At 38.0% G+C, this 51,250-nt stretch carries 41 protein-coding genes and 3 pseudogenes; 15 read left to right on the top strand and 29 right to left on the bottom strand.

Going from position 1 to position 51,250, the window contains the following annotated elements; translation table 11 throughout:
* Nucleotides 1-224: 224 nt before the first annotated feature.
* The 6 genes and pseudogenes from FJR06_RS11810 to FJR06_RS11785 form a co-directional block, all read right to left on the bottom strand.
* Nucleotides 225-1,046, bottom strand: coding sequence for an A24 family peptidase (locus FJR06_RS11810; protein WP_015079527.1), 822 nt, complete (start codon nucleotides 1,044-1,046; stop codon nucleotides 225-227).
* A gap of 26 nt (nucleotides 1,047-1,072) precedes the next feature.
* Nucleotides 1,073-1,333, bottom strand: a complete 261-nt coding sequence (locus FJR06_RS11805; protein WP_015079528.1) for a hypothetical protein — start codon at nucleotides 1,331-1,333, stop codon at nucleotides 1,073-1,075.
* A gap of 88 nt (nucleotides 1,334-1,421) precedes the next feature.
* Nucleotides 1,422-2,516: a 3-isopropylmalate dehydrogenase gene (leuB, locus tag FJR06_RS11800; RefSeq protein ID WP_168634636.1), complete on the bottom strand. Its 1,095-nt coding sequence runs from the start codon at nucleotides 2,514-2,516 to the stop codon at nucleotides 1,422-1,424.
* A gap of 94 nt (nucleotides 2,517-2,610) precedes the next feature.
* Complete coding sequence (locus FJR06_RS11795; RefSeq protein ID WP_168651491.1) at nucleotides 2,611-2,835, bottom strand: DUF167 domain-containing protein; 225 nt, start codon at nucleotides 2,833-2,835, stop codon at nucleotides 2,611-2,613.
* Nucleotides 2,813-2,977 (bottom strand): annotated as a pseudogene (locus FJR06_RS24360) (DUF2809 domain-containing protein); the annotation flags it as partial. The gene FJR06_RS11795 and the pseudogene FJR06_RS24360, both read right to left, overlap by 23 nt.
* 64 nt (nucleotides 2,978-3,041) lie before the next feature.
* Nucleotides 3,042-3,701: a hypothetical protein gene (locus FJR06_RS11785; protein ID WP_254434417.1), complete on the bottom strand. Its 660-nt coding sequence runs from the start codon at nucleotides 3,699-3,701 to the stop codon at nucleotides 3,042-3,044.
* Between the two features lie 11 nt (nucleotides 3,702-3,712).
* On the opposite strand from FJR06_RS11785, the gene FJR06_RS11780 reads away from it, so the two are divergent.
* A complete protein-coding gene (locus FJR06_RS11780; protein ID WP_254434416.1) occupies nucleotides 3,713-3,895 on the top strand; it encodes a DUF1308 domain-containing protein in 183 nt (60 codons plus the stop codon).
* 2 nt (nucleotides 3,896-3,897) lie between these two features.
* The gene (locus tag FJR06_RS11775) at nucleotides 3,898-4,191 is read left to right on the top strand and encodes a DUF3349 domain-containing protein (RefSeq protein ID WP_015079535.1); all 294 of its coding nucleotides are present in this window, start codon (nucleotides 3,898-3,900) and stop codon (nucleotides 4,189-4,191) included.
* A gap of 306 nt (nucleotides 4,192-4,497) precedes the next feature.
* Here FJR06_RS11775 and FJR06_RS11770 read toward each other — a convergent pair whose 3' ends face one another.
* From FJR06_RS11770 to FJR06_RS11760, 3 genes are all read right to left on the bottom strand, one after another.
* Complete coding sequence (locus tag FJR06_RS11770) at nucleotides 4,498-4,812, bottom strand: hypothetical protein (protein WP_015079536.1); 315 nt, start codon at nucleotides 4,810-4,812, stop codon at nucleotides 4,498-4,500.
* A 134-nt stretch (nucleotides 4,813-4,946) separates the two neighbouring features.
* Nucleotides 4,947-6,137 carry a M20 family metallopeptidase gene (locus FJR06_RS11765; protein WP_168651490.1) on the bottom strand — a complete coding sequence of 397 codons (1,191 nt, stop codon included), beginning with the start codon at nucleotides 6,135-6,137 and terminating at the stop codon, nucleotides 4,947-4,949.
* 257 nt (nucleotides 6,138-6,394) lie between these two features.
* Nucleotides 6,395-6,634, bottom strand: a complete 240-nt coding sequence (locus FJR06_RS11760) for a hypothetical protein (RefSeq protein WP_148761694.1) — start codon at nucleotides 6,632-6,634, stop codon at nucleotides 6,395-6,397.
* Nucleotides 6,635-7,225: 591 nt separating this feature from the next.
* On the opposite strand from FJR06_RS11760, the gene FJR06_RS11755 reads away from it, so the two are divergent.
* The 3 genes from FJR06_RS11755 (at nucleotide 7,226) to glp (ending at nucleotide 13,132) form a co-directional block, all read left to right on the top strand.
* Nucleotides 7,226-7,951, top strand: coding sequence for a DevA family ABC transporter ATP-binding protein (locus tag FJR06_RS11755; protein ID WP_168651489.1), 726 nt, complete (start codon nucleotides 7,226-7,228; stop codon nucleotides 7,949-7,951).
* A 57-nt stretch (nucleotides 7,952-8,008) separates the two neighbouring features.
* The gene (locus tag FJR06_RS11750; RefSeq protein ID WP_168651488.1) at nucleotides 8,009-11,596 is read left to right on the top strand and encodes a hydantoinase B/oxoprolinase family protein; all 3,588 of its coding nucleotides are present in this window, start codon (nucleotides 8,009-8,011) and stop codon (nucleotides 11,594-11,596) included.
* Nucleotides 11,597-11,905: 309 nt separating this feature from the next.
* On the top strand, nucleotides 11,906-13,132 hold the full coding sequence (gene glp, locus FJR06_RS11745) for a gephyrin-like molybdotransferase Glp (RefSeq protein ID WP_168651487.1): 1,227 nt from the start codon (nucleotides 11,906-11,908) through the stop codon (nucleotides 13,130-13,132).
* Nucleotides 13,133-13,210: 78 nt separating this feature from the next.
* On the opposite strand, the gene FJR06_RS11740 is transcribed toward glp, so the two are convergent.
* The 8 genes from FJR06_RS11740 to FJR06_RS11705 form a co-directional block, all read right to left on the bottom strand.
* Nucleotides 13,211-13,663: a hypothetical protein gene (locus tag FJR06_RS11740; RefSeq protein WP_168651486.1), complete on the bottom strand. Its 453-nt coding sequence runs from the start codon at nucleotides 13,661-13,663 to the stop codon at nucleotides 13,211-13,213.
* Nucleotides 13,664-13,676: 13 nt separating this feature from the next.
* On the bottom strand, nucleotides 13,677-13,991 hold the full coding sequence (locus FJR06_RS11735; protein WP_168651485.1) for a hypothetical protein: 315 nt from the start codon (nucleotides 13,989-13,991) through the stop codon (nucleotides 13,677-13,679).
* Between the two features lie 291 nt (nucleotides 13,992-14,282).
* Nucleotides 14,283-16,127 carry an ATP-dependent zinc metalloprotease FtsH3 gene (gene ftsH3, locus FJR06_RS11730; RefSeq protein WP_168651484.1) on the bottom strand — a complete coding sequence of 615 codons (1,845 nt, stop codon included), beginning with the start codon at nucleotides 16,125-16,127 and terminating at the stop codon, nucleotides 14,283-14,285.
* Between the two features lie 196 nt (nucleotides 16,128-16,323).
* Complete coding sequence (locus FJR06_RS11725; RefSeq protein ID WP_168651483.1) at nucleotides 16,324-16,494, bottom strand: hypothetical protein; 171 nt, start codon at nucleotides 16,492-16,494, stop codon at nucleotides 16,324-16,326.
* A complete protein-coding gene (locus FJR06_RS11720; protein ID WP_168651482.1) occupies nucleotides 16,495-17,280 on the bottom strand; it encodes a hypothetical protein in 786 nt (261 codons plus the stop codon).
* Between the two features lie 61 nt (nucleotides 17,281-17,341).
* On the bottom strand, nucleotides 17,342-18,556 hold the full coding sequence (locus tag FJR06_RS11715; RefSeq protein WP_168651481.1) for an acetate kinase: 1,215 nt from the start codon (nucleotides 18,554-18,556) through the stop codon (nucleotides 17,342-17,344).
* Nucleotides 18,557-18,600: 44 nt separating this feature from the next.
* On the bottom strand, nucleotides 18,601-19,275 hold the full coding sequence (locus FJR06_RS11710) for a DUF4231 domain-containing protein (protein WP_015079547.1): 675 nt from the start codon (nucleotides 19,273-19,275) through the stop codon (nucleotides 18,601-18,603).
* Nucleotides 19,276-19,285: 10 nt separating this feature from the next.
* Nucleotides 19,286-20,026 (bottom strand): hypothetical protein, encoded by a 741-nt coding sequence (locus tag FJR06_RS11705; RefSeq protein WP_015079548.1) that lies wholly within the window; start codon nucleotides 20,024-20,026, stop codon nucleotides 19,286-19,288.
* A 77-nt stretch (nucleotides 20,027-20,103) separates the two neighbouring features.
* On the opposite strand from FJR06_RS11705, the gene FJR06_RS11700 reads away from it, so the two are divergent.
* The 4 genes from FJR06_RS11700 to FJR06_RS11685 all read left to right on the top strand — a co-directional run bounded on the left by FJR06_RS11700 (nucleotide 20,104) and on the right by FJR06_RS11685 (nucleotide 32,392).
* Nucleotides 20,104-24,501 (top strand): filamentous hemagglutinin N-terminal domain-containing protein, encoded by a 4,398-nt coding sequence (locus tag FJR06_RS11700; protein ID WP_168651480.1) that lies wholly within the window; start codon nucleotides 20,104-20,106, stop codon nucleotides 24,499-24,501.
* The gene (locus tag FJR06_RS11695; RefSeq protein WP_168651479.1) at nucleotides 24,498-26,264 is read left to right on the top strand and encodes a ShlB/FhaC/HecB family hemolysin secretion/activation protein; all 1,767 of its coding nucleotides are present in this window, start codon (nucleotides 24,498-24,500) and stop codon (nucleotides 26,262-26,264) included. Before FJR06_RS11700 ends, FJR06_RS11695 begins: the two co-directional genes overlap by 4 nt.
* 198 nt (nucleotides 26,265-26,462) lie before the next feature.
* A complete protein-coding gene (locus FJR06_RS11690) occupies nucleotides 26,463-29,129 on the top strand; it encodes a CHAT domain-containing protein (protein ID WP_168651478.1) in 2,667 nt (888 codons plus the stop codon).
* Nucleotides 29,130-29,239: 110 nt separating this feature from the next.
* Entirely contained in the window at nucleotides 29,240-32,392 is a 3,153-nt protein-coding gene (locus FJR06_RS11685) for a TIR domain-containing protein (RefSeq protein WP_015079552.1), read from the top strand.
* Between the two features lie 124 nt (nucleotides 32,393-32,516).
* Here the strand turns inward: FJR06_RS11685 and FJR06_RS24350 are convergent, their stop codons facing one another.
* Together FJR06_RS24350 and FJR06_RS11680 are read right to left on the bottom strand one after the other, a co-directional pair.
* Nucleotides 32,517-32,813, bottom strand: coding sequence for a hypothetical protein (locus tag FJR06_RS24350; protein WP_254434089.1), 297 nt, complete (start codon nucleotides 32,811-32,813; stop codon nucleotides 32,517-32,519).
* 147 nt (nucleotides 32,814-32,960) lie between these two features.
* Nucleotides 32,961-34,847 carry an exonuclease domain-containing protein gene (locus FJR06_RS11680; protein WP_235081990.1) on the bottom strand — a complete coding sequence of 629 codons (1,887 nt, stop codon included), beginning with the start codon at nucleotides 34,845-34,847 and terminating at the stop codon, nucleotides 32,961-32,963.
* Nucleotides 34,848-34,998: 151 nt separating this feature from the next.
* Here FJR06_RS11680 and FJR06_RS11675 point away from each other — a divergent pair, with 151 nt between their 5' ends.
* The gene (locus FJR06_RS11675; protein ID WP_015079553.1) at nucleotides 34,999-35,742 is read left to right on the top strand and encodes a DUF928 domain-containing protein; all 744 of its coding nucleotides are present in this window, start codon (nucleotides 34,999-35,001) and stop codon (nucleotides 35,740-35,742) included.
* 265 nt (nucleotides 35,743-36,007) lie between these two features.
* On the opposite strand, the gene FJR06_RS11670 is transcribed toward FJR06_RS11675, so the two are convergent.
* On the bottom strand, nucleotides 36,008-37,348 hold the full coding sequence (locus FJR06_RS11670; RefSeq protein WP_168651477.1) for a DEAD/DEAH box helicase: 1,341 nt from the start codon (nucleotides 37,346-37,348) through the stop codon (nucleotides 36,008-36,010).
* Nucleotides 37,349-37,627: 279 nt separating this feature from the next.
* Nucleotides 37,628-38,542: a DUF4351 domain-containing protein gene (locus FJR06_RS11665; protein WP_168651476.1), complete on the bottom strand. Its 915-nt coding sequence runs from the start codon at nucleotides 38,540-38,542 to the stop codon at nucleotides 37,628-37,630.
* Between the two features lie 152 nt (nucleotides 38,543-38,694).
* Between FJR06_RS11665 and FJR06_RS11660 the strand changes: the two genes are divergently transcribed.
* Entirely contained in the window at nucleotides 38,695-39,429 is a 735-nt protein-coding gene (locus FJR06_RS11660) for a DUF1995 family protein (RefSeq protein WP_168651475.1), read from the top strand.
* Between the two features lie 95 nt (nucleotides 39,430-39,524).
* Nucleotides 39,525-40,676 carry a DNA polymerase III subunit beta gene (dnaN, locus tag FJR06_RS11655; protein WP_015079557.1) on the top strand — a complete coding sequence of 384 codons (1,152 nt, stop codon included), beginning with the start codon at nucleotides 39,525-39,527 and terminating at the stop codon, nucleotides 40,674-40,676.
* Between the two features lie 231 nt (nucleotides 40,677-40,907).
* Here the strand turns inward: dnaN and psbV are convergent, their stop codons facing one another.
* Both psbV and FJR06_RS11645 read right to left on the bottom strand, forming a co-directional pair.
* Entirely contained in the window at nucleotides 40,908-41,399 is a 492-nt protein-coding gene (gene psbV / locus FJR06_RS11650) for a photosystem II cytochrome c-550 (protein ID WP_168651474.1), read from the bottom strand.
* Nucleotides 41,400-41,537: 138 nt separating this feature from the next.
* Nucleotides 41,538-41,978: a hypothetical protein gene (locus FJR06_RS11645; RefSeq protein WP_015079559.1), complete on the bottom strand. Its 441-nt coding sequence runs from the start codon at nucleotides 41,976-41,978 to the stop codon at nucleotides 41,538-41,540.
* 864 nt (nucleotides 41,979-42,842) lie between these two features.
* Here FJR06_RS11645 and FJR06_RS11640 point away from each other — a divergent pair.
* Nucleotides 42,843-43,685, top strand: coding sequence for a lysophospholipid acyltransferase family protein (locus tag FJR06_RS11640; RefSeq protein WP_015079560.1), 843 nt, complete (start codon nucleotides 42,843-42,845; stop codon nucleotides 43,683-43,685).
* 241 nt (nucleotides 43,686-43,926) lie between these two features.
* Nucleotides 43,927-44,819 (top strand): annotated as a pseudogene (locus FJR06_RS11635) (bestrophin family protein).
* A 154-nt stretch (nucleotides 44,820-44,973) separates the two neighbouring features.
* Here the strand turns inward: FJR06_RS11635 and FJR06_RS11630 are convergent.
* The 5 genes and pseudogenes from FJR06_RS11630 to FJR06_RS11610 form a co-directional block, all read right to left on the bottom strand.
* Nucleotides 44,974-45,894 carry an alpha/beta fold hydrolase gene (locus FJR06_RS11630; protein WP_015079562.1) on the bottom strand — a complete coding sequence of 307 codons (921 nt, stop codon included), beginning with the start codon at nucleotides 45,892-45,894 and terminating at the stop codon, nucleotides 44,974-44,976.
* Nucleotides 45,895-45,915: 21 nt separating this feature from the next.
* Nucleotides 45,916-46,740, bottom strand: coding sequence for an NAD-dependent epimerase/dehydratase family protein (locus FJR06_RS11625; protein ID WP_015079563.1), 825 nt, complete (start codon nucleotides 46,738-46,740; stop codon nucleotides 45,916-45,918).
* Between the two features lie 357 nt (nucleotides 46,741-47,097).
* Entirely contained in the window at nucleotides 47,098-47,772 is a 675-nt protein-coding gene (locus FJR06_RS11620) for a pentapeptide repeat-containing protein (RefSeq protein WP_015079564.1), read from the bottom strand.
* Between the two features lie 910 nt (nucleotides 47,773-48,682).
* Nucleotides 48,683-49,465 carry a DUF5331 domain-containing protein gene (locus FJR06_RS11615; protein WP_015079565.1) on the bottom strand — a complete coding sequence of 261 codons (783 nt, stop codon included), beginning with the start codon at nucleotides 49,463-49,465 and terminating at the stop codon, nucleotides 48,683-48,685.
* Between the two features lie 29 nt (nucleotides 49,466-49,494).
* Nucleotides 49,495-49,617 (bottom strand): annotated as a pseudogene (locus FJR06_RS11610) (ferredoxin:protochlorophyllide reductase (ATP-dependent) iron-sulfur ATP-binding protein); the annotation flags it as partial.
* 149 nt (nucleotides 49,618-49,766) lie between these two features.
* Here FJR06_RS11610 and FJR06_RS11605 point away from each other — a divergent pair.
* The gene (locus FJR06_RS11605) at nucleotides 49,767-50,045 is read left to right on the top strand and encodes a TIGR02450 family Trp-rich protein (protein ID WP_015079566.1); all 279 of its coding nucleotides are present in this window, start codon (nucleotides 49,767-49,769) and stop codon (nucleotides 50,043-50,045) included.
* A gap of 76 nt (nucleotides 50,046-50,121) precedes the next feature.
* Here the strand turns inward: FJR06_RS11605 and FJR06_RS11600 are convergent, their stop codons facing one another.
* Nucleotides 50,122-51,009, bottom strand: coding sequence for a hypothetical protein (locus tag FJR06_RS11600; RefSeq protein ID WP_168651473.1), 888 nt, complete (start codon nucleotides 51,007-51,009; stop codon nucleotides 50,122-50,124).
* Between the last annotated feature and the right edge of the window lie 241 nt (nucleotides 51,010-51,250).

Genomic DNA, 51,250 nt, shown 5'->3' with positions numbered 1-51,250 from the left:
ACAGGTTTAAGTGGATAAAACCATAAGCAATGTCATAACTATGATTTGTGTGATTATTTTGATTTGGATGATTAGTTAATCATAAGAATCACAAAAATCATAAAAATCATAGTTTAGACATATTTAAATCTCAATGGGGTAATCACAGCTACAGTCAGGTGCGATACAGGTTTAAGTGGATAAAACCATAAGCATGAAACAAAAAAAAGATTTAAAAAATGATATTAAGATCCAGGCAAAAATAATCTCATATATGGGGACAAAATAGCTTCACCGCAAAAAACAGTGATTACCGCACCTAACGCTAGGAAGGGTCCAAAAGGCATTTTTTGTCCCATTTGGTGACGAGAGAGGATAATTGCACCACCACCGACGAATACTCCCAAAATGCAGGAGATAAAAACCGCTAGTAGTAAATAACGCCATCCTAACCATGCTCCCATCATAGCAGCTAATTTAGCGTCACCTGCACCCATGACCGTTTTGCCAAAAGCCATAGAACCTAAAAGGGCGATCGCATCAAACAGCCATAAACCCAGAACTGCACCGGCTATTCCGGTTATTAAGCGTTTTGATAATCCCACCGCAGTCGGTTCTGATAACCAACCCACAGCCATTTGAAAGACTATTCCTAAAATTAAACCCGATTTAGTTAAGGGGTTAGGTAAGGTCATTGTATCTAAATCTATAAGAGATAAAGCCAATAACCAACTACAAAAAGCCCAATATCCCAGGGTGAAAATTGAAAATTGAAAAACCCAAAATACTATTAAAAATATTATCCCTGTTAATGCCTCCACTAATGGATAACGGCGAGAAATCTGAGTTTGGCAATAACGACACCGCCCTTTTAACCACAACCAACCGAAAACCGGGACATTATCATAAGCCTTCAACCTATTTAAGCACTTGGGACAGCGAGAAGGTGGCCACAGCACTGATAAGCCAGCGGGTAGCCGATAAACCACAACATTAATAAAACTACCCAGAGATGCACCCAAAACAAAGACAATGATACTGGCTGAAATATTCATTAAAATGTCCATATTATTATTTGTCAGTTGTCAGTTGACTAATACATATAGGACTCAATTTGATTCAACGGCACAAAACATTCCTGTGGTAATAACACTGGGTACTTAGTAAAAATCACTTTACCCCGATGAGTTACCCGACTAATTGCTACTCCTGTAGCTTTTCCTACTATTTCTGGATGGACTTCACAGTAGGTATAGTAGATGTGACTAGCTGCTCTAATTACAGTAGGATCAATCAAAGAAGGATGCTTTTTGGAGTGGGTAAAGTTTGCCTGTTCTTGTTGTAAAGCGTACACAATTGGCTTTTATATTGAGATTTACAGATTTGCTTTTAGTGTATCTGAAAGTTTTCACAATAAATAGTAAAACTTCCAGATTTACACTTTAACGTGATTTTAATTGCAGAATTTCCATTAGTGCTGCGCCCATAGCTCGACAACCGACAAGTTTCATTCCTGGGGACATAATATCTCCTGTGCGATAACCTTGTTCTAAAACTTGTAACACGCTATTTTCAATTAAGTCTGCTGCTGCTGCTTGGTCTAAAGCATAACGCAACATCATGGCGGCGCTTAAAACCTGTGCTAAGGGGTTGGCTTGATCAAGTCCGGCAATATCCGGGGCCGAACCATGAACTGGTTCATAGACACCGGGCCCATCAGCCCCCAAACTAGCAGAAGGTAACATTCCTATACTACCTGTGAGCATTGCCGCAGCATCAGAGAGAATATCACCAAATAAGTTTCCTGTAACAATTGTATCAAATTGTTTGGGAGCGCGGACTAATTGCATGGCGGCATTATCTACATACAAGTGAGATAACTCAACATCAGTATATTCTGAGGAAAGTTGTGTAATTTTTTCCCGCCATAATTGAGATACTTCTAACACATTGGCTTTATCCACTGAACAGAGTTTACCACCTCGTTTCCGCGCTGTTTCAAAAGCTACGCGGCCAATGCGTTCAATTTCTGATTCTGTGTAAACCATCGTATTTACACCGCGTTTTTCTCCGGTTTCTGTTGTAAAAATGCCTTTGGGTTTACCAAAATAAATCCCGCCGGTGAGTTCCCGCACCACCATAATATCTACTCCTTCTACAACCTCTCGTTTCAAGGTGGAAGCGTCAATTAACTGGGGGAGAATTTTCGCAGGACGTAAATTAGCAAATAGTTGTAAACCAGCCCGCAACCCCAATAAACCTGCTTCTGGGCGTAAATTTGAGGGGAGAGAATCCCATTTGTAACCACCAATAGCAGCGAGTAAGACGGCATCGCTATTGCGGCACATATCTAAGGTAACAGCGGGTAGTGGTTCGCCGGTTTCGTCAATAGCAGCACCACCAATTAAAGCTGTGGAAAATTCAAAGGAAAAATCAAAGCTTTTACCGACAAATTTCAGCACGTCCACTGCTACGGACATAATTTCCGGACCAATGCCATCTCCAGGTAGTAGGGTAATGCGGTAGTTTTGAGTCATAGTCAGGTTTTACTGGGTAAATGTTTGCAGATAAGATATCATACCTAGCAATTGTCCCAAATGGGTGATTGGTGATTGGTAATTGGTAATTATCCTAAATTCCATCAATTTCAATTACCTTTTGTCGAGATGTTGTCCCAGATTTAATTCTGATAGAGGATTTAGCAACATCAAATTTTTTGGCTAATATTTTAATTAACTCTTCATTAGCTTTACCATCTACTGGTGGTGATTTTAAATGTACAGTTAAACTACCATCTTCTAATTCTTCAATCTTTTGCTGTTGAGAATTTGGTTTAACTTTTACTCTTTTTTGCATTATCTATTCCTCGCAGTTTTTCTATCCACAACCAACCCAAAATAGAACCTAAAAGATAATGGGGAAAATCCCACCAAGCAAAGGTAGTCCCTAATAACTTATCTATTAAGGTAGCACGGATGGCTTCTAATAATGGTGGATGCTAAAGAAGAAAAAGAGGTTCTTGTATAGGATAAAATATGAGTTGAAGAATATTCCCAATATTTTTATTTTAGGTGTTTACCTATTTCTTGAATAAACCAGTTCATTGTATGTTTTATTTCTGCATAATCTTGTTGTTCAAAAAATATTTTAAGTTCATTTGGATGCTGATGTTTATCTGGAAGTATTTTGAACTCATTGCCTAGCTTATGTCTCAATGTAGTTCTATTGCTTTCAATATAATGGATAATTGAATTACAATCAAAATATTTATCTTTTAAATTAGATAAGGTGATAACTGTATATCCCTCTTCAGTTCTATCAGTAATTTTTGGATTATTAGTTTTTGGATTATATTTATCGTAATAAGATACAAATTCAGAGAATATATTTTGTATTTCTTTCGGAGAAACCGTATTCTTTGTTTTTTGTAGTTTGATTTTTATAGATTTACCTTTCAACTCTATTCTTTGTAAGATTGATCTACCATTATGATCTCCATGACTGCCAACATTTCTAATTTCCATAATATAACTAATTAACTTATATTCCCTATCTTGATACTGGTTAAAATTTTCTTTTGCAGTTTTAAAAAAATCTCGTAATTTTTTATATTGACTATCTTGAAGTTTTTCATCACCATATCGCTTCTCTGTAAATTTATTCACCAAAATTTCTATTTGTAAACATACTTTGCGGCAATACTCCGCAAAATTATTTTTCATACTAGCATCAGTTGATTGTTCATTATATTCTTCAAGTCTTTTTTTTAAATCTTGATATTATTATATTAGGTACAGGTGATCAACTAAATATTGTCACCACCACAGCAGATGCAAAAGCAGTCAGAGCCGCTTCTGCTCAAGGTGTGGATTTTCATGTATATATTCATCCACCTTTTCCTTTAACTGGTAATTAATCATGCAAATCACTATTTCACCACATCTACAAAGTACATATAAATTAATTCAAAATGCTTTCCCCAAGGGAATAGAATCACAATTTTACTTACCGCTTTTATCATTACTTAGTGAGGAAATGTCAGATAGAAATTTAGCTGAAGTTGTAGCTTACTATAGCGGTAAAGATTATAGTCTTGTTCTCAATGATGTATATCGGGTACAGTCAATTGATGTACCCACATCCGAAGCTATTGCTAATTTAAAGGAAAGATTACTTATGTGTGGTTATATACAGTGGCTTGATGAAGGATAATAGATATCGCTTTTGAAAGTAGGCTTTTAGCTGCGGAATTAGTGTGAATTAGTATATGAGGTAGGGGAAATTATGACTAGGACAAAACCTGTGCGTTGTCGTCAACAAGGTAGAATTTTTCCAGAGTTTACAATATCAGTAGGGGTTTAGCATTGCTAAACCCTTACCATATTTGTCTGTTTACGATCAATACAATCATTAATCACAGCCTAAAACTGGCTATTTTTGTGAAAACATAAAATGATTAATTTGTACAGTGCGTAAGTCATAAAGACGTTGGGGATATTATCATCAATGACGTAAACTTTACCCAATACCCAACATTCTATTTACTTGTGGTAATGCTAAAGGTTTTCGTTCGATATTTTGGAAACATTCGATTTTTTTAAGTTGTATATAGGCATTTTTGAAATTACTGATATTTAATAAAACAATATCTTGATAAACTGCGTCTTGGGGACTTTTTATCTCTATTACCAAGTCTTGTAATTGATTTTGGCTAATAGCTAAATTCAGATATTTCAAAAATACTTCTCGTTTTTTAGAACGGACAGTGACTAAATACCAATTATTAGTGCTTTGTTCTGATGAGTTTGAATCTATAGTTTCAATTGGTGGCATGATTGACGGTGTAATTTTCTGGAATTTATTTAAAGAGCAATTTCTGGACTGTGATTTTTGTGATTTCTGTGATTTCTGTGATTTTTGTGATTTGTTTGACTAATTAATCATCTAAATCAAACCAATCACACAAATCATACTTCTGACTTATTTAGCCAATATTTATAAGCTGCATAAGCTAATGTGACTACTCCAGTAATAATAGCAGATTCATCAACTTCAAATTGGGGATGATGCAAGGGATGATTAATTATTCTCTCTTCATAGCCTACACCTAAGCGAAACATTGAACCAGGGGCGTGTTCTAAATAAACAGAAAAATCTTCTGCACCTAATGATGGTTCTGGTAAAATTTGGACACGATCATTAGTCCAAGCTTCTTCTGCGGAGGATTGTAATAATTGTGTTAGAGCATTATCATTTTGGACACTGGGGACACCTTGATGATAATTAACTTGATATTTGGCGTTGAAAGAATTACAAACATTAGCTACTATGTTTTCAATCCACTGTGGTAGTTTATCACGGGTTTCTGGGTGAAGCGATCGCACTGTTCCTAATAACTGTACTTTATCAGCAATTACATTTGGCGCTCTTCCGCCATTAATTTGGCCAATACTCAATACGACGGGACGCAAAGGGTTTTGAGTGCGGCTAATAGCTTGTTGTAATGATGTAATCACTTGCGCTGCAATCCAAATTGCATCTATGGCTTCATGGGGACGCGCCCCATGTCCAGATTCACCAATAATAATAATTTCTAAATTGTCTGCGGCGGCTGTTAATGCACCATAGCGAATACCAACTGAACCAGCAGGAATGGAAGGAAAAACGTGTAACCCTAAAATAGCCGCAACATTATTCATCACTCCATCTTGTACCATCCAATTTGCACCTTGGGCAATTTCTTCGGCTGGTTGAAATAAAAACCGCACCTTTCCACCCAATTCAGGGGCAATTTGGGAAAGTACCATCGCCGTCCCCAAACCTACTGTAGTATGAATATCATGGCCACAAGCGTGCATGACTCCTTCAATCCGAGAAGCATATTCTAAACTTGTGCGTTCTTGAATGGGTAAAGCATCCATATCAGTGCGAATTGCCAATATCCTATCACTAGGTTGAGTTCCTTGTAATTCACCAATGACACCTGTTTTACCTATTCCCTCTTCTACGTGCAAGCCATTGGCAGATAACACACCTGCTACAAAAGCAGCGGTTTGATATTCTTGCCCACTAAGTTCTGGATGTGCATGAAGATGGCGACGGATTTCGACTAAGCGGTGTGATATATTTGTTGTCAAGTCTTTGATTCGGTTCAGCATAACAATAATTTTAATTCATTCACCTTGTATTTCATTCTAGAAATTTCACAGCTTTAACTGCTACCCGCATTCTGACCAATTTTATCGGCTGACCTGCTAATTTTTCAGCATCCAGGAATACATACAAACTAATCATAATCGAATTGATGCGGTACTTGACAAGTCCAATCGTAATATCGTATTTACAACTCAGATTCAAATAGCGAGAATTTAATTATCAATCTTCAAAAATACCATCAAAACTATTTTCATCATGCTTACCAGATTTTCTCTATAACAACATCTTCAACTGTAAGATATGAAAAATCTATCCCCATTAATTCTAAAACTTTCAAAAACATTTCTGTATCCATTTCCATTATTTCGGAAGCTTTATATAAACTAATTAACCGCGATGTTAAAGCACCAATTACAAATATAAATCTTTCTTTCTGTTCTATACTTTGGAATAATTGCAATTGAGAAGCAATTTCTTGAAAGGTAGTTTGGTGATTCATTTATTTGATACTTATAAATGGATTAAGCCTGCTTTTATAAGAATACCAATTGCTGGAGTAATAAGCAATAATAACTTTATATCTCTCCCAATAAATTATATTTACTCATCTATTTCCATCTCATATTTATTTTAACAATTTTTCAATTTCCTCATCTTTAAAACCGACAAATTAATCAAATTTGCGGCTTTGCTTCTTTGCACCTCTGCGCGAAATAGAATGTATTTTATTTACCATATTCGCAGCCCAACAGGCAAAAGCCGACTTAGATCCAACTTATGTTAAAGCACCCCAGAATGGTGTAATTTTTGACATTTATACTCCTGCAGGTGAAGTAGTATCCAATGACGGCATTGTCGAACTTGGGCAAATAAATCAGATGTACATATGCTAATTTTTATGCAGCTTGACCTTAACCAGAGCATTAGTAGTTTTCCTAATGACAATAATAATGTGTACAATTTCCGGTGCAATAGCCACAAATAAACTACAATCAGCCGACCCAGCCGATATGTTTTAAATTTCTCAAAATTACTCTTCTGTGCCTCTGGGTCTCTGCGGGCAAAAAAATCCTGAAAACCTCAATCAAATATGCAAACTCTTAACTCTCCCAAACCTGTAATCTCCATCCAAAACCTCGATCATTATTTTGGAAATGGACAACTGCGAAAACAAGTTTTATTTAATATCAACCTCACCATTAATACAGGTGAAATTGTGATTATGACAGGTCCATCTGGCTCAGGTAAGACCACATTATTAACCTTAGCTGGTGGATTGCGTTCGGCTCAATTTGGCAGTTTGCGGATATTAGGCAACGAACTCTGTAAAGCCAATGCAAAAGAATTAACCCAAGCCCGCAGAAATAACGGTTATATCTTTCAATCCCATAATTTACATGGTAGCTTAACAGCAATTCAAAATGTGAGAATGGGTTTAGAATTACATCCGAAAATGTCTGGAAAAGAAATGTTAATCCAATCACAAAAAATGCTAGAAGAGGTAGGATTAGGAAATCGGCTTAATTATTATCCAGATAACTTATCAGGGGGACAAAAACAACGAGTTGCGATTGCGCGTGCATTGGTAAGTCAACCAAAAATAGTTCTAGCAGATGAACCTACCGCCGCACTTGATAAACAATCGGGACGAGATGTAGTAGAATTAATGCAGAAACTAGCAAAAGAGCATAGTTGTACAATTTTGCTTGTTACCCACGATAACCGCATTTTAGATATTGCTGACCGAATTGTTTACATGGAAGATGGCCATCTTGTCCGAGAAAAAAGTGATTCTTTGCAGGATGTAGTTGGTTAAAATATTGTTAATACCGTTTTCTCTAATTTATAAATTCTGTAAGAGGGTTAATCTACAATGACTTGGGAATTTTGGATTGATAGGGGTGGTACATTTACTGATATTGTCGCCAAATGCCCCGACGGTAAATTACAAATTCACAAACTATTATCCGAAAATCCCGAACGTTACACCGATGCAGCAATACAGGGAATTCGGGAACTTTTAGGCATTTCAGATCATGAAACTATTCCTTCAGAGGAAATCACAATTGTCAAAATGGGAACAACAGTAGCTACAAATGCCCTACTGGAAAAAAAAGGGGATAGAACTGTTTTACTCATCACCAAAGGCTTTCGAGATGCTTTAAAAATCGCCTATCAAAACCGTCCCGATATTTTTGCCCGGCAGATTATTTTACCAGAAATGTTATATGAACAAGTAATTGAAGTAGAAGAACGTTACAACGCCCAAGGTGATGTATTAGTTAATTTAAATTTAGATGCCATTCCTCCTCAACTGCAAACAGCCTATAATGACGGTATTCGTTCCTGTGCAATTGTTTTTATGCACGGTTATCGCTACACCAACCATGAAAAACAGGTTGCTAACCTCGCTAAAAACATTGGCTTTACTCAAGTTTCCGTATCTCACGAAATTACCCCCTTAATGAAATTGGTCAGTCGTGGTGATACAACGGTAGTTGATGCTTATTTATCGCCGATTTTACGAAGATATGTGAATCAGGTAGCGAGTCAGTTAGGAAAAAACGTTACTCTCCAGTTTATGCAATCTCATGGAGGCTTAACTGACGCAGCAACTTTTCTTGGTAAAGATAGTATCTTGTCCGGTCCGGCGGGGGGAATCGTTGGTGCAGTCCAAACTAGTCTGATGGCAGGATTTCATAAAATTATCAGTTTTGATATGGGTGGTACATCTACGGATGTTGCTCATTACAATGGTGAATATGAACGTACCTTAGAAACAGAAGTGGCTGGAGTTAGGTTACGAACTCCAATGATGGCTATTCATACCGTTGCAGCGGGTGGCGGTTCAATTTTACATTTTGATGGTTCTCGTTATCGCGTTGGACCAGAATCAGCCGGTGCAAATCCCGGTCCTGCTTCCTACTCCAAAGGCGGACCCCTAACGGTGACAGACTGTAATGTCATGGTAGGTAAGTTGCAACCTGCTTTTTTCCCTCAAGTATTTGGAGCAAATGCTGACAAATTATTGAATGTGGAAATTGTCAAGAGTAAATTTGCGGAATTGGTAGAAGAAATTGGTGATAATCGCACAGCGGAACAAGTAGCAACGGGTTTTATTACCATTGCCGTTGATAAAATGGCCAATGCGATTAAAAAAATCTCCCTCCAACGTGGTTATGATGTATCTGAGTATACTTTATGCTGTTTTGGTGGTGCAGGTGGACAACACGCTTGTTTAATTGCTGACGCTTTGGGAATGAAACAGGTATTTATTCATCCCTATTCTGGAGTTTTATCTGCTTATGGTATGGGTTTGGCAGATGTGAGGGTGTTAAAAGAAAAAGCTATTGAAGCGGTTTTAGAATTAGGGATATTGTCAAATTTAAAAGTAGTATTTACAGAATTAGCAGCAGAGGGAAAAAAAGAATTAAACCGTCAAGATCCTGGTAATACAGGGATTCAAATGTATAAAAAGCTGTATTTAAGATATGAAGGAACAGATGCGGCTTTGGTGGTGAATTTTGCCGATTTAGCAGCAATGCAGAATCAGTTTGCAGAGTTACATCGTCAGCGTTACGGCTTTATTGCCGAGGAAAAACCCTTGATTGTGGAAGCGGTGACGGTGGAGTTAGTATTACATCATGATGCCCCATTTGCATCTGTAATTTCTCGGATAAATGATAATTTACCGATTGCAGATACAACCGTACAGATGTTTACTGCTGGGAAATGGTGGGATACCCCAGTTTATCGTCGGGAGAATTTACAACCGGGAGACTGTATTTCTGGACCGGCAATTATTGTAGAAGCGACGGGTACAAATATTATTGAACCCCATTGGCAAGCAGAATTAACTAATATTCAGAATTTGGTTTTGTCAGTTGTTAGTAGTCAGTTGTCAGTGGAAAATACAAATGAGAAAATTGAAAATCCTGATGCTGTCATGTTGGAAATTTTCAATAATTTGTTTCGGGCAATTGCTGAACAAATGGGAATAACATTACAAAATACCAGTTCTTCTGTGAATATCAAAGAAAGGCTCGATTTTTCCTGTGCGATTTTCGATAACCATGGACAATTGGTCGCAAATGCCCCCCATATTCCTGTACATTTAGGTTCCATGAGTGAAAGTATTCAGGCTTTAATTTCCACTCATAAAAATAATATTCAACCTGGTGATGTTTTCGCTGCTAATAATCCCTACAATGGGGGAACTCATCTTCCAGATATTACAGTTATTACTCCGATATTTCTTAATTCTCATCTTCCTATTTTTTATGTAGCTTCACGGGGACATCATGCAGATATTGGGGGAATAACTCCCGGTTCTATGCCACCTTATAGTACAAGTGTCACAGAAGAAGGGATTTTATTAGATAATTTTCAATTAGTTAATTCTGGGGTTTTCTGCGAACAGGAATTAATTAATTTACTCAGCAGTGAACCTTACCCAGCGAGGAATATTCCTCAAAATATCGCCGATTTAAAAGCGCAAATTGCAGCGAATGAACTGGGAGTTAAAGAATTATTGAAAATGGTAGAACACTACAGCTTAGAAACTGTGCAAGCTTATATGGGTTTTGTCCAAGATAATGCCGAAGCATCAGTTCGTCGAGTAATTGAAGTTTTAAAAGATGGGAGTTTTAGTTATGCTTTGGATGATGGAAGTATGATCAAAGTTAAAATTACTATTGATAAAAAACTCAGAAATGCTAAAATAGACTTTACTGGGACTTCACCGCAATTAAATAATAACTTTAACGCACCATCAGCAGTTTGTAAAGCAGCAGTTTTATATGTTTTCCGCACTTTGGTAAATGATGATATTCCTTTAAATGCAGGATGTATGAAACCGTTGGAAGTGATTATTCCTCAAGGTTGTCTGTTAAATCCCCATTATCCGGCTGCGGTAGTTGCGGGAAATGTGGAAACTTCCCAAGCAATTACAGATGCTTTATATGGGGCTTTGGGTGTGTTAGCTGCTTCCCAAGGAACGATGAATAATTTTACTTTTGGTAATACGAAATATCAATATTATGAAACTATCTGTGGTGGTTCTGGTGCGGGTGAAGATTTCAATGGAACAGACGCAGTTCATACCCACATGACTAATTCTAGATTAACAGATCCTGAAGTTTTAGAATGGCGGTTTCCGGTAATTTTAGAAAGTTTTGCAATTCGGGAAAATAGCGGAGGAAAAGGTAAATATCACGGTGGAAATGGTGTAATTCGACGGTTGCGGTTTTTGGAAAATATGACAGCGGGAATTTTAGCAAATCATCGGGTTATTCCCCCTTTTGGTTTATGTGGTGGGAAAGCAGGTATGATAGGTAAAAATTATGTAGAAAGAAATAATGGAACTGTGAAAAAATTAGGAAGTAAAGCTGTGGTAGAAATGAATCCTGGAGATATATTTGTCATTGAAACTCCAGGAGGTGGTGGTTATGGGGAGATATAAAATATCCCCAACTTCTTAAAAGAATGCAGAATTTAGAATTTAGAATTTAGAATTACGTTTTGCAACGGGGATTTTACCCCGACGCAAAACCCGCTGCTTGTAGAAGCAGGGGACTTTAACCCCCAAAGGTAAGTTAAATAAATATATGATACATAATCTAATTCTAAAGTAGAAGTTGGGTATCTGCTCACTAATTAACTATTAAATTTCTATTCAGTGTAAAGAAATGTAAAATCGCTGAAAACTTCTTCCCCCTTGCCTTTTGCCTTGCTATAACGACAATTTTTAACGCTAACCTACTTATTCATTATGTTATCAGTCCAAGATGCCGAAACTATTATTTTCAATGCTGTCCAACCTTTAAATCAACAACATGATATTGAAATTGTGGATTTATTAACAGCATCTCACCGCATTTTAGCAACTTCTGTCATTAGTTCTTTAGATTTTCCCCATTGGGATAATTCCGCAATGGATGGTTTTGCTGTACGTTATGAAGATGTGCAAAATTCAAATCCTGAAAATCCTACCATATTGGAAGTTGTCGAAGAGATTCCCGCAGGATATCAACCCCAAATTACTATTAAACCAGGACAAGCAGCCAGGATTTTCACTGGTGCAATCATCCCAAAAGGTGCAGATACTATAATTATGCAGGAAAAAACTAATTTACAGGACAATCAAGTTTTTATCTTAGCTACACCGCAACCCCAAGAATTTGTCAGACACCAAGGAGACTTTTACCAAGCCGGAAAAGAACTTTTACCAGCAGGAATTCCCCTGAATGCAGCAGAAATTGCTATTTTAGCCGCAGCGCAATTATCTAAAATCAGTGTTTTCCGTCGTCCACGAGTGGCAATTTTTTCCAGCGGTGACGAATTGGTAACACCAGAACAAACCCTAAAACCTGGACAAATAGTAGATTCTAACCAATATGCTTTAGCCGCTTTAGTCAAAGAATTGGGTGCAGAAGTGTTAATGTTAGGAATTGTTAAAGATAATCAAATTGCTTTAACAGAAACTATAAATTATGCCATTAATCATGCTGATATAGTTCTTTCTTCTGGTGGAGTTTCCGTCGGTGATTATGATTATATTGATAGAATTTTAGCATCTTTGGGGGCAGAAATCCATTTTTGCGCCGTGCAAATGCGTCCAGGAAAACCCCTCACATTTGCCACATTTCCTAATTCCCTTTATTTTGGTTTACCAGGAAATCCCGTTTCTGCATTAGTCACATTTTGGAGATTTGTAGAACCGACAATTAAAAAACTTTCAGGAATTAATCAAGGTTGGGAAGCAAAACTTTTAAAAGTAAAATCCCATTCCGAATTAAAATCTAACGGAAAAATGGAAACTTATATTTGGGGTACTTTAAATTTAAATAATGGTATTTATGAATTTCATCAAGCTGGTGGTAATTTAAATTCTGGGAACTTAATTAACTTATCCCAAACAAATGCTTTAGCCATTTTACCAGTAGGAAAAACCTTAATTTCACCAGGAGAAGAAACTTTAGTTTTACAAATAGGATAAAATAAACCTTCTTCTTTTCTTCTTTCGTGTTCTATCCCTACGGGACGCTGCGCGAACGTTCCTTCGTGGTTCATTTACTCAGGTGTTAGTAACTTGTCTTTTATCAAGCACAAGTAGAGGAGAATCTATATCTAAAAGCCAATTTTCATCAATTAATTCTAGATTTTCATTATAGATAAGAACTAACTCACCTATATTTTGAATAATTGGACTTCCGAATGGGTAAGATTTATCATGGGGATCATGAGGTATCATTTTAGCATAAATAGTAGTAGTACCAATAAGAGAAAATTTGAGTTTTAGAAAACGTTTATCTTGGGTAACACCTACAAAACTACTAACTAATTCTGCTTCTATGGTGTGAGGTAAGCTAATTGAGTCATAATATTCATCCTGTTCATCCCAATAACCATTGATTGTATAACAGCAGCGTTGAAGGTGTTTTTGAACAAGAGAATTAGGATCTAAATTTTCTAATACCTCAGTTAAATCTTGCCAGATTTTGTGATTTTTCAATTTAAGTGTAGTCATAATCTATTCTAGATTAATGTTGTGTTACAAAACCAGGAAAATGTAATATACCATTAACATATTTGGCGTGAAACCGTCTATCACCACCGCTACCTAACACTTTAGACTTTAAATTATATCCTTTTTCTTGAGAATCAACAAGCCCACTACTACCCTGTGGGTGTACTAACCCTTTCGCAATTGCCTTTAAATGCTTTCCTTTACTATCATATCTTATACCTAATTTTATTTGTTCGTCGCTAAATGAAACTTGCAAATCATAAGTCGAAGAATATACAACGTCAGGTTGAATATCTTGCCAATTATTGGGTAATGGTAAAACTTCCATGATATATAACGGGTTACTGCTCTACAGATGTTTTTATGGAATCGAATAATAAATTAAACAATAGTATCATGCAAGTTTAGGGACTTCTAAATAAAAAATATCTCAAAACTGATGCAAAAAACTCTCTATTTTCTCTCTCTGTGTCCTCTGTGCCTCTGTGGTTAGATAAATTATTTTTGAATCGAACCACAGAGACGCAGAGAGCGCAGAGAGAAAAATTCAACTATAACTTCAAAAAAAAGGGTAATTCCAGAAAAACCAGAATTACCCTTTTTCAAAGTTCAAGAAAAATTACGCAAAAGCTGCCATTTTCACATCGTTGTTACCAAGGATTTGTTGTAATTCCTCAGCGTCAACGGTTTCTTTTTCAATCAGCATTTGAGCAATTTCATCTAAAACCTTGCGGTTATTGACTAAAACTTCTTTAGCTCGAATGTAAGCCGTATCAACTAACTTCCGCACTTCTTCATCAATAGCAGCAGCGGTTTCTTCTGAAAAGTCGCGTTCTGACATAATATCTCGACCCAGGAACATATTTCCTTGTTGACGACCAAGGGCTACTGGACCCAAGCGATCGCTCATGCCAAACCGAGTTATCATTTGTTTAGCGACTCTGGCAACTTGCTGTAAATCGTTAGAAGCACCAGTAGTAACTTCCTCTTCACCAAAGATAATTTCTTCAGCGAGACGACCACCTAAAGCCACAGCCATTTGATTTTCCAAATAAGCACGGCTATATAAACCAGTGTCCATACGGTCTTCACTAGGGGTAAACCAAGTTAAACCACCAGCTTGACCACGGGGAATAATGCTAATCTTTTGCACAGGGTCATAGTCAGGCATTAAAGCCCCAACTAAAGCGTGACCTGCTTCATGGTATGCAACCAAAGTTTTGCGCTTTTCGCTCATTACCCGGTCTTTCTTTTCCGGACCCGCTAATACACGATCAATTGCATCATTAATTTCATCCATCGAAATTTCCGTTAAATTCCGACGGGCGGCTAAAATTGCCGCTTCGTTGAGTAAGTTAGATAAATCTGCACCGGTAAAACCAGGAGTCCGACGGGCAATTTTATCCAAGTCTACATCTTTAGATAAAGTTTTACCACGAGCATGAACTCGGAGAATTTCGCTTCTTCCAGCGTAGTCAGGACGGTCTACCACAACTTGACGGTCAAAACGACCAGGACGTAATAAAGCCGCGTCTAATACGTCAGGACGGTTGGTAGCAGCAATAATAATAATGCCAGTGTTACCTTCAAAACCATCCATTTCCGTTAGTAACTGGTTGAGGGTTTGTTCCCGTTCGTCATTACCACCACCCAAACCAGCACCCCGTTGACGACCTACCGCGTCAATTTCATCAATAAAGACGATACAAGGAGCATTAGTTTTTGCTTGTTCAAATAAATCGCGGACGCGAGAAGCACCCACACCCACAAACATTTCCACAAATTCAGAACCGGAAATTGAGAAGAAAGGAACACCTGCTTCTCCAGCAACAGCCCGCGCAAGCAGGGTTTTACCAGTACCAGGAGGACCAACTAAAAGTACACCTTTAGGAATTTTTGCACCAATAGCGGTAAAGCGATCGGCATTTTTCAAAAAGTCTACAACTTCATTTAGTTCTAATTTGGCTTGGTCAATACCCGCAACGTCCCCAAATGTCACTTGAGTTTGGGGTTCCATTTGCACTCTGGCTTTAGATTTACCAAAGTTCATGGCTTGGCTACCTGGTCCACCTTGAGCGCGACGGAGAAGGAAAAATAGACCAACTAGCAGCAATACAGGGAAGAATAAGCTGCTGAGAGCTTTAAACCAAAATCCTTCGTCTGCTTGAGGTAATACGGCAATATCAACACCTTTATTTGTCAGAGTATTGATTAAATCTGGGTCGTTAACTAAGGTAACGATCTTTTTATTAGGATCATATTTGGGTGTTACCAAAGCTGTAGAACGGTCAGAACTCAAACTAACTCTCTCAACTCTGCCTTGTTTAACTTCTTGGATAAACTGGCTGTAGCGCCATGTTTCCCGGCTTTGGGGTTGTTTGTCAAAAAATGCTGTTCCTAGGGCAATAACAACTATAAAAAGGAGCGCGTACAGCCCCGTATTTCTCCATCTTTTATTATTCACTGATGTTGATTCTCCTGTACTGGTTTGCTGCTTATACTTAGCTTCTCTAAGAAAGAGGACATTATGATAATTATGTTAACTTATTTTAAGATATCTCAAAATAATCCTCCTGTCATGCTAAAAATTATCTCCCACCTCCTGCAATTCTAAAACATGAGAATGATAGGAGTTCTATTGTAGCGATTCTCAGCAGGAGTCAGGAGAAAAGAGGCAGGGGCAGGGAGCAGGGAAAATATTTATTGTCTATTGTCTCTTTCTTGACAACTGACCACTGTACGGGCGAAGCATTTGGAGAACTATTTTTGGCAATGACCGATAATTTATCTTGCAAATGCTTCGCCCCTACTGACCACTGACCACTGACCAATTAATCTTTTTCTGGTAATTTAATACTACTTGTACCGTTGGGATTAGTGACTATCCCCCCTCCTAAAGCTTCAATTTCCCGAATGGCTCGTTTGCGAGTCTTTTGATCAACTTTATTATTTAAAACCATCATCCATGTAGAAATACGGGCTGATTTACTATCTGGGTTTTTACTGAGAAACTCAGCGGTTTTTTGAGAACTAAATGCTGCTTGCTTGCTTTCCGCGTCAGTATAAGTGTTAGCCCACTCTGCGGCTTTGAGAAAAGATGTTTGGGCTGCTTGAGCATTACCTAAAAACAATAACTCATCTGTGCCTTTATAACGCCAGATATAATAGGATTTGTTGGGTAATTGTGGAGATAAAGATTTTAATCCTTTGTCCATTAAAGCTATAGATTTTTCTGGCATCCCACCGTATAAAGAGCTACTTACAGAAAGTCCTAGGTAAGCGTCTAGAAAACGGGGGTCACGTCCTAAAATAACTTCAAAATATTCTGGACTGAGACGATACCCTGTTCTATCTCTGGCTTCATCATCGCCAAAGAATTGCAAAAAATCAATATATACCCAATCTGCAATCAGGTTTTTATAACTAAAACTAGGTACATTTTTCAGTAAGTTCAAGCGAAGACTTTCTTTTTTGAGGTCTTTTTCCAGAGTTTCAACAGAAATAGATTGTTGACTGGTTAATAGTTTTTGCAGCTTTGGTATTTGTATTAAGCTAATACTGGTAATACACAAGCAAACGACTAAAGGTGTGGTAATAGCTTCACGAGATAAGAACATACTTCCAGTAATTAAAAATTCATAATTAAAAATTAAAAATGACCATAGTCCCTCAATTTTATTATTGTTGCACCAATTGGCAACATTTTTGAGCTATTGCCCAATCTTCTTGAGTTTCTATGACTAATACTCGCACGGTTGAATCAGATGTGGCAATATCAACATCAATAGGTTGGCGCTGGTTTTTATCAGCATCAATTTTTAGTCCCAAAAATCCCAAGGCTTCACAAGCTGCTTGACGGATTCCTGGGGAGTTTTCACCGACTCCAGCCGTAAAAACTAAAACATCTAAACCGGCTAAACTAGCCAACATTGCCCCGATACCAGCCCGGAGACGATGTACGTATATATCCCAAGCTAGTTGAGCGCGTTGATTACCTTGGTCTTTTGCGGCTATCACCTCCCTTAAATCACTAGATATTCCAGAAATACCTTTTAATCCAGAAGCCTTATTTAACACATTATCTAATTCTTGACTGGAGTAATTATACTGTCGCAGTAAATAAATTAAAATCCCTGGATCAATTGAACCACTGCGGCTACCCATCATTAAACCATCCAGGGGAGTAAATCCCATTGTTGTGTCAATACTGCAACCATTTTTGATGGCGGCTAAAGAACAACCATTACCTAAATGACAGGTAATTATCCGTAGAGATTGTAAATCTTGACCAAGAATTTCCGCGGCTCGATTTGCACAATACTGATGACTGATACCATGAAAGCCGTAACGACGGATACCTTGTTCTACTAATTGATAGGGGATAGGATAGATGGCTGCGGCATCGGGTAACGTGTGGTGAAATCCGGTATCAAAAACTGCAATTTGGGTGATATTCCCCAGACTATTTTCAATGGCTTCAATGCCAGCTAAAGCGGCTGGATTATGGGCTGGGGCTAGATTACATAGGTGAGCGATCGCCTGTTTCACATCTTCCGTAATTATTACAGCATTCTGGTAATCTTCACCACCATGTACCACTCGATGTCCTACCACATCTATGGCTGCTAAATCATCAATTACCTTGGTTTCACCATTAATAAGAGTAGATAACAAATGAGTAAATTGCACCTGTCGAGAATCACCAGAAATGGTTTCTTGCAGTGTTGCACCCGTAGCTGTTTTGACTGTAATTTCTGCCTGATTTTGGTCTTGAGTCCAATTTATTTTTCCTTCCCACAGAGGTTGGGGGGCTAAATTAGGAATCGGGGTTGTAATGTTATACAGACAACTCTTTTGGCTGCTAGAACCGGCATTGAGGATGAGTATTTTCATAAATTCCAATTCCCTGTTCCTAATATTTAGCTGTCCAGCTACCGTTAATTAACCGCAGATTTGCCACCTTTAGAAACGGAATTATCACCCCAAGTTAGGGCGACAGAATCATCTTTATAAGTGGTTGTACTAGAACTGCTTTTAGAAGTTCCTGATTGATCATTATTACTACCATTTTCATTATTCTTGTTTTCTTCCTGTTTCTTCTCTTGTACAACTTGGGTAGCGTAAATTTCTACATCCCGTTGAATAATTTCTTCTATCTGGCTGGCAAAAATGGTAAATGCCTCTTCATGAGTTTTATAAGTTACATAAGAACCACTCAATTGAAAAAATTGCCAACCTTGGGTTTTCAAAGATTCTACTGTGCGGCGATAGTGTCGCCAGCGTTCTCCATAGTGAAAAAATTCTTCCACCGCAGCGCTAATTGCTACAACTTGACTAAGACCAAAAGTTGACCAAACAAGAGTATCTCGGACTTTACCATTATTCAGATTTAGACTCACCAAAGCAGGAAGAACTATACCACCAACAATCGTCATCAGCCTAGCGGTGTAATACCGATTTCGCGCCTGGCCTGCTTGTGCTTCCATCCAGAGAACTTGATCTAACCACCGAGAATTTAAAAACTTTCTTTGTAAAGCTGGCAGTTTCAATGTATCAAAAATCTCGCCAAAATCTTTCTTTAAAAACTCCCGATAAGGGTCTTTTTTAGCCATGATGCACTCCTTAACTAGAAAGTAAATTAGTAATTGTTTTGGTTAACTCTTCTTTTTCCGCGTCTAAGTTAATTGTTTGCAATTTACCTGATGCAGCTAATTTTGTAGCTCGTTCATCGGTAGTATTTCCACCTACAGCCAAAGCAAGTTTATCTGCGGTTCTGCCACTACCAGCGATCGCCATTACCAACCTACCAGCAGTAACACTATTCAAAGCATCCACAAATGTAATTTCCCCCCCGTTAATCAGCACCGTTAGTGATGGAGAAGCCTCTGCTAAAACAGTGGCAACCTCTACTATCCAAGGAGATTCATCGCCCCAATTGTTGCCAGGAACTAACACAAAATGAGTATGATCAGCCTGTAGGGGTGAAGCATCATCAGATGGTGTCGTAGTTTGCTCAGGTAGAATCACTTTGCCGATTGGTGCTACACCAATCAAAGCAAATTGGGCATTTATTTGATTACGGGCATAACCCATTAATCGCATTACCCCCGCATCTGTACCTCCATCAACAACATAAGCGCCCAAGGTTTCGGCAATTGGGGCTAACACTTCCACAAACAAGCTTTGGATACGGAGAAAATCAGCATCGCTAATCTGACTTGCACCCCCGACTATGACTAAAATAGGACGGGAATCACCAAGGCTCATTTGTCCCAGTGCAGTAGGCAATTCAGCAACTTCGGATACCCTAATTGCGATCGCTGTTTGCTCTTGATTAAAAGCAAGCTTAAAAAAATTTTCCATTTATCCAACTTGACTTATTTTAAGTTAAAACTTAGTATATTTAATTGTCAATAACAGTACAATATCATTAATTTACTGTGAGTAACACTAAAAATTTTAGTCAATGCAAAGTTAGTTTTTCTGCTATAGGGAAAAATCAGGGATCTTCTTCGGCACTGAGGACACTTGCCTTATTGGCTGTCTTGCTTCTATCTCCTGCAAAAATAGCTATAGCACAAATTACACCTGATGCCACTTTGGGCAATGAAAGCTCCCGTGTTACTCCTGCTAACTTAATAGAAGGTGGCGCACAAAGGGGAAGCAGTCTATTTCATAGCTTCTCAGAATTTAATGTCAATAACCTACAGTCAGTATATTTTGCCAACCCTTCAGGGATAAATAATATTTTTAGTCGAGTGACAGGAAATAACGTTTCTCATATTTTGGGAACGTTAGGAGTAAATGGAACTGCAAATTTATATTTACTCAATCCCAATGGGATTATTTTTGGGAAAGATGCCCAGTTAGATATTAAAGGGGCATTTTTTGCCAGTACAGCTAATAGTTTTATATTTCCAGGTGGTAATGAGTTTAGTGCAACTAATCCTCAAATGCCATTATTGACAATGAGTGTACCTGTTGGGGTGCAGTTTGGTTCGCAACCTGGAGATATTAGTAGTCAGGGGAATTTAGAAGTAGGAAAAGATTTGACATTCAGTGCGGGAAATGTGAAGTTAGAGGGGCAATTACAAGCTCAAACAGCTACATTAGAGGCAAACCAAGATTTAAACATTGGAGACTATACAGGAATTTCTCTCCAAGGAAAAGCCGGAGGAAATATTAATTACGGAAAAATAGAAATTAATAATACAGATCCGAATATTACCTCTAATGATCCCAGTTTATTATTAAATGCAGTTGGGACAATTACAGGAAGCGGAAATATATCAACTACAATACCTGGATTATTAGTAGATTTGCAAGCAAAAGACAATATTAATATCAAAGATATTAGTACCAAAGGAGGGGAAATAAATATCACCTCGTCCAGTGGCGTTAATCCTGGATTGATCACTGTAAATGCCATCCATGATATTACTACGGGTAATATTAACTCCTCTTCTATTTCAGAAAATGGGGGTGCAATCTCCCTTAAAACCACTCAAGGCAATATCTCTACTCAATCCCTAAACTCCTCAACATATTCAGATTCAGGCACAGCAGGAAATGGCGGGGAGATTACTCTGACTGCTGGTGGCAATATCGAGACTCAATCGCTAAACTCCTACTCATATTCAGATTCAGGCACAGCAGGAAATGGCGGGGAGATGACTCTGACTGCTGGTGGCAATATCGAGACTCAATCGCTAAACTCCTCCACATATTCAGATTCAGGCACAGCAGGAAATGGCGGGGAGATGACTCTGACTGCTGGTGGCAATATCGAGACTCAATCGCTAAACTCCTCAACATATTCAGATTCAGGCACAGCAGGAAATGGCGGGGAGATTACTCTGACTGCTGGTGGCAATATCGAGACTCAATCGCTAAACTCCTACTCATATTCAGATTCAGGCACAGCAGGAAATGGCGGGGAGATGACTCTGACTGCTGGTGGCAATATCGAGACTCAATCGCTAAACTCCTACTCAGATTCAAATTCAGGCACAGCAGGAAATGGTGGGGGGATGACTCTGACTGCTGGTGGCAATATCAACACTCAATCCCTATACTCCTCCTCATATTCATCTTCAGGCACAGCAGGAAATGGTGGGGGGATGACTCTGACTGCTGGTGGCAATATCAACACTCAATCCCTATACTCCTCCTCATATTCATCTTCAGGCACAGCAGGAAATGGTGGGGGGATGACTCTGACTGCTGGTGGCAATATCAACACTCAATCCCTATACTCCTCCTCATATTCATCTTCAGGCACAGCAGGAAATGGTGGGGGGATGACTCTGACTGCTGGTGGCAATATCAACACTCAATCCCTATACTCCTCCTCATATTCAGGTTCAGGCACAGCAGGAAATGGTGGGGGGACGGGAAAAGGAGCAAATGGCGGAACAATTGAACTTACTGGAGATAAATTAAATATCAATGGTATTGTGATTAATAGCGATGGAAATGATGGTAGCAATGGCGGTCTAATTAAATTAGATTCACCCTGGATACAATTAATAAATAGTGATCTTAGTAGTTCCAGTTATGGTAGTGGTAAGTCTGGACAAATAGAATTAAATTCAACAGGGGATATTAACTTAAATAATAGTCGGTTATTTACCACATTAGAACCAGGTAGCACAGGACAAGGTGGTAATATTGAGATTAAAGCACAAAATCTTAATCTCACTAACTATGCTGTGATTAATACCGGAACTTATAGCAGTGGTAATGCAGGTAATATTAAAATTATTGCTGAAAATGTCTCTTTAAAAGATGGTAGTAGTTTGCAAAGTTTAACCACCGATAAAGGCAATGCGGGGAATATCTCTTTAGATGTCACCAATGGCAACATATCTCTGACTCATAGTATTATTAGTACATCAGCCACAAAAACAGCATCAGGAAATAGTGGCAATATAAAATTAAATTCTCGGATATTATCCTTATCAAAGGGCAGTCAAATTCAAGCCTTAACAGAAGGGAAAGGAACATCAAAAGCAGGGGAAATTACTGTTAGTGCTAGTGATAGTATCATCATCAATGGAGTTGATCCTGATTCTAGTAATCCCGATCCTAATGCTTTACCACCGCAAAATATAGTTAAAAGTGATTATAGTAGTCAAATAATCACAGATATTGGGACAAATAATTCTATCACCACAGCACAGCAACTTCAAGCCAGTGATTTTCACTTGGATAATCCGAATCAAATAAATCTCAATGTAGAATATTCTACTAGAGTTCCCTATACCTCTATCCGTGGCACAGGGGATGATCAAATTCATGTTTATGCTATCAAAGTAAATGCTGGGACAAAAGCAGTTCTTGATATTGATAATACTGGTAATAATTCCTCTGGAACTGAAGATACTCCTAACTACAAAACCTTTCCAGCAGTGAATACAAAATTAACCCTATTAGATAGCCAGGGGAAAGAATTAGCATCTAATGATGATAGTCCCCATGCTCTTGGTTCGACAGGAAGTGATCCTAGAATGACTGTGCAAGAAGACCCCTATTTGAGATATGCTTTCACTCAAGGGGGAACTTATTATATTCAAGTTAGTAATTCTGATGGCAAAGGTGTTCCTAGTAGTTATTATGATAATGACTCAAAAACCAATAAACCAACATCCTACAATCTGCAAATCTCTCTAGAACCTAATCCCATTCAAGCAAATATTACTAATCAAGGTCAACCTTCAGGCATTTTTGCCTATACAACAGGTGCAGGAAAAGCCGGAGATATTATCTTAAAAACTGGTGATTTAAAATTAGAGAATAGTGGACAAATATCAGCTTTTACTAAAGGTAGTGGTAATGGTGGTAGTGTCAATATTACAGCGTCGCAAAATATTAACATTACCGGACAAGGAAAATTAGCAGTTGAAAGTTCAGGAACGGGTAATGGCGGTGATATTTCCATCATTTCCCCAGCCATTAATTTAACAGATAATGCCAAAATAGAAGTTGATAGTAGCAGTTCTGCAAATACAAGTTCTGCGGGAACTATTACTATGAAAACTAATTTTCTCAAACTAGATAATGCTGCTATTACTGCTAAAAATGCCAGTGGTAATGGTGGTAATATTGACGTGACAACAGAAAATTTACTCCTGCGTCATAACAGCGAAATTTCCACTACAGCAGGTTCAGCAAATAATCCTGGCAATGGGGGGAAAATTACTATTAATGCTAAAAATGGTTATGTAGTTGCTGTTTCCACAGAAGACAGTGATATCATTGCTAATGCTTTTGGTGGAAATGGTGGCAAGATTGATATTAGTGCGATTCGAGTGCTGGGATTAGAAACAAGAGGAAGATTAAATACAGCCCAATTACAAACCATTCGGACTAATAAGACAAGTGATATTACTGCTAGTTCTGATGTGGGAACAGATGGAACTGTAGCAATTCAAAGTTTAGGGATTGATCCTAGTCAGGGACTTGTGGCCATACCTGTAAATTTAATAGATCCATCAGGATTAATTGCTCAAGATTGTAATTCTAATAATAGTAACTCGGCTCAGAGTCAAAGTGAATTTGTCATTACTGGACGGGGAGGACTGCCACCTAGTCCTGATGATGTGCTGACTGTTGGGGCATTGCCAGCTAAATGGGTGACAAGAGAAAAAGGTGATCGAGCAATTTTACCGATAGGAGTAGTACCTACTACTACTGCTCCTTTAATAGAAGCTCAGGGTATGGTACGGAATGCAAATGGTGATATAGTTTTAATTGCTCAACCTGTAATTTCTACTAATTTCTACTCTGGGTTATCTAGTCAATTATGTAGGATTACTCAGAACCATCATAAACTATGAATTTTCTTGGTGTCGCATCTACTCGCATAACTTTAGAAACCGCTACAAAACCTCATCTATTTGGGTTTTGGCGGGTGATATTCCCATTGGTATCAATTATTGTTCCCAGTCTCCATGCACAACCTTTATTAGCCCAAGTACCTCCAGAGGTTAAACCACCTTCGAGAGAATCGCTACCAGAAGCCCAACCGCTGCCAGTATTACCACCACCTGACCAACTCCTCCCAATTCCATCACCAATACCGAACCAACCCCAAGTGACTCCAGAGACCCTATCTACAACATTGGTAGTGGAACGGTTTGAGTTTGTTGGGAATACGGTTTTTAGTGCTGAGGAATTGGCGAAAGTAACTGCACCCTATACGAAGAAGCAAATTAGCTTTACTGAACTGCTGCAAGTCCGTTCCCAGATTACGAAATTATATGTTGATAAAGGCTATGTGACATCTGGGGCAATTATTCCCATCCAAACTATTAAGAATGGTGTGGTGGTGGTGCAGTTGGTAGAAGGAAGTTTAGAGAAGATTAATGTTACTGGTACAAGCCGTTTAAATCGTAGCTATATTAGCGATCGCCTTTCCCTAGCTGCTGGTAAACCATTTTCACGCGATCGCCTCCTCATAGGATTGCAACTCTTACAACTTGACCCTCTAATTAAAAATATATCTGCGGATTTACAAACCGGTATCCGTCCAGGGACAAATATTTTAGAAGTTAAAGTTACTGAAGCTGATTCTTTCCAAACTCAACTATCTATAGATAATGAACGCAGTCCCAGTGTCGGCAGTTTGCGAAGACGAATTAATATTAATGAAGCCAATTTATTAGGACTGGGAGACGGTTTCAATTTTGGTTATACGAATACAGATGGAAGTAATGGCATAGATATTAGTTATAGTTTGCCCGTAAATGCCCGCAATGGTAAATTAATTTTCAACTATGGTGCGACAGGAAATAATGTAATTGAACGTCCTTTTAATACCTTAGATATTACCTCTCAGTCCCGCTTCTACGAGTTACAATTTCGGCAGCCACTCGTACAAACGCCTACTCAAGAATTTACTTTGGGACTCACGGCCAGCCAACAAATGAGTCAAACATTTTTGGGAACTGACAATATTGGCCCTTTTCCTCTAGGAGTTGGTGCAGATAATAATGGGAAAACGAAAATTTCTGCATTGCGATTTTTTCAAGAATGGAGTCAACGCAGTAGTAAACAAGTTTTAACAGCCCGTTCTCAATTTAGTTTAGGGTTAAATATTTTAGATGCCACTATTAATAATGATGAACCTGATAGTCGCTTTTTTAGTTGGCGAGGACAAGGACAATGGCTGCGTCAATTAGCACCAGATACCATATTGTTAATGCAAACAAATTTACAATTAGCAAATAAGCAGTTGTTGGGACTAGAACAATTTGGTTTAGGTGGACAAAAAACCCTGCGCGGATATCGTCAGGATAGTTTATTAACAGATAATGGTTTTTTAGCGTCTACAGAAGTAAGATTACCAGTTTTGCGAGTTCCAAAACTCCAAGGACTTTTACAAATAGCACCTTTTTTCGATTTAGGAACTGGCTGGAATAATGGTGGCTCAAATCCTGATAATAATACTTTACTAGGAGCAGGTTTAGGACTAATATGGCGACAAAGTAGTAAATTTAATGCTCGTTTGGATTGGGGGATTCCCTTAACAGAAAATAATTCCAAAAAGGAAACATGGCAAGAAAATGGTTTGTATTTTTCTCTCACATACAGTCCTTGATAGATTTAATTGTTCAATATTCTCTATACACACCCACCAGGGAATAAATTCCCTGTCTCATAGCTCAAGTCCGTTTTAACGGACTAATAAAATTTCTGGGTTATTTAGTCATCTTTAGATGACTTTTGCTATAAGAATGGGAATTCATTCCCAGGCTGACTTCTCCCCTTACATATAATCAACATTCACTAACTAAAAATGAATTTATCAATCACCCGTTTTCTTGTATCATTGCCTCGCTGGCTTCGCTATATATTTTTAGCTTTGATCATAGCTATAATTTGTATATTGAATTCACCAGTAATTGCGAAAAATAATCCTGAATCAGTTATTAATTCCCAAGAAACCCAAGCACAACTTTTATATACAGAGGGACGATTTGCTGAATCAATAACTTTATTAAAAGAATCTTTACAAGATTATCAAAGTAATGGAGATCAGCTAGGAAAGGCTGTTATATTGATTAATATGGCTCTGAATTATCAGCAAACTGGAGAAATCCAAGAAGCTAACAAAACCATTGTAGAAGCTATGAATATTCTGCAAAAAACTCCTAATTATTCACAAAGTTCTGCTATTTGGGCGCAAGCTTGGGATGTTAAAGCTAGTCTACAACTGGCACAGGGAAAACCAGAAGATGCTGTATTATCTTGGCAACAAGCTGAAGCTACTTACCAAAAGTTAGGAGATAGTAACAAAGCTATCCTGATGGGAATTAACCAGGGTCAAGCATTACAGAATTTAGGATTATATAAACGGGCAAATGCTGTTTTTCAAAATTTAGCAGCAACCTTGCAAAATCAACCAGATTCACTCACTAAAGCTATTAATATTCGTAATGTAGGCGGCGCTCTTCGGGTGTTAGGTGATTTGGAAAAAGCAAAATCAAACTTTGAAGAAAGTCTCAGAATTGGCCAAAAACTACAATCACAAGAAATTATTGCATCGGCTTATCTTGCTTTAGGTAATGTTGTCCGTGCTGACGCAAATGTAAAAACTGCCCAGGGAAATATTGCAGCAGCAAGAGAAAAAAAAGTTGCAGCAATTAATTTTTATCAAAAAGCAGAAGTTGATAAAACTCCTATACAAATTCAAATTAAAGCCAAAATTAATCGGTTGCGATTATTGATAGAAATAGAAAAATGGCAAGAAGCTGAATTACTTTATCCGCAAATCCAAAATCTAATTCCTAAATTATCTCTGGGTCGTGCGGGGATATATGCTCAGGTAAACTTTGCTCAAAGTTTGATGAAATTAAATGAAGAAAAACCCGTAAATTTACAAACAATTGCCCAAATCTTAGCTGTCGCTCGTCAACAAGCCGAACAAATTCAAGATGTGCGATCGCAATCTTTTGTTTTGGGGAATTTAGGACATATATATGAATTAACAAAACAGTGGAATATTGCTCAAGACTTAACTCAAAAAGCCCTAAATTTATCACAGTCAATTCAAGCCCAAGATATCACCTATCGTTGGCAATGGCAAATCGGACGGATTCTTTGTCAAGGTGAAAATGAATGCTATCAACAAGGAGATATTAAAGGGGCGATTCCTACGGAGCGCCTCGCTATCGCCACATATACTGAAGCATTTAATACTCTCCAAAGTATTCGGGGTGATTTAGTTGCTAGTAGTGCAGATGTGCAGTATTCATTCAAAGAAAGTGTCGAACCTGTATATCGCCGATTAGTAAATTTGTTATTACAATCTCCAGAACCTAGTCAAGACAACCTCAAACAAGCTCGTCAAGTATTAGAAACTTTGCAAGTAGCGAAATTACAAAACTTTTTGCAACAAGCTTGTCAAGATAGTAAATTACAACTTGATGAGGTGATTGATACTAAAGACAAAACAGCCGCAGTAATTTACTCAATTATTTTGAATGATCGCTTAGAAGTTATTCTCAGAGAACCTAATAATCCCAACTTATATCACTATCCTGCGACCAAATTATCCAAACAAGAAATTGAAAATACTTTAACCAATTTGTATAAATCTCTTCAAGATCCTGGTGCTTATGAAGAAGTCCAAACCGCTGGTCAAAAAGTCTATAACTGGCTAATTAAACCAATAGAAGAAAAACTAGAAAAAAGCAAAATTAACACTTTAATTTTTGTTTTGGATGGTTCACTGCGGAGAATTCCTATGGCCGCACTTTATGATGGAGAAAAGTATTTGATGGAGAAATACGCCGTTTCTTTAGCTTTAGGTTTACAAGTTCGTGATCCTATGCCTTTACAAAGAAAAGAAATGAAAATATTGGCAGCTAGTTTAATAGATCCTCCTAAGAGCGTTCCTGGTTTTGCTTCTTTGCCAGGTGTTGCTCAAGAAGTTAGAGAAATCCAGAAAACAGGAGTATCTGTGAGTTGGATTGCTGAACAAGAATTTACCAATCAAAACTTCAATAAAAAACTCAATACTGCTAAATTTGATATCGTCCATTTAGCCACTCATGGTTTTTTTGGTGCTGATAGAGAAAATACATTTGTGGTGACAGCAGATGGAAAATTGAAAATTGCTGAATTTGATAGACTGTTCAGAACCCAAAGGAAAAGTGCTAATGAAGGCATTGAACTATTAATTTTGAGCGCTTGTCAAACAGCTACAGGAAACGATCAAGAAGTCATGGGTATTGCAGGGACAACAGTGCAAGCAGGAGCGAGTAGTGCGATCGCTAGTTTATGGGATTTAGATGATCAGTCAAGCGTACCCTTTATTAAAGAATTTTACCAGCACTTAGGAGAACCCAACATCAGCAGAGCCGAAGCACTGCGTCTAGCACAACAGGCTTTACTAAAAGATCCCAACTATGATCATCCGCGTTTTTGGGCGCCTTATGTATTAGTTGGAAGTTGGCTTTAAAAGAGGTAGGAGGTAGAAGGCAGGAGGCAGGAGGCAGGGAGAAAGAATTTACCAATGACTAATGACTAATGACCAATGACTAAGATCACTTAATTTTTTGGAGATGACTAATGAACGATTTTCAAGATGCATTTATATCTTATGGCAGAGCCGATAGCAAAGCCTTTGCTACCAAACTTCATAACCGACTCAGAGAAGAAAAACTAGAAATTTGGTTTGACCAAAATGATATTCCTCTGGGTGTTGATTTCCAGAAGCAAATTGATGATGGCATCGAAACATCAGATAATTTTCTCTTTATTATCGCTCCCCATTCCATTAACTCACCATATTGCGGTAAAGAAATTGACCTAGCACTCAAACGGAACAAACGGATTATTCCCTTGCTGCACGTAGAGCAAATTACCGAAGAAATTTGGCAGCAACGTAACCCTGGCAAAGATCCCAGCGAGTGGGAGATATATAAATCAAAGGGATTGCATTCTAGTTTCCCGAATATGCACCCGGCTATTGGCAAAATTAACTGGGTATATTTTCGTGAAGGCATAGATGACTTTGAGCAATCCTTTACGGGATTATTAGAACTGTTGACTCGTCATCAAGAATATGTGCATCAACATACCTATTTTTTAGCCAAGGCTCTGGAGTGGGAACGGGAGCAACAACAATCCAGTTGCCTCTTAATTGGCGATGAACGAGTAGAGGCAGAAAAATGGCTAAAAATCAGGTTCAAAGAGGAACAGCCACCTTGTGAACCCACAGATTTACATTGTGCTTTTATTTGTCAAAGTGTTAAAAACGCCAATAATTTGATGACTCAGGTGTTCCTTTCCTATTCGGATAAAGAACGGGAGTTCATGGAGAAAATTACCAAAACCTTGATGCGGGAAAGCTTCACAGTTTGGACAAATAAAACTGATATTCAAACTGGGACAGATTTTCAAGCAGCAATTAATCGCGGGATTGAAGAAGCAGATAATTTAGTTTTTCTCATGTCTCCATCTTCTTTAGCATCAGAATATTGTCAACAGGAACTTACCTATGCGTTGTCTCTAAAAAAGCGGATTATTCCCCTATTAATACAACCATTAGACTTAGATCAAATTCCCCAAGAATTGCGTAATATCCAATTCATAGACTTTACCGACAAGGAAGAAGAGGGCAAAGAATCGGCTGATACCGATAATTTAATTAATATTCTCCATCAAGATGCGGCTTACCACCACCAGCACAAACTGATTCTGACAAAGGCTTTAAAGTGGGAACGACAAAAACGTAATCCTAGTATTCTGGTGCGGAATAACGATCTCCGTAATGCGGAAGCCTGGTTAAAGGTAGCAAAACCAAAAACACAGCAACCGTCTTTACCTATACAAGAAGAATTCATTGCGGAAAGTCTCAAGCAACCACCCAATGCGGTTTTAGATGTATTTGTTTCCTACTCTAATGCTGATGCAGACTTTGCCCGTAAACTCAACGATACACTGCAAATTCAAAATAAAACTACCTGGTTTGATCAGGAAAGCATCATCTCTGGGACTGATTTTGAGGAAGAAATGTATAAAGGAATTGAACTTGCTAACAATTTCTTATTCATTATTTCTCCTAATTCGATTAGTTCCAACTATTGCGCGACAGAAGTGGAATATGCAATTAAACTGAATAAGCGTATTGTCACAGTTTTGTATTTACCCGTTGATGTTGATAGTCTTCACCCTGGTTTAGCAAAAGTACAATGGATTGATTTTCGCAAACATGGCGGCGATTTTCTCACCAATTTTGGGGAATTAACCAGAACCTTGGATGCAGATCCAGATTATGTCAAAAATCACACTCGTTTATTGCTCAAGTCTAAAGAATGGGAACAGCAGAAACGTGATGATAGTTTCTTGCTGCGGGGAAAAGATTTAGCAGCATCTGAGGAATGGCTAAAAGAGTCTGAAAACAAACAACCAAGTCCTACCAACCTCCAGCTAGAATATCTTACTGCTAGTCGCGCTCTCCCCTATCGCAAAATTAAACTTCGCAGCGTATTTTTAACTAGCTTAGGTGTGACAATTTTCATGTTCATAGCGCGGTTGTTGGGAATCATGCAGCCATTAGAATTAGCGGCTTATGACCAAGTAGCGCGGCTACGTCCTAATGAACCACAAGATGAACGATTTTTGATGGTGGATGTTGATCCTGAAAGCATTGATAGGATGAACGAAAACCCGAAATATCAACAAGGAAGAGGTTCAATTGCTGATGCTGCTGTGGATGATTTACTGAAAATCCTCTCCCCAAATCAACCCAGTATGATTAGTTTAGATTTCATTCGGAATTTTCCAGCAGAAGGCGGTTTGGGTAAACGTCTCCGAGAAACGACAAACTTTATTGCATTGTGTAAAAACAGTTATATCAATGAACGTGGTCAAAATATTCCGGGCTTTAAACATCCCCCAGAAGTGCCATTAGAACGGGTTGGATTTAGTGATTTGGTGGATGATGATTCTCAAGGCGCTCGCTTTGTTCGCAGACATTACATGATGCAAAAATCAGAACCTAAATATTGCAATGTTCAGGAAGCTTTGAGTTTAGTAATTGCGCGTCGTTATCTGGAAGCACAAGGTCATAAATATATTTCTCCTTTAAATCCAGAAACGAGAGAATATGATCAAGACATGGCCTTTGGAAAAACCGCAATTCCCCTACTAACGGGCAATGGTGGTGGCTATTCAGGGTTTAATAACAACCAGCTTCAAGGTTATCAAACCATGCTGAAATATCGCGTTTATCAGGGTGATGCTGATAAGTTTGCCCCCAGAGTCAATATTTTAGATGTTCTGAACAACAAAGTACCAGCGGAAAAGATTAAAAATCGGATTATTTTAGTTGGCTTCACAGACAGACAATTCCGACAAGCAGATTATTGGAATACGCCCTATGGGGATGTGCCAGGGGTGACATTGCATGGACAAATGATTAGCCAGATTCTCAGCGCTGTCTTGGATAATCGTCCCTTGATTTGGTGGTGGCCTTTTGATTATGAAATCCCTTGGATTTTTGGTTGGTCTTTGGTCGGTGGTATCGTCTGTTGGCGACTTAACCGCACCTCTTATCTAGTTATGGGTATGGTTGGTTCTGTAGCTGTCCTATACACCGCTTGCGCTGTGATTATGGTGTCCCAAAGCGGTTGGGTTCCTTTAGTTCCTCCGGCTTTATCCTTGATTGCTACAGGAAGTGGAGTGATTTATCTAACTTACAAATTACGTAATTTGTAACCTTTCATCTCGTTCCTAGTCTCTGACTAGGAATGCTATCATTGAGGCTCTGCCTCAAGTACAAAGGAAGCCAGAGTCTTCCTACATTCATTCCCATGCAGAGCATAGGAACGAGATGATGATTTTATTTTTTGGGTGGAGTAAAACCAAACTTTGTAAACATCCAGTGATACCATTCTTGATGAGTAGTAACAAAAGTTAAAGCTGATTCCAAATCTATCTCTAAATCTTTATTATGAATACTGATAATTAGATCATAAATCAAATCGAAGAGAATTCTATCTTCTTTATTAAACAGAACAAAATTCCCATTAGCACTGTTTTCTAGTTGTTGTATTCTTTCTTTACCGACTTTAGCAGTAATGCCTGGTTGACGTTCATCTCTGATTAAATAAAATTGGCTTTGAGGATTATTAATCACCAATTCATTAAAATTACTAATCCGACTCGTAAAGGGAGTACCACTAATTTCTAAAAAAGCAATTACATGATATTGATTACCCTTTTCTATGACAATATGTTCTGGTAATACCTTTTTCCCTAAACGATATTGTGTTAATTTAAACGACTAGATATGAGTTAAAGCTTCAGCAATATTCCTCAACTTACCAACATCATCACCATCACTAACAATAGATGGATTATGATATTTTTGTTCTAACTCAATTCTATGTTCATTGAGATATTCAATTACAGGATTTACAGGAATTGCAGTTTCACCAGATAAATAAGTTGCTAATCTATTCTGTAAGTTGCTTAAATCAACAGCATTAGGTGATTGTATAGCTTGAATTAGCTGACTTAAAACTTCCATTGATGTTTGTTGCTGTTGCTGTACAAATTTTAATTGCTGTTCTATTTTTTCATTACTATCTAATTCCCGAATTGGTTTTCTTTCCTCTGGTAAAGGAATTCCATTAACTCTATAGTCATAGTATTTAGCCGCACGATTTAAAGCCGCACGAATAGGTTTCTTTCCTAAGATATCATCTAAATCTTCAGGTAAAAATAACTGTTCTAAGGTAATATCTACAGTTTGTATTTTCACTTTGAGAATAGATTTAACTTCCGCTTCTGTCGGTTGACGTAAAGAAACCTGATATTGAGATACTCTCCCAATAATAGATTGATCAAATGTTGTTTGAAATTTTTCCCACCTATCAGGAAATAAATTCAAAATAATTAAACTATTGGGAACATGAGTGAAAATTTCTTTGATAGCTTCCCCAAAATTTAACAAGATTTCTTGATTGTGAGGAAGTCCTAAACCTTCTAATTGATCAAAAATAATAATTAAAGGTTCATCTAAAACAGATAATTTACCTAAAACTGAAATAGCTTCTAAAGAAAAAGCTTCTTTACTAATTTCTTCTCCCCAATTTGGTAAACCAACGGTTTCAGCTTCTTCGTCAGTTAAAACATTTCCTGCTAACCAACGAGTGGTAATATTTCTATATTTATAATCTGTATAACTGCAATATTTAACCATGCCTTTAATGATAGATAAAGCAAAACTACCCGGAGCATAATTACTCATCCACCATTCATTAATCGTCTTTTCTATATATTGCCAATATTCTCGTTTTCGTTGTGTATTTTCTTTACTTAAAGCACTAATACTATTATCTTCTAAATCATATAAGGCTTTTAAAATATCTATATCTTTTTGTGTAACATCTCTATCATTAAGACTAACTATTTTCCGAAAAGTGTTAATAATTAAAGAGTATAATTGAGGTAAATTTCCGGCTTTCTCAACTAGGGATTCTAAAATTCTACTATAAATATGATAAAGTACAAATTGGGCATTATTCGGTTGACGAATAAATAGTAATCTATTACTTGATAATCTCTCATTAGCAAGTCGCATCATTAAATGAGTTTTACCAGTACCTGGTTCTCCAATAACAACTACACCTTTACTCTGATGATTAGGATCTAATTTAATATTATTTAAAGCAGTTTGTAAAATCTGAAATTCTCGATGATAAGTATCAGCATAATCTGGATGATGCTGAAAAGGAGTATCAACTCGACTGCTAGTAAAGGGATTAGGTTGTTTTTTGAGATTTTCTAACATTATCTTTCTATAAAGATGATAAGTAAATGTGGCATCATAACTAGCGGTATGTGCCATATTCGGCAGAAAATATTGATTATTAGCTCGCAGATTCAAATATTTACTCAGATACTCTAAAGAATAACTTTCTAAATTTGGAAAACAGTCTTTTGCCAAAATCCAAGTACAATCAAATTGTAAATTTTGCCAAGGTAAATCAACTTGTCGAAAACTATGCTTGAGGATATCAATATCATGTTCTGCATAGTGACAAATAATTTTTTTATTTTCAACAATAGTCAGAAATTCTGTTAATAAGGTTTTGAGACTTTTGAGATTTAAAACATTCTGAAACCCATGAGAATTACCATCACAGAAACCTTCATAAATTACCACACCTTGACTATCAACAATAGCTAATTCAGTTAAATTTGGTTTACCCTCAGTATCTAAAATAACAAAGTCTATATGAGTTTACTTTTAAGTATAACACCTGTGATAGTTCCATTGTAAACTATAAAAGACTTATTTCACCAGATATCTACCTATGAAACGTCAACAATTATCACTTTTTTCTCGAACTGTTTTAGTCTGCACCTTGACAACGATTTTCTCTAGTAGTCTGCTATCTTTGGTGTCTCCTGTACAGGCTTCAATTTTTGACGGTCTCTTTAATAACAAAGCTGAAGGAAACGCTTCTGGACGGTCTAGAGGTGGAGCAACTCGTTCTCAATGTTCGCAAATCAGCGACAAAAGCCTCATGGCCTTAGTTCCTCAAAGTAATGAAGGATTAACTACTAAGGACTATCCTGAATTCTGGTTTTATATCCCATTTGATAGAACGTCTCAATCTCCCCCAGGACAATTTAGATTATTAAATGAAAAAAGAAAATCTGTTTTGCAAAAACCACTTTTATTCCCTTTACCTGATAAAAAAGGGATTGTCCATTTTAGTCTTCCTACTACCGAAAAACCACTATTAGCAGGAGAACGATATCGTTGGTTTTTCAAAATTGCTTGTGTGAATGATCAAGGTTCACAAACTAATATTACTATTGATGGTTGGATTAAAAGAGTCGAACCAAGTCCTAAACTTGTAGAGCAACTAAAGAAAACCAGTTCTCAAGAACAATATGTTCCCTATGCGGAGAATAATATCTGGTATGAAACTTTGAGTAAGTTGGCGGAAAATCGGACTACTTATCAGCAGGAGTGGAGTGAAATGTTATCGCTGTTTAGTCTGACAGAATTCAAAGAATCTTCTATTTCTGAACTCAAGCCGCAAAAGTAATTTAAACAAGAGGTGATAATTGATAATTGTCAATTTCTAATTATCACCAAATGTTGGTAATTTTTAATGTTTCCGTCCCCTTGCGGGGATTAGTTATAGTTGCTGCTTGTCTAAGTAAGTAGACGAAAATAAATCAAAGTAGATTAAGTAATGTAAAAAATCTGGAGATGATTTCGTAGTAAGGGCTTCAGCCCTCAAATGAGGAATAAATTCCTCACTACAAACTTTGAATTATTCAAGCCGTTCTACTTAAGTAAATCAGACATTACCTACGTTTACCAGAACGACGTGGTGTAGGAGAAGTAGAACCAGGCTTTTTATCACCTGCTGCTGTGCGTGAAGAAGGCTGTCTAGGTGATTTTGAAGAAGCAGATTTAGGCGCAGAACGACGAGTTCGCTGATTTCCACCACCAGCAGGGGCTTTGCGTCCATTGGGAATTGGTTCGGCCTTAATTTCCGGGTTGACTCCAAAACCAGCCACCACCTCTTTCGGTAAACGCTGCTGAATTAGTTGCTCAATATCCGCTAACAAATGATGTTCATCAACACATACAAGGGAAATCGCTTGACCTTCCGCACCTGCGCGTCCAGTCCGACCAATACGATGCACATAATCCTCTGGGACATTAGGTAAATCGTAATTAATAACGTGAGGTAGTTCGCTGATATCAAGACCACGCGCAGCAATATCCGTTGCTACCAATACCTGCAAAGTCCCATCTTTAAACTTAGCCAAAGCGTGTGTTCGCGCTCCCTGACTCTTATTCCCGTGAATAGCCAGGGCTTGAATGCGGTCTTCACCCAACTGCTTCACCAACCGGTCAGCGCCATGCTTCGTGCGGCTAAACACTAATACTTGATACCAGTTATTTTCCTGAATCAGATGAGAAAGTAATTGCCGCTTGCGATCGCGGTCAACATGATAAACTTTCTGTGATATCGTTGCCGCAGTTACGTTCCGACGTGCAACTTCAATCATTGTCGGGTTATGTACTAACCCAGCCGCGAGAGTTTTCACCTTATCTGAGAATGTCGCAAAAAATAGCAAATTCTGGCGTTGTTTGGGCAAAAGCGAAAGAATGCGGCGAATATCATTAATAAAACCCATGTCCAGCATTCGGTCTGCTTCATCCAGTACCAACACTTCCACACGGGACAAGTTCAGAGTCCCTTGTTGAACATGATCTAACAATCGTCCTGGAGTTGAAACCAAGATATCTACGCGGGTTCGCAATTTCTGTTTTTGGGGACCAATACTGACTCCCCCAAACATCACCATTGAATTCAGATTTAAGTATTTACCATAATCACGGACACTTTCTTGCACCTGTGCAGCGAGTTCACGGGTAGGTGTCAGAATTAACGCCCGAATTGGGGAAAATCCAGTAGAATGACTGGGAACGTTCTTATTTGCAGATAACCGATGTAACAGCGGCAAAGTGAAGCTGGCAGTTTTGCCTGTACCAGTTTGCGCTCCAGCCATAATATCACCACCAGCCAATACCACAGGGATAGCCTGTTTCTGGATTGGTGTGGGTTGATTATATCCTCGCTCAGTGACAGCACGGACAATTTCCGGGGACAAGCCGAGATTAGAAAAAGACATAGAACTCCAAAAATAACATCGGCCTGTCGCCACTCACGGCTTCAGTCTTAGGCGGACGAATGGTTTAAAATGCTAAATGGGCGGTAAGCACCAAGACTAGGAGCAAATGCCACAGTCAACCATCATAGCAGAATTATTGTTAAATCTGAAACTATGTTTAGTATGAAGTTAATTTCCAGAAGGAATTAAATATACGCTTTCTAAAACCTTTGTAAAGACGTTCCATGGAACGTCTCTACTTTTTTACCAGATGTGTCATTCTCAATAATTAGAGAATCACTATTGTTGGCTGGCTTTTTCCCTTAACCAAACTTCTAAATCACCAACTTTTGAAAAATCTAATAATACATCTCCTAATGACTCCAATTCATCAGTAGATAATCCTTGAATTTGCCCTATTAAAGATAATTCAAGTTCCCCAAATCGGTGCTTTAATAACCGGAGAATTATCTGTTGTTCTCCTAGTTGCTGTCCTTCTTGTTCTCCTTCTTGTCTAGCTTTTTCTCTGTCTTCTTGATAAAGCGGTGCTAATCTCATCACTAACTCCCTATCATCTGTTTCTATTTGTTGATTAATGTTCAAGTTTTTTTGGAGGTTGTACAGCAATTCTAGCGTCACTTTCCGAAATGGATGATTTGCCGGTAGTGCTGCTAATTCATCAATTGCCTGTTTTTGAACTGTGCCACGTCCCAATACTCTCAACCACAATGTTTCTTGAGTACATGGTAACTGATGCAAGGCAACGATGACTGTCCGTAAATACTCAGGTAAAAAATGTACTCCTGCAACCCAGTCTGGTTTTTGAGTTGCACCAAATCCTGAGAGGATAGTGGAAGATGCAGTAGGAGTGAGAATCCATAATTGCGGGACTTCTATATTTTGAATAGAAGTTTTATTGCGGTTTGCTTCTCGTTGTAATGCACTCCGCACTTCCAGTAATTTTAACAGACAATCACATATTTCTTCTTTGGCTGCTGGATTGCGAAAAGGTTCAAAGATTGCAGGTTTAGTGGCTATCTTCCCCAATAACCCTAATATTTTTAAACTAGGATTTTGTGGAGAAAAAGGCGAAAATAATACATCTATTTCTCGAACTTCTGCCGCAACGCGACTAGGTGCTTGAATTTCTCCATAGGGTTTGAGTAATTCTTCTAAATAGTCCTTTGAAAATTGGTCATGAATAAATCGCGTCATTGAAAATCATGTCAGACAATGTGCTAATTACTCGGATTTTATCTGTTTTTCAGTAGCTTTAGAAAAAGGTTTGCAGAAAATAACTTTAGAAACAACTCTTAATAATAACTATAGTGAGATAATTAAAGATTGATATAGAGACTTTGTAAACTATGGCTGAACTACCCAAAACCCTAGAAGATGCGATCGCTCAATCAACCGCAGCGGTAAAATCAGCTTTAGCTGATGGTATGACTCGGATTCAAGTTGAGTTATTATTTCCAGAACTCAAATTCATGACAGTTGCAGAACAGTTTCTTCCCCTGTTCACTGAATATGAATCCCGTCTCAAAGTCTTCTTTGCTGATGCTGGTGCGGCTGCATTAGCCCGTCGTGATTGGACAGATGCCCAATTCCAAATTTCCGATATTGGTACAGGTAGGGCTGCATCTTTAGAAGCGAAAATTCAGCCAGAAGATGAAATTTTCCTATTTATTGCCCCCACCTCTGTAGAAGTCCCACAATTAGAAAAGTTGTGTGAACTGATTGGGGAACGCCCTGTCATCATGTTAACACCCAGGCTAGAAGATTCTAGTGTCGTTGGTATTGGTTACACAGCCAGAGAAACCCGTCGTCGCTTCATTAGTACCATCGAATCTTGTTACTATATCCGTCCTGTAGATGATGAATCTGCCCTTTTCCGCTGCTACCCTGGACTATGGGAAGTATGGCTAGAAACAGCGGGTGAATATCAAAAAGTTGCCGAACTCCCTAAAAAACCCTCCGGTGATGAATTAGACGCGATTCTCATGGGGGGACAAAGGGAAAACACTACGGACGCTACACCTACGAGAAAACCCAGTGTGTTTAAGAGTTTGCAACGGTTTATCAAGGCTTTGAGCAGTTAGGATTACGAAGTAATGGGGAAATCGGTTAATCACCCAATTACCCATTACCGATTACAATTACCAATTACCCATTCTTTTGATTATTTATTTTAAAGATGAAATTAATCTGTTCTCAAAGTGATCTTAGTAGCAATCTTTCCCTCGTCAGTCGTGCAGTCCCGTCCAGACCAACTCACCCTGTCCTTGCCAATATTTTATTACAAGCAGATGCCGAAACTAATCAAGTCAGTTTAACAGCTTTTGACCTCAGTTTAGGTATCCGTACCAGTTTTACTGCCGAGGTATTAGAAGGTGGGACAATTGCTCTCCCTGCCAAACTGCTTGTAGATATCACCTCTCGCTTACCAGAAGGGGAAATTACCCTTGATGACCAATCAGGAGATAATACTGGAGAAGGTATAATTGTTACTCTCAAACCCAAAAGCGGACGTTATCAAGTGCGGGCTATGGGGGCAGAGGAGTTTCCTGAATTACCAGTGATTGAAAACGCCGAAGCAATTCATCTTACTACTGCGGCACTAATTGAAGGGTTGAAAGGTTCTTTATTTGCTACCAGTTCAGATGAAACCAAGCAAGTCCTCACAGGTGTACATTTAACCCTGAAACAAGATACTTTAGAATTTGCAGCCACGGACGGACACCGTCTAGCAGTTTTGGAAACTACTAATGAGCGTCCTGTGGAGGGAAGCGAACAGGTAGAGGTGACAGTACCTGCAAGAGCATTACGAGAGCTACAACGGATGTTAGGACATAATTCTACATCAGAAGAAACTGTAGCTGTCTATCTTGATCAAGGGCAAGTTGTCTTTGCTTGGCAAAATCAACGGTTAACCAGCCGCACTTTAGAAGGACAATATCCCGCTTATCGGCAATTAATTCCTCGGCAATTTGAACGCCAAGTCACATTAGAAAGAAAGCAATTTATCAGCACTTTGGAACGAATTGCTGTATTAGCAGATCAGAAAAATAATATTGTCAAAGTCAGTATTGATCATGCCAATCAAGAAATTACTTTATCTTGTGAAGCGCAAGATGTTGGTAGTGGTACAGAATCAATGCCAGCCCAAATATCTGGAGAAGATATAGACATTGCTTTTAATGTCAAATATCTGATGGAAGGTTTGAAGGAATTACCATCTTCAGAAATTCAAATGCACTTAAATCAAAGTTTAACTCCAGTAATTTTCACGCCTTTGGGTGGTTTGAAAATGACCTATTTAGCTATGCCTGTACAACTGAGAAATTAGTTTTTAAGTCAGCATTTAGCTATCAGGTCATACAGCAGATTTCGCTCTAATGAGGTACTTGAATCATGAAACTCTTGTAGTGCGGGCATACTTCGACAAGCTCAGTACAAGTCTTGCCCGCTGGATATATACCTCATAACACCGGAAAGTGCTGTAACTAGAATATCCTAGATTTGTAAGGGTTTAGCAGTGCTAAACCCCTACCTATAGAATCAAGCCTACGGGAATAATTTAGTAATAAATTTTACCGCCACCCCATTTAGTCCCAACAACTTTTGGTTGGAGGAGAATGTGTCCAGAGATAGCCACCAAGTTATCTTCCGTCAGATTTCGCATTTGTGGGAAAATATCCGCACTCTTGATACTGGGGTGGATTTCAGAAATCTCGGTTTCACCATCATAGGTAGTGGGATTTTTGATATAGTCCACCAAACCTACAATATTATTGCGTTTAGGTAAAGCTCCTGCCAAAGCTTCTGGGTCAAGTCCCACGTTTTGGTTAGTCTTAGTTACACCACCAGCATGGCATTGAGCGCAAGCAAAATTAAAGAGTCTTTTGCCTTCTTTGACTTGTTTTAAACTGAGAACGACGGTATCACCTTGATCATTTAATGGCACCGTACGGATAGCTTCATCTAGTTGCATTGCTGTTGCAGTACCGACAACCATCTGTAATGTCAGCAAAATAGTAGCAACAACAACACCAATTAGTCTTTTAAACATATTTCCCCTCAAAGATTTTATTGAGTCACTGTAATACCAATATCATGTTAGGAGTCCAATTTGTTGCCAAAAATACGATATGTTAGACTCTCAAAATCTAAATTTCTGGATAGGATTGGGGAGACAAAGCTAAAATCGCTATTTTTGGTGTTGTGAAATGGAAATGGTATAGTTGTACTTTTGTTTCGACAATTCACCCACATACACTGAGTATTTGCCTACTGTCCAGTAGCCAGAATGTTTTGGTTTATTCGCAATATCATCATTACTGAGTACACAGAAGCGCCCTCCTGGTCCCTCAACCAATAGTGTTGGCTGTCCTTCAGCCTCTACTGTTAACTGTAGATAAGGTAGTGGCTCTGTCACTTCAATCACTTGACTGGGTGCAGTGGAAGTATACCCGCAATCAGTTTTTGCCTGTCCTCCAGAGATACCAGTTAAAGTTATGGGGTCTATATCAAGAGGATTTTTAATTTTAGTAGTTGGGGGTTGTGGGGGTTGGGCAAAACCGGACTGAGTCAGCAATAAACTCATGGTTAACCCGACGGGAACAACTGTAAATATCCTGAAAGTTTTCATGTTATTTCTATGACCTTAAATGTTGAGAACGCAATTTATGCATATAGTAATCTTGAATAGTCTATATTCTCAAGACGAAGGCAATCAGATGGAGTTCCTATGGGATATTTTCAAAACTAAGGCTGTAATTGACTAAATTAAGAATATTTGGAGGCGGAGAGGATGCCTAAAAAGTATCATGCAAGTAACTGAACAAAATTAATTGCACATTTTTTTCATAAACAGAAATCTCTGTATTCCTTTCCTGTTCCCTCTCCTCAATCTGAAATTTATTTTGCACGACTACTTATATCTGAATTACTGCTTCAGAGTGCGGGAAAGAATGGGAGGATTGCGTTAGGCTGGATAAAACTGAAAAACAACGGGTTGTTCCATCCGTATAAATCCTGTTGACACTCCCCGGTCTAAAGACACGAGGATTCTTGGTTCAACGAGACCACTTAAACTAGATTCCTTGCGTTATCTAGCTCAGAGGTGGGACTCTCCCCAAGCGTTAACTTTCGGTCTGCCCGACCGTAGTTGCATGACTGCAAGTCCTGTTTAACTTGAAACGAGAAAGTTTCAAAATTCTGATTCGTCTAGTTCCTATAAATCTTTTACCTACTGCTAGGAGGAAACTAGAACAATGCAGTAGAACCGCATAGATTTAATTGTCAAGGTACAGAAAAGCCGTTAGGCAGTTAGGTTTTTAGACAGGTTGATTACCCTTCCTGTTACAAATAGTGTAACACTAATCGTCACTGGGGGATAAATCCCCTAGATGGCTTTCATCCCCGTCTTAAAAGACATTGACACCTAAAAACTTTTTGGATTTTTAGGTGTCAATTCCGGGGTTTTCAGCTTATTTTCTTATAAAATTTCCTGATGTTCAAACTAAAACATCCTCAAAACACTAACACAGGGTGGTCTTTGGATCAACGAGATCCAAAGTTCATCGAGTCTATGATGCCTATACTAGGCTTGTTATATAATTTCTATTTTCGAGTCCAAACCAGTGGCTGGGAAAATGTCCCAGATGAGAAAATTCTCATTGTCGGTTCTCATAATGGCGGACTGGCTTCTCCGGACACATCCATGATGTTATATGATTGGTTACGTCGCTTTAGTGTGAAAAGACCGATTTATGGCTTGATGCACCCTAAAGTTTGGGATGTGTTGCCACCGGCGGCGGAAATGGCGATGAAGGCTGGTGCAGTGAGAGCGCATCCGAAAATGGCTTACAAGGCCTTGCGGGCTGGTGCTAGTGTCTTAGTCTATCCTGGTGGCGCTGAGGATGTGTTTCGACCCCATGCAATGCGGGATAAAATTTATTTTGCCCAACGGAAGGGGTTTATTAAGTTGGCACTCCGGGAAAATGTCCCGATTATACCAGCAATTTCCTGGGGATCACATGATACTCTGATTGTCTTGGCTGACATATATGAAATTATGCAGCAATTTCATAAAATGGGGATGCCTTGGCTGTTTGGGATAGATCCTTTGGTGTTTCCTGTTTATCTGGGATTACCTTGGGGATTGGCTTTTGGACCTTGGCCGAATATTCCTTTGCCCGTGCCTATCTATACTAGGGTTTGTCCCCCGATTGTGTTTGCAAGGTATGGAAAAGAAGCCGCAAGCGATCGCATTTATGTGAACGAATGCTATGAATTAGTCAAAAGCAAAATGCAGCAAGAGTTGGATAGTTTAATTCAAGAAGCTGGTCATTAATATTATCCTGGCGGTGCTTTTGTCGCCAGGTATTTTAAAACGTTAATTAGGTATTTGTAGGTGTAACAATTGCCTGTATATTAAGTAAGTGGACGGGAGATAAACAAAACTTGTAACAATATGTAAATTTGCCTCTATGCGTTATTGTGGTTGAGTTTTAGCCATTCCCCAAAACGAAATATATTTTGATTTTCCTCCGCCCACCTACTTGGATTTCATATTGAATATATCAGAGAGTTTTATGGTACAGAAAAAACCGCAATGGTTTGAAACCGCTCTACAAATTAAAGGTTCAGTCATTGCTGCTATCTACAAACGGGTGCTGTTATGTGGTGCTTTTGGAGTTTTAATTTCTCTACTTTATCATCTTCAAATTCCCGTTTCTCAGCCAATTTTAGGGACTGTTATTCCCAGTATTGTTTTAGGTTTATTATTAGTATTTCGCACGAATACAGCTTATGATCGCTTTTGGGAAGGGAGAAAATGCTGGGGGCAATAGTCAATACTACCCGTAATTTAGCCAGACAAATATGGGTATCTATTGATGAAAAAGAACCAGAGGATAAAAATAATAAAATTGATGCCTTAAACTTACTTGTGGCTTTTGGCGTAGCGACAAAACTACATTTACGAGGTGAGCCTATCAATAATGATTTAGAAGAATTAATGCCAGACTCTTACTATATAAAATTAAAGATTATGAATAATCCTCCTTTAGAAGTAGCTTTTTGGATTAGCGATTATTTACAACAGCAATACAATCGTCATTGCATTAATAGTTATCAATTGACATCTCTACAGGAATTATTAAATATCTTGGTAGATAATTTAGGTTCTTGTGAACGAATTTTAAGAACACCAATGCCTCTAGCTTATGCTATTCACCTTAAACAATTATTATTACTGTATTGCTTCCTCTTGCCATTTCAAATAGTTCAGAGTCTTGGCTGGTGGACTGGGTTAATTTCTGCTTTGGTTAGCTTTACGTTATTAGGTATTGAAGCCATTGGTTTAGAAATAGAAAATCCCTTTGGTTATGATGAAAATGACTTACCTTTAGACGCAATTTGCATAACAATGAAACGGAATATTGATGATTTAATCAGCTTAACTCCTACTGTGCATAAATCATGAAATTTCAAATAGCAGTGGCAATTAAAAGAATGCAGAATTTAGAATTTAGAATGACGTTTTGCAACGGGGATTTTACCCCGACGCAAAACCCGCTGCTTGTAGAAGCAGGGGACTTTAACCCCCAAAGGTAAGTTAAAAATCTCATCTTAGATTATCAGGAAATATCAGCTATAAATGGAGATACTGCCTCAACAAATGCCTGAGTATATTCATAGGGCATGACATTTTTGCCAATGATTTTTACTCCCTGACTTTGAGGTAAGCAATTCAGATAATATGCTAATCGTTCGTCGGGAGCTTCTGGTTTACTTTCTTTACTAATACCGCGAGCTTGTTCTCCCACAACCAATAATGTCCGGTGCGAAATTGAGGCAATATCACTACTGTAATCTCTTTGCCAAAATCTCGCTAAAAAAGCAAATACAGCATAACGCCCTCGCATATTTTTAGCATCTGCTATGAGAGTATTTAGCCATTCATCATCAACGTTTTCACTAACAGCAAACAATTTTTCAACAGAGAAAGAATATAAAAATTTGCGGGTACGGGCATAGCGGAAAAAAGCATTACCTATGGGAGATGTAAAAATGCTCCAAAGTAAGTTCTGTTGCCATTTGGGGGCATTTTTAGTAATAACTGGACGAGATGTAGGATCAGATAATACTAACCCAGCAATTAAGTCTTTTTCCAGTTTCACTAATTCAATGGCAACGGGTAATAAAGCTCCTTGGACTACGATAATAACGGGTTGTTTAACCACAGTTTGCAAGAAGTGTTCTAACTGTTTTGCCCAGTTAATTGGTGTATGCGCTAAAGCTGGCATATCACTTTCACCACATCCCAATAAGTCGGGATTATAAATAAGATTTTGGTGCTTTTTATCATACCATTCTCGGCAAAATCGCTGCCAAAATTGCCGTGATAATCCTACTCCGATAGGATGAATTAAAAGTAACGGAATACCTGAAGCAGTAGAATTGAGAGGTTGATGAATTTCATAAGCACAGCGGTAGTTTTGCCAACTATAATACTGGGTTGGAGATGCTGTGGAGTTGCTGATTGTAGATGATGACATGATGGCAATTTTTAATAGTAACTAAAAAATCATGTGAGGATGAATGAATTGATATCCAGCATCTTTCAGTTTTTGATTGGACACCCAGGCATTATATGGGCGGGTATTTTTATTATCTGCATCCCAAATAACATTAGGTAAATTATTTTTTGTCATCACATTATTAAGTAATTCTTTATTCGTGAGATGACTATCATCTACAAGATTATAAATACCTTGTAAGCGCTGCTCACGAGCAAATTCTATTGTACTAACAATGTCATCAAGATGAATCCAATTGCTGATATCTTCCCCATTACCAGGACGGGTTGTTCCTGACGCTCTACTAAATAGTTTTACCAGTTCTCTACCGGGTCCATAAATACCTCCTAAACGTAAAATACAAACGCGGGTATTGTCATTATTTGCTGTTAATAATATATCTTCTGTTTTTCGCAGTAGTTGAGAATTGCGATTAGCTGGTGCTGGTGGGCTTTCTTCGTCTACCCATACACCGTTTCTATCTCCATAAATTGAATAACTACCTGTATATATTACTTGGTGAATATTAGGAAATTGGGGGAGGAGAGAAACTAGATTTTTGGCAGTGTTTACATAAGTTTCTTCATAAGAATCAGCGGTTTTTGCGCCGACACTTAATAAGATAACTTCTTGATTTTTTAATACAGCTTTCAAGCTTTCTAGATCATTACCTGAAGTGACAATAACCCTTTGTGCTACTGCTTCTAAAGTAGATATCCTTTGGGGATTAGTGGTAGTTGCCGTCAGCATAAAATTACTATTTGACTGCCAATATTTGCTAACGGCACAACCGACATAACCACAGCCAATAATTGCAATGTTCATGATCATTAATAGAACTAAAATAATTTATTTTTAACAATTACCAGTCAATCATCAATAGTACAGGAATCCAGAAGCTTTTGGCTAATAAGTATTAGTCTAACTTTAAATTTTCCTACCTATTCAGATGTATAACGGGAGCAGGAAGCCACATTGATAATTAAATTTTGTGAATATAGCAGCCCTATTTTCTATTTAAACTTGACTGATGCACTCAAGCAGCAGGAAATAGATTCTCTCACATATTATGGAGTATGGCTATATTATTAATTTCAGTGGCTATGAACTGTTACTCACTGGTGATTTAGTTTGTAAGTAATTTTAACTTACTTTTTTACTTTTTATCCTCTGAAGTCGTTTTTAGTTATGAATTATACCATCTGGCATGATTGCTCCAGTTAATTTAGCACCAATTAATTTTACCAGCAGGCGATCGCCTGAACGAATTCTCGCCCCTGTCAAGTCAGCACCCCGCAAGTCAGCACCGCTAAGATCCGCACCAATCAAATTAGCCGAGCGTAAGTTGGCATCTCTTAAATCTGCTAACAGTAAGTTAGCTCTAAATAAATTGGCTTCTGACAAATCCGCACCTCTGAGAATCACCTTGTGCATAAAAGTATCACTGAGATTAGAACCGCTTAAATTTGCATAACTCAAGTTTCTTCCTGATAAATCCCGATTACTCAAATTAGCGCGGCTAAAATCTTTACCACTTAAATCTGAATTTGCCTGTGGTTGTTGATAGGTTTTTTGTGGTGAGTAAGAGTATGTAGATGATGGTTTATCGGCTTGAGGTGGTGGAGAATAAGCGGGAGTGGGCTGTTTATTCCGGAAAGAGCGCAATTTATCACGAGCTTCATTAAATAATTTCAGCTTCTCATGTGCCTTGTTTTGTAAGCGCAGGTTGTCTTTGGGGAGGCGGTCCGGGTGCCAAACAAACACTAAATCTTTATAAGCCTGGTTGATTTCTTCAAGTGTGGCCCCTAGCTCTAATTCTAAAATTCTGTAGTACCGCTCCAGTTCGCTGCTCGTCATAGTGTATTGATGAATATTAATTAATAATTGAACAAATGATGAGTTATTTGTTCATTCTACAACTTTCTTATTCAATGAACTTACGTTGAATAGGAGTTTGACTGCTTTTACAGCCACTAGCATCTTGACTAATTTAACTGGTTTACTTGCTATTTTTTCAGCATCAAGGAACACATCTAAATTTTCCAAAATTTACATTACAAAAAAGGGAACAGGGAATAGGGAACAGGGAACAGATAAGAAACTCAAGTTTCACCAGTTTAAAGCTCAGTCAAGAAAAAGATATTTTTCAAAGATGCGTAGCCCGAAAAAAACAGTATCATTCAAAAGCGAAACCCAACAGTATCATATAATTGATTGTTGAGTTTCTTTTGTCAACTTGATCAAATAATGTATTTTCTATGAGCTTATGTGGCAACTTTCATAAAAGAGATAAATTGAGTTTATTGCCAGATTAATAATATTTATTTGCCATATTTTGAGAGAGTTGTAAAAAGGGGTATTCGATATATTAAAAATAAATTTTGTTGCCGCAAAATTTTCGGCAGTAGTATTTGCATTTTTGATAGCAGCTACAATGGACTCATCAACTTTGTTCCAATCAAATTGTTTATCAATAAATACTAAGTAGGTGAACGGAAAAAAACCGTAGACGCGGAGCGGCTTCTCGAAGAGTAATATGTAACGAAAAGTAAAATATTTAGCATGAGCCATACCAGTAATTACCAAATCAGGTTTCAATTCATAAATCCGTTAAATTTGATTGTAATTATCAGGTTTTTCCACAATTCTGAATTTTTGGAAATTGGAAAGTAGATGATTGGGTATTGGGGAATGGGTACTAAAAACAGGTTTTCACCCTGATAGAAAGCCCCCTGATCCCCTGCTTCCTCTCGCCCACCTTCAACAATTAATTGTTGGGGAAGAGACGAGCCATTTCTGATTCATTAAAAACCTCAGATGGCAGTTCTTCCAAATTGTCGTCACCATTCTGAAACGAAGTTTCATCACCCCAGATGTCCGAAACTACATCATCAAATCCATTTTCTGCAGATGTATTCAGCCCAGTCAAAGCATGATCAGGTATTTCCCCAAAGGGATTTTCACCAACTGAAGTGAGGCTATTAAGGCTCTGATCATTGCTTTCATCAGTTAAAGACATGGAAGTAAAGGAAACATGACCAAAATTACCCATTGCTTCTGAGTCATGGGCAATATCTTCATCAGATAAGGAAATATCACCAAAGCCATCATCATCTTGTTCTACAGCCCAAGTCGCTTGTGTTTCGTTTCCCAACTCATTCAGACTCATTTCAGGGATTGAGAAAGATTCCGCTTCTGGTTCAGGTCCATCCACCATGACCACAGCCTGCTGACGGGAGTACATCTGTGGTTCTACTGTAGGACTGAGACGATTACCAAGGGCAATATCGGGGTCAAAATGTAAATTCAGAACTTCAATTAAAGTATCCGCATCTGGATTCAGTTTGGCAAAGGGAAGCATTAGCTGGGCCAATTTCGGTTCTAGAGCATTAATAACTCCCAGGATAAGGTAAGAAGAAGGTCGCTTGCCGCCATCAGGGGTATAAACTGATTCAACAGTCATCTGAAGCGTAATCCATTCACGATTAGCTTGAAAGAATTGCAGCCACTTTTGTTTGATCGAATCGGTAAAACTATCAAAGAAAGCCATAAACCCATCCTGAGAGGTAAAATGTTTGATACAATCATCAAGTCTAATTCCTCTTCAGCATTTCTGGGTTGAACTTTTACTGAATTGAGATAAAAATCTGACAATAAAGAAAAAAGTTCACGATCTGAAGTATCGGAGGGAACAACATTCTCATAGTCATCATCACTGCTGAATTAGTAAATATTTTTAAATTAGAAAATACCTGATATAAAACTTAATAAATGATGCGTAATAGGTAACGGGTAAGGGGTGAAAAAAGAAAGTTCTTCACAACCGACAACCGACAACTAACAATTGACAAATGACTAAAAAACAAAAATTTCCTTACCTACTGGGTTCTAAATGGACTGCACAACAAAAAGTTGATGGCTGGCGACATTTTCAGGTTGTTAACCGTAAAAATCAGGGTAAATGGGTATATGCAGAAATGGTAGCAGCTTGTGATCCTCAAGTGCGCTTTTGGTTAAATGCTAAATTATTGCAAGATAATTCCCAGTGGTATGCTGGGTGGCAAACTTTGCAAGAAATTAATTCTATTGAATCCGATCCAAAAAAGCTAACAAAAGCTAACAATTGTTAGCTAACCCTAATTGATAAAAAAACAAGGGATGATCAAAATATAGGAAAATTTTGATCATCCCTTCCGACTAGATATTTTATTGTAAAATCTGATTCCGACAGTATTCTTGCGTAGGTGTCACAGAAGCAACTTCCACCTCTACAGGTTTCTCTGGAGTGGGGTTAATAATAAACTCACTGGGTCCTTGATGAGGTTTTTGAGAATTTCCCCAGTCATAAGTATAACCTAAACCAGACCAAGGATAATATTCCTTTTTAGCATTGGTGTAGGAATTGGTATATATTGCCTTGACTACAGGACTACTATCAGGAACAGGTAAAGGTAAAAGATTACAACTAGCATCGTTAATTTCTGCATCAATACATGGTCTAGTTAGATCTTCTGCTTTTACCCACATTTCGACAAAATGGGTTTTCGTAGAATATTTATTTAAGATTAATCCCAAATACTGTTGTAACCGCAATGAAAGTTCAACATTATCAGGAATATTGCTATCAATAGCTTGATATTTCTGACAAAATTCTTTCACTTGTGGAACTGCTGTAAACCAAGTTTGATAAGGTAGCAGTTTTTTTGTACCTATTGGCCAATCTGAACTTGGGCTACTTGTATATTTCCAAGTTGACATCAAATATTCTATTTTGCCATTATTTTCTCTCCATTTAACCTGTGGATTATTTGGAGATAAAGCCAAAAGATTATTCACTACTTCATCTGCTAATGGTTGTTTAGCATCTTCAATACTTTCTGCCAATTTTTTTGTCAGAATATTATAAGTTTCTGGTTGATACTGCAATAGATAATCATAGACATTTTGAGTTACTTCTAATTGTGATAATTGGGTTTTTGCTACGGGTGTACTATAGCTAGTCATTCCTTCAGCTAATACCCTATTTTGCCATCCGAAAACTAAAAATGCACAACAAAGTAAGCCCAAAAATAATTTATGCTGCCAATTTCTCATGATTAATCACTTGGTACGTTAAATTTTCCGTCAAAGATGATTCTACATGAAAACACTATCAATTCTGTAACAATAATTGTTAATAAAACATTAAAAATACTTAAAAAAGATCGTAACCATAAATTTCATATATTCAGAATTTTTACTAGCGTATTAATACTTAAAAAAGATAATGTGTCAGCACTTTTCCAGGACATTGACTAGTAGTCTGTCAGAGGATGTTTGAAAAGTTTTTAATGTA

The organism is Dolichospermum sp. UHCC 0352 (assembly GCF_009711925.1).
GTDB lineage: Bacteria > Cyanobacteriota > Cyanobacteriia > Cyanobacteriales > Nostocaceae > Dolichospermum > Dolichospermum lemmermannii.
This window is presented reverse-complemented; position numbering and strand designations above follow the sequence as displayed.

What these genes read in the sequence shown, in the direction of transcription:
- FJR06_RS11685 (WP_015079552.1), top strand. Translation starts at nt 29,240, where the DNA reads ATGAACGATTTTCAAGATGCATTTATATCTTATGGCAGAGCCGATAGC.
- FJR06_RS11625 (WP_015079563.1), bottom strand. Translation starts at nt 46,740, where the DNA reads ATGAACATTGCAATTATTGGCTGTGGTTATGTCGGTTGTGCCGTTAGC.
- FJR06_RS11705 (WP_015079548.1), bottom strand. Translation starts at nt 20,026, where the DNA reads ATGGAAAATTTTTTTAAGCTTGCTTTTAATCAAGAGCAAACAGCGATC.
- FJR06_RS11600 (WP_168651473.1), bottom strand. Translation starts at nt 51,009, where the DNA reads ATGAGAAATTGGCAGCATAAATTATTTTTGGGCTTACTTTGTTGTGCA.
- FJR06_RS11670 (WP_168651477.1), bottom strand. Translation starts at nt 37,348, where the DNA reads ATGTCTTTTTCTAATCTCGGCTTGTCCCCGGAAATTGTCCGTGCTGTC.
- FJR06_RS11665 (WP_168651476.1), bottom strand. Translation starts at nt 38,542, where the DNA reads ATGACGCGATTTATTCATGACCAATTTTCAAAGGACTATTTAGAAGAA.
- FJR06_RS11615 (WP_015079565.1), bottom strand. Translation starts at nt 49,465, where the DNA reads ATGGCTTTCTTTGATAGTTTTACCGATTCGATCAAACAAAAGTGGCTG.
- FJR06_RS11795 (WP_168651491.1), bottom strand. Translation starts at nt 2,835, where the DNA reads ATGCAAAAAAGAGTAAAAGTTAAACCAAATTCTCAACAGCAAAAGATT.
- FJR06_RS11710 (WP_015079547.1), bottom strand. Translation starts at nt 19,275, where the DNA reads ATGGCTAAAAAAGACCCTTATCGGGAGTTTTTAAAGAAAGATTTTGGC.
- FJR06_RS11750 (WP_168651488.1), top strand. Translation starts at nt 8,009, where the DNA reads ATGACTTGGGAATTTTGGATTGATAGGGGTGGTACATTTACTGATATT.
- FJR06_RS11785 (WP_254434417.1), bottom strand. Translation starts at nt 3,701, where the DNA reads ATGAAAAATAATTTTGCGGAGTATTGCCGCAAAGTATGTTTACAAATA.
- FJR06_RS11605 (WP_015079566.1), top strand. Translation starts at nt 49,767, where the DNA reads ATGACTAAAAAACAAAAATTTCCTTACCTACTGGGTTCTAAATGGACT.
- FJR06_RS11630 (WP_015079562.1), bottom strand. Translation starts at nt 45,894, where the DNA reads ATGTCATCATCTACAATCAGCAACTCCACAGCATCTCCAACCCAGTAT.
- FJR06_RS11715 (WP_168651481.1), bottom strand. Translation starts at nt 18,556, where the DNA reads ATGAAAATACTCATCCTCAATGCCGGTTCTAGCAGCCAAAAGAGTTGT.
- FJR06_RS11755 (WP_168651489.1), top strand. Translation starts at nt 7,226, where the DNA reads ATGCAAACTCTTAACTCTCCCAAACCTGTAATCTCCATCCAAAACCTC.
- FJR06_RS11675 (WP_015079553.1), top strand. Translation starts at nt 34,999, where the DNA reads ATGAAACGTCAACAATTATCACTTTTTTCTCGAACTGTTTTAGTCTGC.
- FJR06_RS11695 (WP_168651479.1), top strand. Translation starts at nt 24,498, where the DNA reads ATGAATTTTCTTGGTGTCGCATCTACTCGCATAACTTTAGAAACCGCT.
- FJR06_RS11640 (WP_015079560.1), top strand. Translation starts at nt 42,843, where the DNA reads ATGTTCAAACTAAAACATCCTCAAAACACTAACACAGGGTGGTCTTTG.
- FJR06_RS11765 (WP_168651490.1), bottom strand. Translation starts at nt 6,137, where the DNA reads ATGCTGAACCGAATCAAAGACTTGACAACAAATATATCACACCGCTTA.
- FJR06_RS11660 (WP_168651475.1), top strand. Translation starts at nt 38,695, where the DNA reads ATGGCTGAACTACCCAAAACCCTAGAAGATGCGATCGCTCAATCAACC.
- FJR06_RS11720 (WP_168651482.1), bottom strand. Translation starts at nt 17,280, where the DNA reads ATGTTCTTATCTCGTGAAGCTATTACCACACCTTTAGTCGTTTGCTTG.
- glp (WP_168651487.1), top strand. Translation starts at nt 11,906, where the DNA reads ATGTTATCAGTCCAAGATGCCGAAACTATTATTTTCAATGCTGTCCAA.
- FJR06_RS11760 (WP_148761694.1), bottom strand. Translation starts at nt 6,634, where the DNA reads ATGAATCACCAAACTACCTTTCAAGAAATTGCTTCTCAATTGCAATTA.
- FJR06_RS11775 (WP_015079535.1), top strand. Translation starts at nt 3,898, where the DNA reads ATGCAAATCACTATTTCACCACATCTACAAAGTACATATAAATTAATT.
- FJR06_RS11645 (WP_015079559.1), bottom strand. Translation starts at nt 41,978, where the DNA reads ATGAAAACTTTCAGGATATTTACAGTTGTTCCCGTCGGGTTAACCATG.
- FJR06_RS11740 (WP_168651486.1), bottom strand. Translation starts at nt 13,663, where the DNA reads ATGACTACACTTAAATTGAAAAATCACAAAATCTGGCAAGATTTAACT.
- FJR06_RS11770 (WP_015079536.1), bottom strand. Translation starts at nt 4,812, where the DNA reads ATGCCACCAATTGAAACTATAGATTCAAACTCATCAGAACAAAGCACT.
- FJR06_RS11690 (WP_168651478.1), top strand. Translation starts at nt 26,463, where the DNA reads ATGAATTTATCAATCACCCGTTTTCTTGTATCATTGCCTCGCTGGCTT.
- FJR06_RS11620 (WP_015079564.1), bottom strand. Translation starts at nt 47,772, where the DNA reads ATGACGAGCAGCGAACTGGAGCGGTACTACAGAATTTTAGAATTAGAG.
- psbV (WP_168651474.1), bottom strand. Translation starts at nt 41,399, where the DNA reads ATGTTTAAAAGACTAATTGGTGTTGTTGTTGCTACTATTTTGCTGACA.
- FJR06_RS11735 (WP_168651485.1), bottom strand. Translation starts at nt 13,991, where the DNA reads ATGGAAGTTTTACCATTACCCAATAATTGGCAAGATATTCAACCTGAC.
- FJR06_RS11810 (WP_015079527.1), bottom strand. Translation starts at nt 1,046, where the DNA reads ATGGACATTTTAATGAATATTTCAGCCAGTATCATTGTCTTTGTTTTG.
- dnaN (WP_015079557.1), top strand. Translation starts at nt 39,525, where the DNA reads ATGAAATTAATCTGTTCTCAAAGTGATCTTAGTAGCAATCTTTCCCTC.
- leuB (WP_168634636.1), bottom strand. Translation starts at nt 2,516, where the DNA reads ATGACTCAAAACTACCGCATTACCCTACTACCTGGAGATGGCATTGGT.